Annotated in this window: 48 protein-coding genes and 2 pseudogenes (1 of these 50 running past the window's edge); 23 read left to right on the top strand and 27 right to left on the bottom strand. The window is 64.0% G+C overall.

Translation table 11 applies throughout. The annotated features are described in order from the left end of the window. The 5 genes from YU9_RS0124815 to YU9_RS0124795 all read right to left on the bottom strand — a co-directional run. Positions 1–152: the start of a 3-keto-5-aminohexanoate cleavage protein gene (locus tag YU9_RS0124815; protein WP_027575235.1), read on the bottom strand. The gene continues 715 nt to the left of window position 1, outside the view; 152 of the gene's 867 nt are visible here — the first part of the coding sequence; the start codon lies at positions 150–152; its stop codon lies beyond the left edge, outside the window. A 222-nt stretch (positions 153–374) separates the two neighbouring features. Continuing rightward, entirely contained in the window at positions 375–1175 is an 801-nt protein-coding gene (locus YU9_RS0124810; RefSeq protein WP_027575234.1) for an AraC family transcriptional regulator, read from the bottom strand. 243 nt (positions 1176–1418) lie between these two features. After that, entirely contained in the window at positions 1419–2075 is a 657-nt protein-coding gene (locus YU9_RS0124805; protein WP_027575233.1) for a glutathione S-transferase family protein, read from the bottom strand. Next, positions 2075–3238: an acyl-CoA dehydrogenase family protein gene (locus YU9_RS0124800; RefSeq protein WP_027575232.1), complete on the bottom strand. Its 1164-nt coding sequence runs from the start codon at positions 3236–3238 to the stop codon at positions 2075–2077. Before YU9_RS0124800 ends, YU9_RS0124805 begins: the two co-directional genes overlap by 1 nt. Before the next feature lie 119 nt (positions 3239–3357). Beyond that, positions 3358–4494: an acyl-CoA dehydrogenase family protein gene (locus YU9_RS0124795; protein ID WP_027575231.1), complete on the bottom strand. Its 1137-nt coding sequence runs from the start codon at positions 4492–4494 to the stop codon at positions 3358–3360. A 269-nt stretch (positions 4495–4763) separates the two neighbouring features. On the opposite strand from YU9_RS0124795, the gene YU9_RS0124790 reads away from it, so the two are divergent. Beyond that, positions 4764–6314 carry a long-chain fatty acid--CoA ligase gene (locus YU9_RS0124790; protein WP_027575230.1) on the top strand — a complete coding sequence of 517 codons (1551 nt, stop codon included), beginning with the start codon at positions 4764–4766 and terminating at the stop codon, positions 6312–6314. Positions 6315–6387: 73 nt separating this feature from the next. Continuing rightward, the gene (locus YU9_RS0124785; RefSeq protein WP_027575229.1) at positions 6388–7611 is read left to right on the top strand and encodes an ABC transporter substrate-binding protein; all 1224 of its coding nucleotides are present in this window, start codon (positions 6388–6390) and stop codon (positions 7609–7611) included. A gap of 77 nt (positions 7612–7688) precedes the next feature. Here the strand turns inward: YU9_RS0124785 and YU9_RS0124780 are convergent, their stop codons facing one another. Continuing rightward, positions 7689–8459 (bottom strand): helix-turn-helix transcriptional regulator, encoded by a 771-nt coding sequence (locus tag YU9_RS0124780; RefSeq protein WP_027575228.1) that lies wholly within the window; start codon positions 8457–8459, stop codon positions 7689–7691. A gap of 186 nt (positions 8460–8645) precedes the next feature. Between YU9_RS0124780 and YU9_RS42410 the strand changes: the two are divergent. The 4 genes and pseudogenes from YU9_RS42410 to YU9_RS0124760 all read left to right on the top strand — a co-directional run bounded on the left by YU9_RS42410 (position 8646) and on the right by YU9_RS0124760 (position 14923). Then, positions 8646–10903 (top strand): annotated as a pseudogene (locus YU9_RS42410) (marine proteobacterial sortase target protein). A gap of 177 nt (positions 10904–11080) precedes the next feature. Next, positions 11081–11707 (top strand): class GN sortase, encoded by a 627-nt coding sequence (locus tag YU9_RS42405; protein WP_051380501.1) that lies wholly within the window; start codon positions 11081–11083, stop codon positions 11705–11707. 45 nt (positions 11708–11752) lie between these two features. Beyond that, positions 11753–13969 (top strand): acetate--CoA ligase family protein, encoded by a 2217-nt coding sequence (locus YU9_RS0124765; RefSeq protein ID WP_027575227.1) that lies wholly within the window; start codon positions 11753–11755, stop codon positions 13967–13969. Positions 13970–14095: 126 nt separating this feature from the next. After that, positions 14096–14923 carry an MlaD family protein gene (locus YU9_RS0124760; RefSeq protein WP_027575226.1) on the top strand — a complete coding sequence of 276 codons (828 nt, stop codon included), beginning with the start codon at positions 14096–14098 and terminating at the stop codon, positions 14921–14923. A gap of 60 nt (positions 14924–14983) precedes the next feature. Here the strand turns inward: YU9_RS0124760 and YU9_RS0124755 are convergent, their stop codons facing one another. From YU9_RS0124755 to urtA, 8 genes are all read right to left on the bottom strand, one after another. Further along, complete coding sequence (locus YU9_RS0124755; protein ID WP_027575225.1) at positions 14984–16024, bottom strand: aliphatic amidase; 1041 nt, start codon at positions 16022–16024, stop codon at positions 14984–14986. 44 nt (positions 16025–16068) lie between these two features. Next, positions 16069–16446: a zinc ribbon domain-containing protein gene (locus YU9_RS0124750; RefSeq protein ID WP_027575224.1), complete on the bottom strand. Its 378-nt coding sequence runs from the start codon at positions 16444–16446 to the stop codon at positions 16069–16071. 113 nt (positions 16447–16559) lie between these two features. Further along, the gene (fmdA, locus tag YU9_RS0124745) at positions 16560–17789 is read right to left on the bottom strand and encodes a formamidase (RefSeq protein WP_027575223.1); all 1230 of its coding nucleotides are present in this window, start codon (positions 17787–17789) and stop codon (positions 16560–16562) included. A gap of 28 nt (positions 17790–17817) precedes the next feature. Next, positions 17818–18507 (bottom strand): urea ABC transporter ATP-binding subunit UrtE, encoded by a 690-nt coding sequence (gene urtE / locus YU9_RS0124740; protein WP_027575222.1) that lies wholly within the window; start codon positions 18505–18507, stop codon positions 17818–17820. A 220-nt stretch (positions 18508–18727) separates the two neighbouring features. Next, complete coding sequence (gene urtD, locus YU9_RS0124735) at positions 18728–19483, bottom strand: urea ABC transporter ATP-binding protein UrtD (protein ID WP_027575221.1); 756 nt, start codon at positions 19481–19483, stop codon at positions 18728–18730. A gap of 10 nt (positions 19484–19493) precedes the next feature. After that, positions 19494–20636, bottom strand: a complete 1143-nt coding sequence (urtC, locus tag YU9_RS0124730; RefSeq protein ID WP_036018023.1) for an urea ABC transporter permease subunit UrtC — start codon at positions 20634–20636, stop codon at positions 19494–19496. A 17-nt stretch (positions 20637–20653) separates the two neighbouring features. Continuing rightward, entirely contained in the window at positions 20654–21580 is a 927-nt protein-coding gene (gene urtB / locus YU9_RS0124725) for an urea ABC transporter permease subunit UrtB (RefSeq protein WP_027575219.1), read from the bottom strand. 145 nt (positions 21581–21725) lie between these two features. Then, positions 21726–22985, bottom strand: coding sequence for an urea ABC transporter substrate-binding protein (gene urtA, locus YU9_RS0124720; RefSeq protein WP_027575218.1), 1260 nt, complete (start codon positions 22983–22985; stop codon positions 21726–21728). A 169-nt stretch (positions 22986–23154) separates the two neighbouring features. On the opposite strand from urtA, the gene YU9_RS0124715 reads away from it, so the two are divergent. Further along, on the top strand, positions 23155–26526 hold the full coding sequence (locus YU9_RS0124715) for an ATP-binding protein (protein ID WP_027575217.1): 3372 nt from the start codon (positions 23155–23157) through the stop codon (positions 26524–26526). Then, positions 26510–27436, top strand: coding sequence for a response regulator (locus tag YU9_RS0124710; RefSeq protein ID WP_036018018.1), 927 nt, complete (start codon positions 26510–26512; stop codon positions 27434–27436). Before YU9_RS0124715 ends, YU9_RS0124710 begins: the two co-directional genes overlap by 17 nt. Before the next feature lie 215 nt (positions 27437–27651). On the opposite strand, the gene YU9_RS0124705 is transcribed toward YU9_RS0124710, so the two are convergent. Further along, on the bottom strand, positions 27652–29154 hold the full coding sequence (locus tag YU9_RS0124705) for an NAD(P)/FAD-dependent oxidoreductase (RefSeq protein WP_027575215.1): 1503 nt from the start codon (positions 29152–29154) through the stop codon (positions 27652–27654). Between the two features lie 125 nt (positions 29155–29279). Then, complete coding sequence (locus YU9_RS0124700; RefSeq protein WP_027575214.1) at positions 29280–30038, bottom strand: trypsin-like serine protease; 759 nt, start codon at positions 30036–30038, stop codon at positions 29280–29282. 111 nt (positions 30039–30149) lie between these two features. On the opposite strand from YU9_RS0124700, the gene YU9_RS0124695 reads away from it, so the two are divergent. Then, positions 30150–30785, top strand: a complete 636-nt coding sequence (locus YU9_RS0124695; RefSeq protein WP_027575213.1) for an HAD-IA family hydrolase — start codon at positions 30150–30152, stop codon at positions 30783–30785. Between the two features lie 121 nt (positions 30786–30906). Here YU9_RS0124695 and mtnA read toward each other — a convergent pair whose 3' ends face one another. From mtnA to YU9_RS0124680, 3 genes are all read right to left on the bottom strand, one after another. Beyond that, a complete protein-coding gene (gene mtnA, locus YU9_RS0124690; RefSeq protein WP_027575212.1) occupies positions 30907–32013 on the bottom strand; it encodes an S-methyl-5-thioribose-1-phosphate isomerase in 1107 nt (368 codons plus the stop codon). A gap of 18 nt (positions 32014–32031) precedes the next feature. Next, entirely contained in the window at positions 32032–32907 is an 876-nt protein-coding gene (locus YU9_RS0124685) for an S-methyl-5'-thioadenosine phosphorylase (RefSeq protein WP_027575211.1), read from the bottom strand. A gap of 152 nt (positions 32908–33059) precedes the next feature. Further along, a complete protein-coding gene (locus YU9_RS0124680) occupies positions 33060–33332 on the bottom strand; it encodes a phosphopantetheine-binding protein (RefSeq protein ID WP_027575210.1) in 273 nt (90 codons plus the stop codon). A 359-nt stretch (positions 33333–33691) separates the two neighbouring features. Here YU9_RS0124680 and YU9_RS0124675 point away from each other — a divergent pair, with 359 nt between their 5' ends. From YU9_RS0124675 to YU9_RS0124645, 7 genes are all read left to right on the top strand, one after another. After that, complete coding sequence (locus YU9_RS0124675; RefSeq protein ID WP_027575209.1) at positions 33692–34909, top strand: acyl-CoA dehydrogenase family protein; 1218 nt, start codon at positions 33692–33694, stop codon at positions 34907–34909. A 71-nt stretch (positions 34910–34980) separates the two neighbouring features. Next, positions 34981–35961 carry an amino acid--[acyl-carrier-protein] ligase gene (locus tag YU9_RS0124670; protein WP_027575208.1) on the top strand — a complete coding sequence of 327 codons (981 nt, stop codon included), beginning with the start codon at positions 34981–34983 and terminating at the stop codon, positions 35959–35961. Between the two features lie 41 nt (positions 35962–36002). Further along, positions 36003–36878 carry an acyl-CoA acyltransferase gene (locus tag YU9_RS0124665; RefSeq protein WP_027575207.1) on the top strand — a complete coding sequence of 292 codons (876 nt, stop codon included), beginning with the start codon at positions 36003–36005 and terminating at the stop codon, positions 36876–36878. 315 nt (positions 36879–37193) lie between these two features. Beyond that, a complete protein-coding gene (locus tag YU9_RS0124660; protein WP_245266517.1) occupies positions 37194–40058 on the top strand; it encodes a PAS-domain containing protein in 2865 nt (954 codons plus the stop codon). A 204-nt stretch (positions 40059–40262) separates the two neighbouring features. Continuing rightward, entirely contained in the window at positions 40263–41240 is a 978-nt protein-coding gene (locus YU9_RS0124655) for a tripartite tricarboxylate transporter substrate binding protein (protein ID WP_027575205.1), read from the top strand. A gap of 148 nt (positions 41241–41388) precedes the next feature. Then, on the top strand, positions 41389–41874 hold the full coding sequence (locus tag YU9_RS0124650; RefSeq protein WP_027575204.1) for a tripartite tricarboxylate transporter TctB family protein: 486 nt from the start codon (positions 41389–41391) through the stop codon (positions 41872–41874). Positions 41875–41878: 4 nt separating this feature from the next. Next, on the top strand, positions 41879–43387 hold the full coding sequence (locus tag YU9_RS0124645; protein ID WP_027575203.1) for a tripartite tricarboxylate transporter permease: 1509 nt from the start codon (positions 41879–41881) through the stop codon (positions 43385–43387). A 106-nt stretch (positions 43388–43493) separates the two neighbouring features. Here YU9_RS0124645 and YU9_RS0124640 read toward each other — a convergent pair whose 3' ends face one another. Continuing rightward, positions 43494–45188: a GGDEF and EAL domain-containing protein gene (locus YU9_RS0124640; protein ID WP_027575202.1), complete on the bottom strand. Its 1695-nt coding sequence runs from the start codon at positions 45186–45188 to the stop codon at positions 43494–43496. A 221-nt stretch (positions 45189–45409) separates the two neighbouring features. Here YU9_RS0124640 and YU9_RS0124635 point away from each other — a divergent pair, with 221 nt between their 5' ends. After that, positions 45410–45670 carry a hypothetical protein gene (locus tag YU9_RS0124635; RefSeq protein WP_027575201.1) on the top strand — a complete coding sequence of 87 codons (261 nt, stop codon included), beginning with the start codon at positions 45410–45412 and terminating at the stop codon, positions 45668–45670. On the opposite strand, the gene YU9_RS0124630 is transcribed toward YU9_RS0124635, so the two are convergent. The 3 genes from YU9_RS0124630 to mtgA form a co-directional block, all read right to left on the bottom strand. Next, complete coding sequence (locus YU9_RS0124630) at positions 45671–46315, bottom strand: hypothetical protein (RefSeq protein ID WP_027575200.1); 645 nt, start codon at positions 46313–46315, stop codon at positions 45671–45673. A gap of 141 nt (positions 46316–46456) precedes the next feature. Then, the gene (rpmF, locus tag YU9_RS0124625) at positions 46457–46639 is read right to left on the bottom strand and encodes a 50S ribosomal protein L32 (protein ID WP_007598106.1); all 183 of its coding nucleotides are present in this window, start codon (positions 46637–46639) and stop codon (positions 46457–46459) included. 169 nt (positions 46640–46808) lie between these two features. Further along, positions 46809–47483 carry a monofunctional biosynthetic peptidoglycan transglycosylase gene (gene mtgA / locus YU9_RS0124620; RefSeq protein ID WP_027575199.1) on the bottom strand — a complete coding sequence of 225 codons (675 nt, stop codon included), beginning with the start codon at positions 47481–47483 and terminating at the stop codon, positions 46809–46811. Positions 47484–47645: 162 nt separating this feature from the next. On the opposite strand from mtgA, the gene YU9_RS0124615 reads away from it, so the two are divergent. Next, complete coding sequence (locus YU9_RS0124615; RefSeq protein ID WP_027575198.1) at positions 47646–48569, top strand: polyprenyl synthetase family protein; 924 nt, start codon at positions 47646–47648, stop codon at positions 48567–48569. A gap of 174 nt (positions 48570–48743) precedes the next feature. Beyond that, the gene (locus YU9_RS0124610) at positions 48744–49427 is read left to right on the top strand and encodes a DUF1345 domain-containing protein (protein ID WP_027575197.1); all 684 of its coding nucleotides are present in this window, start codon (positions 48744–48746) and stop codon (positions 49425–49427) included. A gap of 45 nt (positions 49428–49472) precedes the next feature. Here YU9_RS0124610 and YU9_RS0124605 read toward each other — a convergent pair whose 3' ends face one another. Both YU9_RS0124605 and YU9_RS0124600 read right to left on the bottom strand, forming a co-directional pair. Next, positions 49473–51290 carry a caspase family protein gene (locus YU9_RS0124605; RefSeq protein WP_027575196.1) on the bottom strand — a complete coding sequence of 606 codons (1818 nt, stop codon included), beginning with the start codon at positions 51288–51290 and terminating at the stop codon, positions 49473–49475. 155 nt (positions 51291–51445) lie between these two features. After that, the gene (locus tag YU9_RS0124600; protein WP_027575195.1) at positions 51446–51874 is read right to left on the bottom strand and encodes a GFA family protein; all 429 of its coding nucleotides are present in this window, start codon (positions 51872–51874) and stop codon (positions 51446–51448) included. 94 nt (positions 51875–51968) lie between these two features. Between YU9_RS0124600 and YU9_RS0124595 the strand changes: the two genes are divergently transcribed. The 3 genes from YU9_RS0124595 (at position 51969) to YU9_RS0124585 (ending at position 55061) form a co-directional block, all read left to right on the top strand. Further along, on the top strand, positions 51969–52343 hold the full coding sequence (locus YU9_RS0124595) for a nuclear transport factor 2 family protein (RefSeq protein ID WP_027575194.1): 375 nt from the start codon (positions 51969–51971) through the stop codon (positions 52341–52343). Between the two features lie 204 nt (positions 52344–52547). After that, positions 52548–53405 (top strand): class A beta-lactamase, encoded by an 858-nt coding sequence (bla, locus tag YU9_RS0124590; RefSeq protein ID WP_027575193.1) that lies wholly within the window; start codon positions 52548–52550, stop codon positions 53403–53405. A gap of 48 nt (positions 53406–53453) precedes the next feature. Continuing rightward, the gene (locus tag YU9_RS0124585) at positions 53454–55061 is read left to right on the top strand and encodes a Na+/H+ antiporter (RefSeq protein WP_027575192.1); all 1608 of its coding nucleotides are present in this window, start codon (positions 53454–53456) and stop codon (positions 55059–55061) included. Positions 55062–55134: 73 nt separating this feature from the next. On the opposite strand, the pseudogene YU9_RS42400 reads toward YU9_RS0124585, so the two are convergent. Together YU9_RS42400 and YU9_RS0124575 are read right to left on the bottom strand one after the other, a co-directional pair. Then, positions 55135–55948: pseudogene (locus YU9_RS42400) on the bottom strand (N-acetylmuramoyl-L-alanine amidase). A gap of 3 nt (positions 55949–55951) precedes the next feature. Then, positions 55952–57289 (bottom strand): Rieske 2Fe-2S domain-containing protein, encoded by a 1338-nt coding sequence (locus YU9_RS0124575; protein WP_027575191.1) that lies wholly within the window; start codon positions 57287–57289, stop codon positions 55952–55954. Between the two features lie 169 nt (positions 57290–57458). Between YU9_RS0124575 and YU9_RS0124570 the strand changes: the two genes are divergently transcribed. Next, positions 57459–57671: transposase (locus YU9_RS0124570; protein ID WP_027575190.1), on the top strand; the 213-nt coding region annotated here is incomplete at its 3' end.

The following is a 57671-nucleotide window of genomic DNA, read 5'->3' as shown; positions in this document are numbered from 1 at the left end:
TGGCGCAGATGGATGTGCATGATGGACGCGCCGGCATCGAAGGCAGCCTTGGCCTCGCGCGCCATCTGCTCGGGCGTCACGGGCACATTGTGCTGCTTCGGATCGGTGAGCACGCCGTTCAGCGCGCAGGTGATGACGGCCTTGTCGCTCATGCGTTCAATGTCTCGCACGTTGATAATTCAACGGTTACAATCATGTGACGCGCGACATGCGGCTTCTTGCGCGGAGAAGCTGGAATACGAGATGCCGTAGGGTGGGTTAGCCGAAGGCGTAACCCACCACTGTCTATCTCCGCGGAAGCAGAAGAGGTGGGTTACGCCGGGCGATTGCGCTTCGCGCATCTGCAGGGCTAACCCACCCTACGAAACACGATGCTAGCTCGCCTCCGCGAGCCGCACCGTCTCGGTGCTGCGGTAGATCGCAAGGTCGCGCGAGCCGACGAAGATCGCGCGCGGCTTCAGGCCGTAGAAGCGGCGGATCGAATGGCTGAAATGCGTGGAATCGGGATAGCCGATATCCTGCGCGAGATGGGCGAGGTTGAGGTCCTGGTTGGCGAAGTGCAGCAGATGGCGCGCGCGCTTCCAGGCGCGGAAGGAGCGGAACGAGATGCCGGTCTCCTCCTTGAACAGATGCAGGAAGCGCGAGGCCGAGAGCCCTGCTTCCGCCGCGCAAGTATCCGCCGTCACCGGCTCGCCGGAGAAGCGCCCGATGCGGGCTACGGCGCGCGTGATGCGCGGGTCGAGCACGCGGCGCGGCAGCGCTTCGCCAAAGCACATCTCGTCGAACTCGGCAGTGGTGATGTCGCCGTAGCGGCGCTGGCGCAGCAGCGCGTAGGCGGCAAGGATCTTGCGGGCATAGGCGGTCCGATCGGGGCCGGTCAGCCGCTCGGCCAGGGCCTCGATGACGCCATCCGGCATGCTCTCGGGCTCCAGCGTCACGCTGATCGCGGTGCGATAGTCGCTGGCAATGGAATGGCGCTGGTTCGGCAGGGTGACGAACAGCTCGCCGGTGGCGAGGACGTCGTCGATCGTCAGGTGCAGATTGCCTTTCACCGCCACATAGACATGGCAGCAGCCGGGGGTCCGCTTGCGGGGGCGGCCGAGCAGGCCGGCATAAAAGACCCGCTCCGGCGTGATCAGCATCAGATGGTCGGATTCGCGACCTTTATCTTCCATTGGGATCCTCCTCGCGCGGCTCTCTGGCCGCTGCGGATGGAGGTCACCTTAGCGGAAATTTGGGCGCTGTCACGATAGGATAGCGCTGTCATGAAAACATGTGCCGTCGTTCCGGGGCGGTCCACCGGGTCCGCGCAAAGCGCGGCCCGATGACAGGCTCCGGACCGAACCCGGAACCTGGAGATTGCCGCGCGGGATTCCGGGTTCGATGCTTCGCACCGCCCCGGAATGACGGGCTCAAACTTACGCCCTCACCCTTGGCGCGACATTCTGCTCAACGCCTGCCTTTTGCTCCGCCGCAACAGCCCGCTTGAAACCGTCACGCTGCTGCAGGCGCGCCCAATAGGTTGCGACATTTGGCCCAAAATCCGTGGCGAGCCCGATATTGCTCGCGAGGCGGAGCGCGTAACCGATGACAATGTCAGCGGCAGTGAAGCGGCCCGCGCACAAGGTTTCAGCATTGGCCGTCGCTGCCTCGACCGCGCGCAGTCTCCCCAAGAACCATTTTGCGTAATCGGTGGCGACCTGCGGGTTGCGGCGCTCCTCCGGTTCGAGCTGGGTGTATCGCAGCACCAGCGTTTGCGGGAAGGTTAACGTGGCGTCGCTGAAATACATCCAGTTCAGGAACGCCCCATAGGCGGGATCTTCCGGCCCGACCATCAGCGGCGTCGGGCCGTATTTGATGCCGAGATAGTGGCAGATGCCGGAGGACTCGGTCATCCGCGTCTCGCCGTCGATCAGGAAGGGGATGGTCCCGAGCGGATTGAGCGCGAGATAATCCTTGGCAAACACCCGCGGCGGGAACGGCAGCATCTTCAATTCATAGGGCAGCCCCATCTCCTCCAGCATCCAGAGCGGGCGGAACGAGCGCGCGGCGTCGCAGTGGTAGAGTGTGATCATCAAGCACTTCCTTTGCTGCCGGGCAGCGTGCCCATCATCTTGCACAGGACCATCAGCATGACCTCGTCGGCGCCGCCGCCGATCGAGGTCAGGCGGCTGTCGCGATAGGCGCGGCTGACCGGCGTCTCGTTGGTAAAGCCCATTCCGCCCCAATATTGCAAGCAGGCATCGGTGAGCTCGCGGCCGAGCCTGCCGGCCTTCAGCTTGGCCATGGTCGCGAGCCGCGTCACGTCCTCGCCCGCGACCAGCTGCTCACCCGCGCGATAGATCAGCGCGCGCAGCAGCTCGACCTCGGTCTGCATCTCCGCTAGCTTGAAATGCACGACCTGATTGTCGAGGATCGACTTGGCGAAGGCCTTGCGATTGCGCGTGTACTCGATGGTCTGGTCGATGATGTATTCGTGCGCCTTGAGACAGGCGGCCGCGCCCCACAATCGCTCCTCCTGGAACTGGATCATCTGGTAGGTAAAACCTTTGCCCTCGTCACCGATCCGGTTGCGCTTGGGTACGCGGACATTGTCGAAGAAGATCTGCGCGGTATCGGAGGAGCGCATGCCCATCTTGTCGAGCTTGCGCGCGACGGTGACGCCCTTGCTCTTCATAGGCACGCAGATCAGCGACTTGTTGCGGTGAACCGGCCCGTCGCCAGTGTTGGCGAGCAGGCAGATCCAGTCGGCCTGGGTGCCGTTGGTGATCCACATCTTGCCGCCATTGATGACGTAATCGTCGCCGTCGGAGCGCGCCTGCGTCTTGATCGAGGCGACGTCGGAGCCAGCGCCGGGTTCAGAGATGCCGATGCAGGCAACGTAGTCGCCTGATATCGATGGCGCCAGGAATTCACGCCGCACCTCGTCCGAGCCGAAGCGCGCCAGCGCTGGCGTCGCCATGTCGGTCTGCACCCCGATCGCCATCGGCACGCCGCCGCAGGTGATGGCGCCGAGCTCCTCCGCCATCATCAGCGCGTAGGAGTAGTCGAGACCCGAGCCGCCGAACTCCACCGGCTTGTTCAGACCGAGGAAGCCGAGATTGCCCATCTTCTTGAACAGCTCGTGCGCCGGGAAGATGTCGGCCTTCTCCCATTCATCGACATGGGGATTTATCTCGTTGGCGATGAACTTCTGCAAGCTCCGGCGGATCTCGTCATGGTCGGCGGTAAATAGCATCGTTTCCCCTTTGTCATTCCGGGGCGCGCGAAGCGCGAACCCGGAATCCAGAGATGAGTCCTACAATATCGAGGTTCCGGGTTCGACGCTGCGCGTCGCCCCGGAATGACGGAGAAGGGTCACAGCCCCATCTGCCTCGAGGCCAGATCCTTCATGATTTCCTCGGTGCCGCCGCCGATGGCGTTGACCTTGACCTCGCGGTAGATGCGTTCGGCCTTGATGCCGCGCATGAAGCCGGCGCCGCCGAAGATCTGCACGGCTTCGGAGGCGCAGAACGCCATGGTCTGCGTCGCCTGGTTCTTCATCATGCAGATCTCGGCAACCGGGCTCTCGCCCTGCTCGAGACGCCACGCCAGCATCTCCAGCATCGCTTGCGACGCCGCGACCTTCTGCGCCATGTCCACGATCTTGTGGCGGATCACCTGGTGCTGGGCGAGCGGCTTGCCAAATGTCTTGCGCTCCTTGGTATAAGCAACCGCCTCGTCGACACAGACACGCGCAAAGGCCGTGCAGCTCGCCGCCATGCCCATGCGCTCGCTGTTGAAGTTCTGCATGATGATCTTGAAGCCCTGCCCCTCCTCGCCGATCAGGTTCTCGACCGGCACGCGGCATTCGTCGAAATGCAGCGTCGCGGTGTCGGAGGCCCACCAGCCCATCTTCTTCAGCTTGGTTCGCGACAGGCCGGGCGTGTCGCCTTCGATCAGGAGCAGGCTGACGCCGCCGGCACCCTCGCCGCCGGTGCGCACCGCAACCGTCAGATAATCGGCGCGCATGCCTGAGGTGATGAAGGTCTTCTCCCCGCTCACGACGTAGTGATCGCCATCGCGCCGCGCCCGGGTTCGCAGGTTCGCGACATCGGAACCGCCGCCCGGCTCGGTGATCGCCAGCGCCGAGATTTTCTCGCCTGAGAGCACCTGCGGCAGCACACGTGCCTTCACCTCGGGCCGCGCCGCGCGCGCGATCGGCGGCGATCCAATCGTATGGCTCATCAGGCTGGCGCTGATACCGCCGGCGCCGGCTTGCGCCAGCTCTTGGCTGGCCACGATCTTCATGAACTGGTCGGCGGCGATCCCGCCATATTCCTCGGGAAATCCGAGGCCCAACAGCCCGATCTCGGCCGCCTTGCGATAGAGCGCGCGCGGGAATTCGCCGGCCTCGTCCCATTCATGGGCGAAGGGCGTGATCTCCTTCTCGACGAAGCGGCGCATCACGTCGCGGAAGGCGTCGTGCTCGGCGGTATAGAACGGGCTCTTCATCGCACACTTGCCTCGCGGACGGATTCGTCTGGTCAACCATGGCCGGAACCTTGGCGGCTCACTTGCGCGGAGTGGCTGAGTGGAGCCGATGCTCCGGGCAAGGCAGCAACCTAGCAACTCAACGCAAGACGATTTTCGCCGCTCACAGGCCAACTCTGGCTCAAAAAAAACGTTGCTGCACAGACTCCGGCTGGCCCCAAGGGCCACGCCGGGCATGGTGCACGGGCAGCAAGAGAGAGGGCGGCACAAGACCGCCGAGGGAGGAATTTTTGGCCGTTCGTTACTACGACTGGATCGCTCATCATCGCCGCCGCGCGCCTGATAAGGTCGCAGTCGTCGACCTCGCGAGCGAGCGCCGCTTCAGCTATTCGCAGCTCGATGCTCGTGTCTCGCGCCTCGCCTCCTTTCTGCGCCACACGCTCGACGTCTCGCGCGGCGATCGCGTCGCAGTGCTGGCGCTGAACACGACCGATACGCTGGAGGTGCAGTTCGCCTGCGGCCGGTTAGGTGCGATCTTCGTGCCGCTGAACACCCGACTCACCGTTCCCGAGCTCCAGTTCATCACCGGCGATTGCGCGCCGAAGGTGATGATCCACGATACTGATCTGGCCGAGACGGCGCTCAGCGTTGCGAAGCTTTGCGGGGTTGCGACGAGCCTGATGCTCGGCGCCGGCGGATCTTACGAAGCCGGCATCGCCGCCGCAAAGCCGCTCGAGCGCGCCGAAGAAGTCACGCTCGATGACGTCTCGACCATCATGTACACGTCGGGCACCACGGGACATCCGAAGGGCGCGACCATCACCCATGGCATGACGTTCTGGAATTGCGTCAATCTCGGCGGCCCCGCCTGCATCGGGCCGTCGTCGGTGCTGCTCACCGTGCTGCCGCTGTTCCACACCGGCGGCCTCAATTGCTACACCAATCCCGTGCTGCATGCCGGCGGCACGGTGATGATCATGCGCACCTTCGATCCCGGCACGGCGCTCGGCCTGATCAACGATCCCGCGCAGGGCATCAACGTGTTCTTCGGCGTGCCCGCGATCTACCAGTTCATGGCGCAGCACCCGTCCTTCGCGACCACCGATCTCAGCCGGTTGATCGTCGGCGGTGTCGGCGGCGCCCCGATGCCGGTGCCGCTGCTCAAGGTATGGGAGGCACGCGGTGTCGCGCTTCAGCAGGGCTATGGCATGACCGAGACATCGCCGGCCGTGCTGGTTCTCGACCGCGAGGATGCTGCGCGCAAGGCCGGCTCCGCCGGCAAGCCGGTGCTGCACACCGAGGTGCGCATCGTGCGCCCCGATGGCAGCGATGCCGATGTCGGTGAGCTCGGTGAGCTCTGGGTCAAGGGCCCCAACATCACCCCGGGCTACTGGAACAGGCCGGAGGCGAACAAGACGTCCTTCACCGATGGCTGGCTGCATACGGGCGATGCGACGCGCGTCGACGAGGAAGGCTTCTACTACATCGTCGACCGCTGGAAGGACATGTACATATCCGGCGGCGAGAACGTCTATCCGGCCGAAGTCGAGAACGTCCTGCACCAACTCACCGCGATCGCGGAAGCTGCCGTGATCGGCATTCCCGATCCGCAATGGGGCGAGGTGGGCCTTGCCATCATCGCAGTCAAACAGGGCGAGCGGCTGACCGAGGCCGACGTCTTCGCGCATTGCGCGGCCAATCTGGCGCGCTTCAAATGCCCGCGCCAGATTCGCTTCGTCGACGCGCTGCCGCGCAACGCCACCGGCAAGATCCACAAGCCGACCTTGCGCAGGGAATTTTCCGTCACCTCGGAGGTCGATAGGAAAATCGCCAACGCCTGATCGAAGCGCCCTCGCGGGTGCTTTTCTTTTTTGAAGTGCCTGCCCGAGACCACAAGAAACCTAAGGAATTTCCATGAAGAACAAGAAACTTTCCCTGCTCGCCGCGGCAACGGCCCTGACCCTTCTCTCGGTTCAAGGCGCTTCCGCGCAGAAGAAATACGACACGGGTGCCAGCGACACCGAGATCAAGATCGGCAATGTCGAGGCCTATTCGGGTCCTGCTTCCGCCTACGGCATCATCGGGAAGACCGAGGAAGCCTACTTCAAGATGATCAACGACCAGGGCGGCATCAACGGCCGCAAGATCAACTGGATCTCCTATGACGACGGCTACTCGCCGCCCAAGACCGTGGAGCAGGTCCGCAAGCTGATCGAGAGCGACGAGGTGTTCCTGGTCTTCAACGCGCTGGGCACGCCCACCCAGACCGCCGTGCAAAAATATCACAATGCCAAAAAGGTGCCGCAGCTCTTCCTCGCCACCGGCGCCAGCAAATGGAACGACCCGAAGGGCTTTCCGTGGACCATGGGCTTCCAGCCGAGCTATCGGGTCGAGGCGCGGATCTTCGCGAAATATATCCTGCAGGCGAAGCCTGATGCCAAGGTCGCGATCTTCTATGCCAATGACGATTTCGGCAAGGATTACGTCGCCGGCATCAAGGAGATTTTTGGCGAGAAGGCATCTTCGCTGATCGTGGCGGAGGAGAGCTACGAGACCACCGAGCCCTCGATCGATTCCCACATCGTCAAGCTGAAGGGCACCGGCGCCAACGTGTTCGTCAACATCTCGACGCCGAAATTCGCGGCACAGGCGATCAAGAAGATCGCTGAGCTCGAATGGAAGCCGATGCATGTGATGACCGACGTGTCGATCTCGATCGGCGCGGTGATGAAGCCGGCCGGACTCGACGCGTCGGAAGGCGTGCTGTCGGCGAGCTACCTGAAGGACGCATCGGACCCGCAATGGAAGGACGACGAAGGCATGAAGAAGTTTCTCGCCTTCATCGATAAGTACATGCCAGGCGCCAATGTCTCCGATACCAATCTCGTCTACGGCTATGCCGCCGCGCAGACCCTGGTTCAGACCTTGAAGCAGTGCGGGGACAACCTGACGCGGGAGAACGTGATGAAGCAGGCCGCGAGCCTGAAGGATTTTGCGCCGGATACGTTGATCCCCGGCATCAAGATCAACACCGGCGCCAACGATTTCGCGCCGATCGAGCAACTCAAGATGATCCGCTTCAAGGCTGGTCAGTGGGAGCTGTTTGGCGACATCATCAGCGCCGAAACCGGGGGCTAGCTCTTCGCATATGTCCCTGTCCAAGCATCGGAGCCGCTCCTTGCAGGGGCGGCCCCGCGCCAGGAAGGAGCTCGAGCTTAGCCGGGTAGAAACAGCGCGAACGGCTCCTCGACCGTGCGCCGCAGATGCTTTCGGTACAAGGCATGGTTGGCATCGTCGGGCGCAACCCGTCCCAAGGACGGTTTTGGAATATTCCTGAGCGGCACATAGGCAATCGGCGCAGCGATCGGTGTGAGCTGCGAGCCCGGCCCGGCACGCAGCGTCGAGATGATGCCGTACATCTCGCCGGAAACCGTCGGCCGCGACACCGTGATCACGCGATGCTGGCCGTGCTTGATGATGACGAGGTAGATGAAGCCGGACTGATGGGGCACGGCGACCTCACCGGTATGCTCGTAGGCGGCATCGGTCCGATCACCCTCGCGGAAGACCAGCGAGGAGAGCTTCGGCTCCCAGACGATCTCGGTGCGATAGGCGAAGATCGCATCCTTGTCGCCGAACGACGGCCGCACGGTGATGTAGACGTCCTCGAGCCAGGTGACGGCGCGATGCGCATAGGAGCCGAGGCTGTCGGGCGCGACGTCGTTTGCGGCCGGAGGTGTCGCGACGACGGCACTTTTACGCAAGGAAACGCCGAGCGCCTGCTCCAGCCGGACTGTGGTCGCCAGCGTGAACGGCCGCCGGCCGCCCAGCACCTTCTCCAGCGTCGACAGGCTGAGCTTGGCCTGCTCGGCCAAAGCCTGCCGGGAGATCCGGCGTCTGGCGAGCTCCTCGCGAATGGTCTCGGCGATCTCACGGCTCTGCTCGTCCGAAAGCTGCTTGTCGGTAAGTTTATCCTGCGTCTGCATCGTTAGCCCTGCTCCAGCACGGCCATCCTAGCAGGGCGGACAAACCAGCACAAAACCGCACATGGCCGCCCCGGCGGAAGCGAGTGCGGGCCGGCCGCGGCGGAACATTGCCGATCATTCTGCTCGCGAAACGCCGCCCCGCCGGCGGATGCTGAGACCAGCAAACACGCTTCGGGAGCAAGCCAAATGGATGCTTACGATACGGCCGATAGCGACGAACACCCCCTGTTGAGCCGCCTCATCAAGGTCGGACTGTTCCTTCTCGCGCAGGGCATCGCAGTGATGCTGGTCGCCTTCCTGGCCCTGCTGGTGAGTTTTGGGGCGAGCTGGTCGGCGACGACCGAGCAGGCCAGCCTGCTCCAGCCCGGCGAGGCTCGCTCGGGCAGCCTGCTGCTGAAGGAGGACGCCGGTACCACCGAGGCGATCCGCCTCGGGACCGACGTCGACATCACGGTGTCAGGCCCGACACTGCGCGCCCGCGTCACGCAAGTCTTCCGCAATCCGACCAAGGACTGGGTCGAGGCCACCTATGTCTATCCGCTCGCGGCCGGCGGCGCCGTCGACACGTTGAAGATGGTGGTCGGCGACCGCGTCATCGTCGGCGACATCAAGGAGCGGCAGCAGGCGCGCGTGATCTACGAGCAGGCGCGCCGCGCTGGCCTGAAGGCCGCGCTCACCGAGCAGGAGCGGCCGAACATCTTCACCAATTCGGTGGCCAATATCGGGCCCGGTGAAACCGTGCTGGTGCAGATCGAGTATCAGGAGCCGGTGCACCAATCCGGCAACGAATATTCGCTGCGCCTGCCGCTGGTGGTTGCCCCACGCTACAATCCCGCGCCGATCGTGCAGAGCGTCGACTTCCGCAAGGATGGCTCGGGCTGGGGTGCAGCGACGTCGGACCCGGTGCCGGATCGTGACCGCATCTCGCCGCCTGTGCTGGATCCCGCCAGGAATGCGCCGGTCAATCCGACCAGCATCACGGTACGCCTGAAGGCCGGCTTCGCGCTCGGTGAGGTCAAGAGCCACCATCATAACGTCAAGATCGAGAGCCCGGACAACACGATTCGCGTGGTAACGCTCGCCGACGGCACTGTCCCCGCCGACCGCGATTTCGAGTTGACCTGGAAGCCGGCCGCCGACAAGGCGCCGTGGGTCGGCCTGTTCCGCGAGCATGTCGGCGATGCCGATTACCTGCTCGCCTTCGTCACCCCGCCGAGCGCCGAGCAAGCGACGCAGAAGCCGCTGCCGCGCGAGGTCGTGTTCGTGATCGACAATTCCGGTTCGATGGGCGGCACCTCCATCGTTCAGGCCAAGGCGAGCCTGCTCTATGCGCTCGGCCGCCTGCAGCCGAATGACCGCTTCAACGTGATTCGCTTCGACGACACCATGGACGTGCTGTTTCCGACCTCCGTGCCGGCGGACGCCGCGCATGTCGGCGAGGCAACCTCGTTCGTCAGCGCCTTGCAGGCGCGCGGCGGCACCGAGATGGTGCCGGCGATGCGCGCGGCGCTGACCGACAAGCTCGGCGATACCAATATGGTTCGTCAGGTCGTGTTCCTGACCGACGGCGCGATCGGCAACGAGCAACAATTGTTCGATGCGATCACGACGATGCGCGGCCGCTCACGCGTCTTCATGGTCGGCATCGGGTCCGCGCCCAACACCTATCTGATGACGCGTGCCGCCGAGCTCGGCCGCGGTGCCTTCACTCACATCGGCTCCGTCGAGCAGGTCGAGGAGCGCATGCGCGGCCTGTTCGCCAAGTTGGAAAATCCGGCCGTGACCGGCCTCACCGCAAAATTCTCGGAGGCGACGGCCGATGTCACCCCGGCGATCATCCCCGACGTCTATCGCGACGAGCCCCTGGTGCTGGCGGCGAGGCTCGACAAGCTCGCGGGCTCGCTCGAGATCAAGGGCCGCGTCGGCGACCGTCCGTGGTCGGTGACGCTGCCGCTGCGAAATGCCGCCGAAGGGAAGGGCCTGTCGAAACTCTGGGCGAGGCGCAAGATCGGCGATGCCGAGGTGGCACGCACGCTACGCGAGATGACACCCGATGACGCCGACAAAGCAATCCTGGCGTTGGCGCTCGACCATCAGATCGTCACGCGACTGACCAGCCTCGTCGCGGTCGACAAGACGCCGAGCCGTCCCGAGGGCGAACCGCTCAAGCTCAGCGATCTGCCGATCAATCTGCCGGCCGGCTGGGATTTCGAGAAAGTGTTCGGCGAACGGCAGCATCTGACGCCGACACAGCTGCGCGAACGTCATGCCGATGCGCGCAATCAGCCGGCGACACGACGGCCGACGCCTGCCGCGCCGGACGCGATCCGTCTGCCCAAGACTGCAACCACGGCGGAGCTGAAGATGATTGCAGGCCTGATCCTGATCGCCTGTTCCTGTTCGTGTTCAACCGGCGTCAGCCCTTGCTCACTGACGCCGCTTGAGAGAGGAGCATCCCCGAACTCCTCTGTTAGCGCGCGCGGCTGCCCGTCCCGTACAACGGCCGCGCGCGCCTTTTTTGGAATGTCATTCCGGGGCGGCTCGCAGAGCCGAACCCGGAATCTCGAGATTCCGGGTTCGATGCTTCGCACCGCCCCGGAATGACGAACAAGAGAGACACAATGCTCCGCCTCATCTCTCCCCTGGTATTGGCACTGATCGGCCTCATCCTGTTCGGCGACGGTGCTTACATCCACGCCAAGGCGTGGCTGGCGCAGGTGCTGCTGGAGCGGGCATTCGACCGGAGCATCGCGACGGGCCAGGCGGTGAAGCCGTGGTCGTGGGCCGACACCTGGCCGGTCGCGCGCATCGAGGTCAAGCGGATCGGCGCCAGCGCCATCGTGCTGGAGGGCGCGAGCGGGCAGGCGCTCGCTTTCGGACCGGGCCATATCCAGCACACGGCTGATGCGGGCGAACGCGGGCTTGCCGTCTATGCCGCCCATCGTGACACTCATTTCCGCTTCCTGCGGAATGTTGCCATGGGGGACGTCATCGATATCACACGCAGCGACGGTCGACATTTTCGTTATCGCGCGGATTCGTCGGCCGTGGTCCACTTCGATGCATCTGGCATCGATCCCAAGGCAGGGGGTTTCGAGCTCATTCTCGCGACCTGCTGGCCGTTCGACGCCGTCACCTCCGGCCCCGAGCGCTACATCCTGCATGCAACATTGATTGGAGCCGATGCGCTCATTCCACGACGCGGCATACCCATGCACATGGTTGCCACTCCGAAGGACTCGCCATAGAACAGAGTGACGCACGCCAAGAATAACAACAGGTGAGGTCACGCCATGGAAGCCCGTGTGTCTGCTGCATCCGCGTCCCGTGCTTGGTCTCCGCCGCCAGATGCCAGCGACATCGTCAAGGGAATCCACGCCATGCTGCACCCGCACAACATCGTGCTGGTGGGCGCGACCGACAAGCCCGGCAATTATGCCGAGCGCATCTGGAACAATCTGATCAAATACGGCTTCGAAGGTGGGCTCTATCCGGTCAACGCCAAACGCGAGAGCATCTGGGGCGTTACCTGCTACAAGGATTTTGCGAGCCTTCCCGAAAAGCCCGATCATGTCCTGGTGCTGGTGCCTGCGCGCTTCGCCGTGCAGGTGATCCGCGACGCCGCTGCGGCCGGCGCGCGTTCGGCCACCATCGTCACCTCCGGCTTCAGCGAGTTGCAGGATGACGAAAGCCAGAAACTCGCCGCCGAATTGCAGGCGGCTGTGCGCGAGACGGGGCTTGCCGTCACCGGGCCGAATTGTCTCGGCAATTTGAGCGCCGGCGAAAAGCTCTTCACCAACATCGACGACCGCATCGTCACCATGGAACAGGGCGCGGTGGCGATCGCCGGGCAATCCGGCGCCATCGTCATGGCGATCCGCCAGACGCTGGAGGATCGCGGCGTCGGGGTCGGCTACATGGTGACGACAGGCAACGAGGCCGGGCTCGAGACCCCGGACCTCATGCGCTATTTCGCCGAGGATCCGAGCATCAAGGTGATCGACGTCTACCTCGAAGGCGTGCGCAACACCAAGGCCTTCCGCGATGCCTGCAAAGCGGCGCGCGCTGCCAGCAAGCCGGTGATCGCACTCAAGCTCGGCGCATCCGAAGGCGGCCGCGCAGCGGCGATGGCGCATACCGGGGCGCTGGCGGGATCGATCGAGACGTTCGACGCGATTGCGACGCGCGAAGGGGTGATCCGGGTTGGCGGCCTCGACGAGCTGATCGAGACCACCGAATGCTTCGTTCATTCTGCCGTGCCCAAAGGCGACCGGCTCGCCGCCGTCACGCTCTCCGGCGGCAAGCGCGGCATGCTGATCGACGCCTTCTACAAGGAAGGCCTGAACTTCGCGCCACTGAGTCCGCATGTCAGCTCGGAGTTGGCAAAAATGCTCGGACCGGGCTCGATCGTCGGCAACCCGCTCGACGCCGGGTTTGCCGCGGTGGTCGATCCCTCCGTCTACATGAAATCGATCAAGCTGATGATCGACGACCCCGACATCAACATCGTCATCATCGATGCCGAGCTGCCGAAGGCACCGCACGAGCTACGCGAGCGCAATTTACGCATCGTCAACGAGATGGCGAGCAGGGCCGGAAAGCCTGTGATCTATATCAGCGCAATGTCGATCGGTTTCACCGAATTCACCAAGGGCTTGCGCAAATCGCTGCCGCATCTCGCGGTCATGCAGGGCATGGACCGCGCGGTGACCGCAATCAAGTCGCTGCTCGACTACGCGAAACTGCGCAAGGAGGTGCCCGATATCGTCTCGAGCTCGAAACCCGCCGCGCGCGCCGTGCTGGAGAAGACGTTGAGATCGGCGAATGGTGCCGCGCTCGACGAGGTCGCCTCCAAGAAGCTCCTCAAGGCCTATGGCATCCCGATCTCGAAGGAGGCGATCGCACATACTGCGGCGGAAGCCGTGAAGATTGCCAAGCAGATCGGATTTCCGGTCGTGGCAAAGGTCGTCAGCGCAGAGATCCTGCATAAGTCCGACATCGGCGGTGTGGTGCTGAATCTCAACAGCGCGGCCGAGGTGAAGAAGGCGTTCGCTGATATTACGGCGCGGGTCGAGAAGCTGAAGGGCAGGCCGAAGCTCGATGGCATCCTGATCGCACAGCAGGTCAAGGCCGAGCTCGAACTGGTGGTCGGGGCCTCGCTCGATGCCGAAATGGGGCCTGTCGTGCTGTTCGGGACCGGCGGCATCGACATCGAGCTACTGAAGGACGTCGCCCTCGCCGGCGCGCCGCTGGATGAGGCCGAAGCACGGCTCCTGATCGGCAGCACCAAGGCCGGCATCAAGATGCGCGGCTATCGCGGCAGGCCGGCCTTGCACGAGGCGTCGGCGGTGAAGGCGCTGGTCGGCCTGTCCAATCTGATCGCGGACGCCGGGGACCGGATCGCCTCGGTCGACATCAACCCGTTCCTGATCAATGCCAAGACTGGCGTGGCGGTCGATGCCCTGATCGTGTTGAACAATGCTGCGGCAAAGCGCGCGGCTGGACATTGAGAGGTGTAGGGCGGATCACGCTACCGCCTTCGCTCTGCGAGCTTCGGCGGACAAGTCGTTAACCCGTCTCAGGTAACATTGCGGCCTTCCTTCCAACTTCCCCGCTTTGGCCGTAGACTCAGCTTCATGGCACGCGCGAGCAATCTTGTGATCGGAACGGCAACGCTGGCGGCGATCGCCGTGGCGTTCGGTGGCCTGCTCGGCGTGCAGAAATGGCGCACGATCCAGAGCCGCAGCCAGTTGCGCGTGGTGTTCGAGGGCGGCTCCGCCAGCGGACTGCGCCGCGGTGGGCCGGTCAATTTCGACGGTGTGCCCGCCGGCCAGATCCTGTCGATCAAGCTGGATAATCCGCGCAGGATCGTGGCGCTCGTCATGCTCGACAACACCGCGCCGATCCGCAAGGACACCGTGGCCGGCATCGAGTTCCAGGGCCTCACCGGCGTTGCCGCGATCTCGCTGATCGGCGGCGCCCCCTCTGCACCGCCGGTGCCGCTGGACGCAGACGGCATCCCCGTGCTGACCGCCGATCTCAGCGACGCCGAAACCATCGTCGAAACCCTGCACAGCGTCGACCGCACCATCGTGAACAACGCCCCCGCGATCAAGGAGGGCCTGCACACGTTCGAGACCTATACTGCCGACCTCAGGAGCAAGGGCGCGGAGATCGATTCGATCATGGCCAAGGTCGACAGCGCCTTTGCGGGATTCGACAAGGCGGTCGCGAAGATCGAAGGCGCGGTGCCGGGCTTCGTCGACGGCAAGGCCGACGAGCTGTTCGAGAGAATCAGGGGTCTGCACGAGCTTGCCGGCACCATGAAGAAGAAGTCGGCGACCTATCTCGAAGACATCCGCCGTTCGCTGCTCGACGTCAGCGAGGCCGCCAACAAGATGAGTGGCACGCCGGCACCTGCGCCCCCGCACCCGCCGCGCAGGCCCACGGAGCAGAAGCGGTAGTCTCCACCACGTGGCGCACGACGTCCGGCGTACGAGCGGGTGACGTACGCTGGCAATGACTCAGTAGTTGCTCGGGGACGCTCCATTCGGGATGCCGTCGATCGGGCACTCGTCGGTGCCCGGCGTCGCGCGAGTCATTGCCTCGACCATGTCGCGCGTGCCTTCGGGATCCTTGATCCAGTTCTTGTAGAAATCATACGGACAGGCCGCGACACCGCGCGGGCTGTCGCCGGAATTGATCATGCCGGTGTAGCCACGGTGGACCAGCTTGTAGAGATGGTTCTGCGACTGGCCGTTGCGGCGCGCGTCGCGGATCAGGTGTTTCGACAGCTGCGCGTACTGGATGCCGTAATCCTCCTCACCGCACTCGCCGAGGGTACGGCCGTCGAAGCCGATGATCGCGGAGTGACCGAAATAGGAATAGACGCCGTCGAAGCCGGCGGCATTGGCGACCGCGACATAGACGTTATTGGCCCACGCCATGGCCTTGGAGATCATGACCTGCTGCTCCTTGGCCGGGTACATGTAGCCCTGGCAACGCACGATCAGCTCGGCGCCCTTCATGGCGCAGTCGCGCCAGATCTCTGGATAATTGCCGTCGTCGCAGATGATCAGGCTGACCTTGAGGCCTTTCGGGCCCTCGGACACATAGGTGCAATTGCCGGGATACCAGCCCTCGATCGGCACCCACGGCATGATCTTGCGGTACTTCTGCACGATCTCGCCCTTATCGTTCATCAAGATCAAAGTGTTGTAGGGCGCCTTGTGCGGATGCTCCTCGTGGCGCTCGCCGGTGAGCGAGAACACGCCCCACACTTTCGCCTTGCGGCAGGCCTCGGCGAAAATCGCGGTTTCCTCGCCCGGCACCACGGACGCCGTCTCGTACATCTCCTTGGAGTCGTACATGATCCCTTGCGTGGAATATTCCGGGAAGATCACGAGATCCATGCCGGGCAGGCCGATCTTCATGCCGACAATCATGTCGGCGATCTTGCGGGCGTTGTCGAGCACCTCGGCCTTGGTGTGCAGGCGGGGCATCTTGTAGTTGACCACGGCGACGCCGACCGTGTCGTTGCTGCTGGAGATATCGCCGTGAAGCATGTTGAGCGCTCCTGTCTTTTATTGGTTCGAGGTCATCGCGTGGGTTAGTGGCTGATCATCCAGGGCCGCGCCGTCGGAAAGCCCTTGGCGCCGCTCCTGGTCTTGGTCATCAGCCGCGCCGGCTTTTTCCTGTCCGCCGCGCTCTTTTGTTTGACCATCTTGCCCGAGGAGCAGCAGCCACAGCCGGGGCCGTGCGAGGCCTTGTATTGCGCAAGCGTCTGCGGTGCGTGCGAGCTGCGCTCGTTGACGGCGTACGCCTTGCGCTTGTCCGCCGGCATGCAGAAGAAGTTCGGCGCGGTCAGGATCACCCGCGGCGCCATGGTCTCGCAATGCGGGCAGCTCTGCGGATCATCGCATTCCGCCATCGGGCGAAGGTCCTTGAAGGGACCACAGTCGTCACAGAGATATTCGTAGACCGGCATTGCATCATCCCCAAACGCTCTTGCCTGTTCACAACTCGCCGCCACCGTGCGTGTGGAGACAGCCCCTCACCCCAACCCTCTCCCCGTAAGAACGGGGAGAGGGAGCGGACCGATTACTTGTCCGGCGAGATCGGCATCTGGATATCGCCGGTGATGTGCTTGATGGGGCCGACCGCCGACGGCATCACGTCGAAGTCGAAGATCTCGGTCGGCAGCCATAGCGTGGCGCAGGCATTGGGCACGTCGACCACGCCGGAGATGTGGCCCTGGCACGGCGCGGTGCCGAGGATCGAATAGGCCTGGGCGCCGGAGTAGCCGAACTTCTTCAGATACTCGATGGCGTTCAGACAGGCTTGGCGATAGGCGATGTGGACGTCGAGATAATGCTGCTTGCCGGCCTCGTCGACCGAGATGCCTTCGAAGATCAGATAGTCCTTGTAGTTCGGCGTGATCGGCGACGGCTTGAAGATCGGATTCTTGATGCCGTACTTCGACATGCCGTCCTTGATCACCTCGACCTTCAGATGCAGCCAGCCGGCCATCTCGATGGCGCCGCAGAAGGTGATCTCGCCGTCGCCCTGGCTGAAATGCAGGTCGCCCATCGACAGACCGGCGCCGGGCACGTAGACCGGGAAATAGATCTTCGAGCCGCGTGAGAGATCCTTGATGTCGCAATTGCCGCCATGCTCACGCGGCGGCACGGTGCGCGCACCCTCCGCGCCGATCTTGGCTTTCACATCGCCCTTGGCGCGGCCGCCATGGGCGGTCGCCGCGAACGGCGGATTGGCCAAACCAGGCACGCGGGTCGGGTTGGTCGAGATCAGCTCGGCCTCGCGCTTGTTCCAGGTCTCCAGCATCTTCGGATCGGGCAAACAGCCGATCAGGCCGGGATGGATCAGGCCGGCAAAATTCACGCCGGGCACGTGACGCGACGAGGTGTAGAGGCCCTTGATGTCCCAGATCGACTTCTGCGCCAGCGGGAAATGATCGGTGAGGAAGCCGCCGCCATTCTGCTTGGAGAAGAAGCCGTTGAAGCCCCACAGGCTCTCCTTGAGCGGGCCGACGTCAAGCAGATCGACGACGAGGAGGTCGCCCGGCTCGGCGCCCTTGACGCCGATCGGGCCCGAGAGGAAGTGCACGATCGACAGGTCGATGTCGCGCACGTCGTCGGCGGAATCGTTGTTCTTGATGAATCCGCCGGTCCAGTCATAGGTCTCGATGATGAAATCGTCACCGGGATTGACCCAGGCCACGATCGGGATGTCGGGGTGCCAGCGGTTGTGCACCATGTCATTTTCGTAAGCCGACTTGGTGAGATCGACCTTGATCAGTGTCTCTGGCATCGAGATGCTCCCCTTTTACTACGGTTGATTAGACGGACAGATATTTCGAGACCTGCGCGGCATCGACGGCGTCGCGCGGATCGTCGCGCACGATCTCGCCGTTCTCGATCACCAGGACGCGGTCGGCGATATCGAGCGCGAAGCTCAGGACCTGCTCGGAGACGACGATCGAGAGCCCCTTCTCGTCGCGGATGCGCTTGAGGGTGCGCGCCATCTCCTTGATGATCGAGGGCTGGATGCCTTCGGTCGGCTCATCCAGCAGCAAGACCTTCGGCTTGGTCGCGAGCGCGCGGGCGATCGCGAGCTGCTGTTGCTGGCCGCCGGAGAGATTGCCGCCGCGGCGACCTTTCATCTCCAGCAGCACCGGAAACAATTCGTAGATGTCCTCGGGCACTTCCGATCCGCCGGAGACAACGAGGCCAGTCTCGATGTTCTCCTTCACCGTCATGGTCGAGAAGATCATGCGGCCCTGCGGTACATAGGCGAGGCCCTTGGCGACGCGCTCGTAGCTCGGCAAGGCTCCAAGCTCGGCTCCATCCATGGTCACCGAGCCGCTCTTCGCCGGCAGGATGCCCATCAGCGACTTCATGAGAGTGGTCTTGCCCATGCCGTTGCGGCCCATGATCGCGACGATCTCGTTGGGCGCGACCTTGACGTTGAGCCCGTGCAGCACCTCGCTCTGTCCGTAGGCGACGTGGAGATCGGAAATTGTCAGCATCGATCTGCTCCTAAGCGCGGTATGCCTTCCTTCTCCCCTTGTGGGAAGGTGGCGCGGGCGAAGCCCGCGACGGATGAGGGGTATGCATCGGCGGATTCGAGAGGCAGTTTAATGCGCGGAGAGATACCCCTCACCCGGATCGCTTTCGCGATCCGACCTCTCCCACAAGGGGAGAGGTGGACCGTCATAGCCGCAGTAGACGCGATCGACTTCGCCATCGTCAGTGTCCCAAGTAGACTTCAACGACCTTGGGATCGTTCTTCACCTTTTCCATCGTGCCCTCGGAGAGGATCTGGCCCTGGTGAAGCACGGTGACCTTGTGCGCGATGTCCTCGACGAATTTCATGTCGTGCTCGATCACCAGCACCGAGCGGTTCTTGATGATGCGATTGAGCAGCTCGGCGGTCTTGGCGCGCTCAGAGACGCTCATGCCGGCGACGGGCTCGTCCAGCATCAACAAGTCGGGATCCTGGATCAGCAGCATGCCGATCTCGAGCCACTGCTTCTGGCCATGACTGAGCTCGTCGGCATAGGTATTGAGCTTATCCTTCAGGAAGATCATCTCCGCGACCTCTTCGACCCGGTCCTTCACCAGCTGATCGCGCTGAAAGGTCAGCGAGCCGAACACGGTGCGACCGCGCGGAAACGAGATCTCGAGATTCTCGAACACGGTGAGGTCCTCGAACACCGACGGCGTCTGGAATTTGCGCCCGACGCCGGTCTGCACGATCTCGTTCTCCCTCATTTTCGTGAGCTCCTTGCCACGAAACTGGATCGAACCCGACGTCGCCTTGGTCTTGCCGCAGATCAGGTCAAGCACCGTGGTCTTGCCCGCGCCGTTGGGACCGATGATGACGCGAATCTCGTTCTCCTCGACGTAAAAGGAGAGATCGTTGACTGCCTTGAAGCCGTCGAATGAGACGGTCAGTCCGGAGACCGCGAGCAGGAATTCCTTGGGTTGGTGACCGATGAGCATGATGGCCTCCTCACTCTGCCGGCGCGCCGTCGGCGACCGAGTTCTCGCTCCAGCTCGTCTTCGCCTTGCGCGAGGCGAACAGCCGATCGATGCGAGGCTGCACGTAATCGGCCCAGAGCCCGGACAAACCGTTCGGGAAGGCGAGAACGACTGCGATGAACAGCGCGCCGAGACCGAACAGCCAGAGTTGCGGGAAAGATTCCGACAGGCTGGTCTTGGCGAAATTCACCAGAATGGCCCCCCATATCGCGCCGAAGATCGACATTCGCCCGCCAACGGCGGTGTAGATCACCATCTCGATCGACGGCACGATGCCGACAAAGGACGGCGACATGAAACCGACATTGAGCGCGAACATGGCGCCGCCGATCGCGGCGAAGATCGCGGCCATGCAGAAGGCGAAGATCTTGAAGTTGGCAACGCTGTAGCCGGAGAAGCGGACGCGGTCCTCCTGCTCGCGCATCGCCACCAGGATGCGGCCGAGCTTGGTCAGGCGGATGAACTGCGCGATGCCGATGCAGGCGAACAGCAGCACCACCTCGACGAAGTACAGGATGATCTTGGCGTGGTCGGGCCGGATGTCCCAACCCTTGAGCGTGCGCAGATCGGTCATGCCGTTGATGCCGCCGGTATAGCCCTGCTGCCCGACGATCAGAATGGTCAGGATCGCGGCGACGGCCTGGGTGATGATCGCGAAATAGGTGCCGCCGACGCGGCGCTTGAACATCGCGGTGCCGATGATCAGGGCGAACAGGCCGGGGACCAGGATGATGGCGAGGACGGTGAAGGTGAGGCTGTGAAACGGCTGCCAGAACAACGGCAGTGACGTGATCTGATTCCAGTCCATGAAATCAGGAATGCCGGGCGTCGACTGGATCTTGGTGTTCTCGACGCTCGATGCCTCGAGCTTGAGGAACATCGCCATGCAATAACCACCGAGGCCGAAAAACACGCCCTGCCCCAGGCTTAAGATGCCGCCATATCCCCAGCATAGCACGAGGCCGATCGCGACAAAGGCGTAGGTCAGGTATTTCGCGACCAGGTTGAGGCGGAACACGTCGAGCGTCAGGGGCAGGATCACGAACAGCACGGCGGCCAACGCAATGAAGCCCATGAGCTCGGATCGATTGAAGAAGCGTGAGTTGATGATCATGACTTGCCTGCTTCTCGTTATTTGCGGACCTTGAGGGCGAAGAGACCCTGCGGGCGCAGCATCAGGATGCCGACGACGGCGAGCAGCGTGAGCACCTTGGCCATCGAGCCCGACATGAAGAACTCGAGCGTCGATTGCGTCTGCGAGATCGAGAAGGCCGAGGCGATGGTGCCGAGCAGGCTGGCGGCGCCGCCGAACACGACGACGAGGAAGGTGTCCACGATATAGAGCTGGCCCGACGTCGGCCCGGTCGAGCCGATCATGGTGAAGGCGCTGCCGGCGACGCCTGCGATGCCGCAGCCGAGCCCGAACGTGTAGCGATCAACCTTCTCGGTGTTGATGCCGACGGCGCCGGCCATGATGCGGTTCTGCACGACCGCGCGCACCTGGCGACCCCAGCGCGACATGTAGAGAACGTAGGCGACGGAGATGGTGATCAGCACAGTGAGACCCATCACGAAGACGCCGTTGATCGGCACCTCGATGCTGTCGGTCACGTGCAGCGAGCCCAGCATCCATTGCGGCAGCTCGACGCCGACCTCGCGCGCGCCGAACACGGAACGATAGGCTTGCTGCAGCATCAGGCTGAGGCCCCAGGTCGCAAGCAGCGTATCGAGCGGGCGCTTGTAGAGGTGCCGTATCAGCACCCATTCCACCACCATCCCCAACGCACCGGACGCGAGGAAGGCGAGGATCATTGCGAGGAAGAAGTAGCCGCTGAACAGGCCTGGCAAATAGGACTGAAAGATATTCGAGGTCATCCAGGTGACGTAGGCCCCGAGGATCATGAACTCGCCATGGGCCATGTTGATGACGCCCATCTGGCCGAAGATGATCGCGAGCCCGAGTGCCATCAGAACGTAGACGGAGAACAGGATCAGTCCGGCAAACCCCTGCATGACGAAGATCGAGCCAAGGTCGCCAATCGAATAATCGCCGAACATCTATGTCCTCCGTCGGGAAAGGGTCCCGCGTCACGAGCAGGTTCGCGACGCGGGGGCTTGAGGCATGGAGTTGCGATCCACGCCAGGGAGCGGCTTGGTGTCTGGGAGAAAGCGCGACGATGCCGCCGCTTTCCGATAACGCTTCTTACTGGTAGCCCTTCGGGAACGGATCCGGCTCGACGAGATCGGCGGTTTCGTAGATCAACTCGAACTGGCCATCGAGCTTGGCGCGTCCCACCCGGGTCTTCGACCAGAGGTGATGGTTCTCGTGGATGCGCACATAACCCTCGGGCGCACCCTTGAACTCGACGCCCGGCGAAGCCGCAGCGATCTTGTCGACGTCGAAGGAGCCGGCCTTCTCGACCGTCAATTTCCACAGCCACGGGCCGAGATAGGCGGCCTGGGTGACGTCGCCGATGACAGTCTTCTCGCCCCACATTTTCTTGAACGCGGGCACGAAGGTCTTGTTGTTGGCATTGTCGAGCGACTGGAAGTATTTCATGCAGGCGTACGCACCCGCGATATTCTCGCCGCCGATGCCGTCGATCTCATCCTCGGTGACGGAGATCGTGAGCAGCGGCTGCTTGGCGAGGTCGATGCCGGCGGCCTTGAGCTGCTTGTAGAAGGCGACGTTGGAGCCGCCGACGACGTCGGTGAAGATTACGTCGGGCTTGGTCAGCTTGATCTTGTTGATGACCGAGTTGAACTGGGTCGAGCCGAGCGCGTAGTACTCCTCGCCGACGACCTTGCCCTTCAGCACGTTCTCGACGTGCTTGCGCGCGATCTTGTTCGAGGTGCGCGGCCAGATGTAGTCGGAGCCGATGAAGAAGAAGGTCTTGGCGCCCTTCTCCTTGGCGATCCAGTTGAGGCCGGCGAGGATCTGCTGGGTTGCCTCCTGGCCGGTGTAGATCACGTTCTTGGACTGCTCGAGGCCTTCATAGAAGGTCGGGTAATAGAGCATGCCGTTGTACTGCTCCATGACCGGCAGCACCGCCTTGCGGGAGGCCGAGGTCCAGCAGCCCATGATCGCCGCGACCTTGTCGTTGACCAGCAGCTTCTTGGCCTTCTCGGCGAAGGTCGGCCAGTCGCTGGCGCCGTCTTCCTGGATGAACTTGATCTTGCGCCCGAGCACGCCGCCCATGGCGTTGATCTGCTCGATAGCGAGCTTCTCGGCCTCGATCGAGCCGGTCTCGGAAATGGCCATGGTGCCAGTGGCCGAATGCAGGATGCCGACCGTGACCTCGGTGTCGGTGACCGCCAGACCCGTGGTGTTGACCGCCGAGGTCGCCGGGGCCTGCGCAAAGGACGCCCGCGGCAGCATCGTGATAGCCGGCACTGCAGCCATTCCCATCAACAATTTGCGCCGCAACGGCGACAACAGGCCCTTGTTTGCTTCGTCTGACATGAGCACCCCACTTTTGTTCGAGAACACGCGATTGGTGCCGTGAGGATGGCTCGAATTTATGCAGGCCAAGCATACGCAAGATCGCGTATATTGCACCGCAAAATGCCGACGTAGGCTTTTGGTACGGAATTTGCGAGGGCTCCGGGTCCGTATCGGGAGTGGGGTTTAAGTGGCAGGGCGGCAGCGAATAGACCGCGTCAGGCGCCAGTACAACCAATGGGTCGCCAACCAGACGCTGGAAGACTACGCGCTGCGCTTCACCGCCAAGAGCGCGCGGCGGTGGTCCGCCGCCCGCGTCGCCAACACCGCGATCGGCGCGATCTCCTTCCTGGTGCTCGAGGCGATCGGCGGCACCATCACCCTGAATTACGGCGTCACCAACGCCGCGGCCGCGATCCTCGTCGTCTCTGCCATCATCTTCTGCTGCGGCGTGCCGATCGCCTATCATGCCGCCAAATGCGGCATCGACATCGACCTCCTCACCCGCGGCGCCGGCTTCGGCTATATCGGCTCGACCGTGACGTCGCTGATCTACGCCTCCTTCACCTTCATCTTCTTCGCGGTCGAGGCGGTGATCCTGGCGACCGCGCTGGAGATGTGCCTCGGCATTCCGCGCCCGATCGGCTACCTCATCAGCGCGGTGGCGATCATCCCGCTCGTGACCTACGGCATCACGCTGATCAGCCGCTTCCAGCTCTGGACGCAGCCGCTCTGGATCATCCTGCATATCCTGCCCTTTGTCGCGATCGCCTGGGCCAATCCCCACTCCTTCACGGAATGGCGCAAGTTCTCCGGTGAGCACGGCGATCTCAACGGGCAATTCGATCTGTTGCTGTTCGGTGTCGCCTCGTCCGTGGTGTTCTCGCTGGTGGCGCAGATCGGCGAGCAGGTCGACTTCCTCAGGTTTCTGCCGCGCGACCGCCGCGCCTCCAAGGCATCGTGGTGGATCGCGCTGATGAGCGCGGGGCCGGGCTGGATCGTGCTCGGCGCGCTGAAGCTCCTGGCCGGCTCATTCCTCGCGTTCTTTGCGCTGAGCCATGGCGTGCCGCCCGAAGAGGCCGCCGAGCCCGCGCATATGTATCTCGTGGCCTTTCGATACGTGCTGTCCGAGCCGGACCTGGCGCTGGCCCTGACCGGCATCTTCGTGGTCCTGTCGCAGATCAAGATCAACGTCACCAACGCCTATGCCGGCTCGATCGCCTGGTCGAATTTCTTCTCGCGTCTGACCCATAGCCATCCCGGTCGCGTGGTCTGGCTGGTGTTCAATGTGATGGTGGCGCTGCTGCTGATGGAGATCGGCGTCTACAAGGCGCTGGAGCAGACGCTGGCGCTCTACTCCAACGTCGCGATCGCCTGGGTCGGCGCGCTGGTGTCCGACCTCGTGATCAACAAGCCGCTCGGCCTGCGTCCGCCGCAGATGGAGTTCAAGCGCGCGCATCTCTACGACATCAATCCGGTCGGTGTCGGCGCCATGACGCTCGCGATCATCGTCTCGATCGCGGCGTTCTACGGCCTGTTCGGCCCGACCATGAAGGCGCTGGCCGCCTTCGTCGCGCTGACGGTCGCCTTCGTCACCGCGCCTGTGATCGCCTGGCTGACGGACGGAAAATTCTACATCGCGCGCAAGCCGAAGAGGAGCTGGGCCAACATCGAGGCGATCCAGTGCTGTATCTGCGAGCACAGCTTCGAGCCGGAGGATATCACCTCCTGCCCAGCCTACGCCGGTCCGATCTGCTCGCTGTGCTGCTCGCTCGACGCCCGCTGCCATGATCTCTGCAAGCCGCATGGGCGGGCGCAGGCGCAGTTCTCCGAGGCCCTCGGCAAGATCCTGCCGCAGCCGATCTACGCGCGGATCAACTCGCAGTTCGGCCATTACGTTGGCGTCTTCGTGGTCTCCGCCGGCCTCGTCGCGCTGGTGCTCGGACTGATCTATCTCCAGACCTCCGCCAGCGTACATGGCGAGAACATGCTGGTCTCGAACGTGCTCTGGAAGGTGTTCTTCTCGCTCAGCATCATCATCGGCGTGGTGGCGTGGCTGTTCGTGCTGGCGCAGCAGAGCCGCCGCGCGGCCGAAGCCGAGACACGGCGGCAGACCGCGCTGCTGATCCAGGAGATCGACGCGCACAAGCGCACCGACGCCGAGCTCCAACGTGCCAAGGAGGTCGCCGAATCCGCCAATCTGGCCAAGAGCCGCTACGTAGTGGGTCTGAGCCACGAGCTGCGCTCGCCGCTGAATGCGATCAGCGGCTATGCCCAGCTGCTCGAGCAGGACGCGACGCTGAGCACCAAGCCACGCGACCAGGTCCGCGTCGTCCGCCGCAGCGCCGATCACCTCTCCGGCCTGATCGACGGCATCCTGGACATCTCCAAGATCGAGGCGGGGCGGCTGTACCTGTCGCGCGACGAGGTGCGCTTAAGCGAGTTCCTGGACCAGCTCGTCGGCATGTTCCGCCTCCAGGCCGCCGCCAAGGGCATCGACTTCGTGTTCAGGCGGCCGGCGCACCTGCCGGCCGTGGTCTATGCCGACGAGAAGCGGCTGCGCCAGGTGCTGATCAACCTGCTCTCCAACGCCATCAAATTCACCCAGACCGGCAGCGTGCAGTTCGTCGTGCACTACCGCAGCCCCGTCGCCGAGTTCGAGGTGATCGACACTGGCCCGGGCATCCAGGGCGACGATCTCGAGCGCATCTTCGCGCCGTTCGAACGCGGCGCCCTCGGCGTCTCGCAGCCGCAGACCGGCACCGGCCTCGGGCTGACGATCAGTCGCCTGCTCGCCGGCGTGATGGGCGGCGATATCAGGGTCACGAGCACGGTCGGCACCGGCTCAACGTTCAAGGTCAAGATCCTGCTGTCGGAGGTCACCAATCCGCAGCGCATCGCGCCGGTGGAGGCGCCGGTCTCGGGCTATCTCGGCGCGCGCAAGACCATCCTCGTCACCGACGATGATCCCGTGCATCGCGACCTCCTGCGCGAGGTGCTGACGCCGCTCGGCTTTATCCTGCTCAGCGCGCCCGACGGCGCGGGCTGCCTTGCACTGGCACAGCATTGCCGGCCCGATCTGTTCCTGCTCGACATCTCGATGCCGGCCATGGACGGCTGGGCTGTCGCCGAGGCCTTGCGCGCGAGCGGCCATCATCAAGCGCGCATCCTGATGGTGTCGGCAAGCGCGATCGAGGCCCACGGCGCGCCGCTGGCACAGCCCTTCCACGACGGCTACCTGATGAAGCCGATCGACATCCCGCGGCTTATGGAGACGATCCGCCAGCTCCTGAAGATCGAATGGCAGTACGGCTCGGACGAGATCGCGGTGCCGTTCTGGCGGCCCGAGAGCGGCTCGCGGCCACCGGCACGGCACATCGAGGCGCTGATCGGGCTCGGCCGGATCGGTTACGTCAAGGGCATCCAGTTAAAGCTGGACGAGATCGGCAGCGAGCATCCTGAACATGCCGACTTCGTCGCGCAGATGCGGTCGCTGATCGATCGCTTCGATCTCGACCAGTACATGGCCACATTGAAGACGTTGCATGCTTATGAGCATTGAACCAAAGAAGCGCGACGTCGCGCTCGTTGTCGATGATTCCCCGGAGACGCTGCGGCTGCTCACCGACGCGCTCGACGGCGCCGGCATGACGGTGATGGTGGCGCTCGATGGCGCCGCGGCGATGCGCATCATCGATCAGATCACGCCCGACATCATTCTGCTCGATGCCGTGATGCCCGGCATCGACGGCTTCGAGACATGCCGCCGGCTGAAGCGCGATGCGGGCCTTGCCAATGTCCCCGTGATCTTCATGACAGGCCTTGCCGAGACCGAGCACATCGTGCGTGGACTGGAAGCCGGCGGCGTCGACTACGTGGCCAAGCCGATCGTGATCGAGGAGATGCTGGCTCGCATCCGCGTCCATCTCGGCAATGCCCGGCTGACCCAGAGCGCGCGCGCCGCACTCGATGTCTCCGGCCGCTTCCTGTTCGCGGTCAATCGCCAGGGTAACGTGCTCTGGGCGACGCCGCAGGCGCAGAAGCTGCTATCGGACCATCACGGCGCACAGGCCGATGATTTCGTCCTGCCGCCATCGCTGCTGCAATGGCTGGAGCAGGCCAAGGCCAGGGGCAGCGCGAAGTCTCAAGGAGCTTCCTTGCCCGACAATCCGCAACTTCGGCTCTTTTACATGGGCGAGACTGCGCCGAACGAGTTCCTGCTGCGGCTCTCCAGGGAGTCCGGCACCGCGCTGCCCCCCGAATTCACCAGCGAGCTCGGCCTCACCACGCGGGAGGGAGAGGTGCTGGCCTGGCTCAGCAAGGGCAAGACCAACCGCGACATCGCCCAGATCTTGGGCCTCAGCCCGCGCACGGTCGACAAGCATCTGGAGCAGATCTACGCCAAGCTCGGCGTGGAGAACCGCACTGCAGCGGCGGCGATCGCGGCGAATGCGACAAGACGGAATTCGTGATGAGTTGAGACGCCGCTCACCCAACAACCGGTGTCGTCCCGGGACAGCGGAGCGCTGTTCCGGGACCCAACCACAGGGTGTTGTTTGGCGCGGGTTGGTAACTCCGAATCCCCCTAGCCACCTCTGCCTGTGGTTATGGGTCCCGGGTTCGCTTCGCGCCCCGGGACGACAGCGGAGTTTGTGGCGAGCTTTACCGCCTTACGCGAACAGCCCCCTCACCCGTAGACAAACGCCTTGTCGTCCAGATCCGTCTTCGGGATCTCGTCCTTCTCGGTCCAGTAGTCCTGGCTGTGCTGCCATTCCGGCTTGTCGCCGCGCTTGGGCAGGAGGTTCATGTTGCGCATCATGTAGCCGGGGTTGAAGTTTTCCGGATCGATCCAGGGCAGGATCGGCATGTTGTGATCTTCGGGGCGCAAGCGCAGCTCGACCTTCTTCGCGCCCTTGGCTTTCATGTGGCCGAGCAGCCGGCAGACGAAATCGGCGACGAGGTCGACGCGCAGCGTCCAGCTGGCGCGGAAGTAGCCGAACACCCAGACCATGTTCGGCACGCCCGTGAACATCATGCCGCGATAGGTGACGGTATCGCCGAAGGCGAGCGGCTTGCCGTCGATCTCGAAGGCGATGTCGCCGAGGGCGGCAAGATTGAAGCCGGTCGCGGTGATGATGACATCCGCTTCCAGTACCTTGCCCGATTTGAGCTGGATGCCGTTCTCAACAAAGCATTCGATTTCGTCGGTGACGACGGAGGCCTTGCCGCTGGCGATGCCCTTGAACAGATCGGCATCCGGCACGAAGGCGATGCGCTGGCGCCACGGACGATAGCTGGGCGTAAAGTGTTTCTCGACATCATAGTCCGGGCCGAGCACGGCGCTGATCTGGCCGATCAGCTCCTTCTTCACCTGTTCGGGCTTGGCCAGACAGAGCTTGGTGAACGCGTCCTGCTCAAAGAGAATCTTGCGGCGGACGATCTCGTGAATCCAGGCCTCATCGACCTGAAGCCGGCGCAGCTCCTCGGCGATCTCGATGGCATTGCGTCCGAGACGGAAATAGGTCGGCGAGCGCTGCAGCATGGTGACGTGGGCGCATGTGTCCGCGATGTTCGGCACCAACGTCGCCGCGGTCGCACCGGAGCCGATCACGACCACCTTCTTGTCCGCGAGATCGATATCATCCGGCCAGGTCTGCGGATGGACGATGCGGCCCTTGAAGCGGTCCATGCCCTTCCATTCCGGCGTGTAGCCGTCCGAATGACGGTAATAGCCCTGGCACATCCAGAGGAAGTTTGCGGTAAAGGTCTTTGCCTCGCCCGTATCGGTGGTGGTCGCCTCGATGGTCCAGAGATTCTGCTCGCTCGACCAGCTCGCGGAATTGATCTTGTGCTTGTAGCGGATGTGGCGGGCGATATCGTTGTCGTCGATCACCTCTTTCATGTAGGAGAGAATCTCCTCGGCAGTCGCGATGGGCGGCCCGACCCAGGGCTTGAAGCTGTAGCCGAAGGTGTGGAGATCGCTGTCGGAGCGGATGCCGGGATAGCGATGCGTGCTCCAGGTGCCGCCGAACGTCGCCTGCGTTTCGAGGATGACGTAGCTCGTACCCGGCAGCTGTTTTTCGATATGATAGGCGCTGCCGATGCCGGAGATGCCGGCGCCGACGATCAGCACGTCAAAATGTTCCGAGGCCTGCTTGGTGGTGGCGTGACTGCGAACAGCGACATTCATTGTTGCTTCTATGCCTTGCTTGTTTTTGTGGCCGCCCTTGACCGGACGGCGCGTTTCCTCCGCGACGGGCATGATCACTCGCCGCGCCTCCGCTTCAAAATGACATAGATCAGGTCGCGGTCAAATCACAGTGCCGCACCCCAGCTCCGCGCGGTCTGCAAAATCCAGTCGCGATAGAGCGTCAGCGGCGTGACGCCGGTCAATCCGCCGCAACCGGCGGCGCCGTTCGGCCCGGTCGACCAGCTGATGAGACCGACGAGCACGGGACCATTCGGCTTGTCCTCGAACACAGGGCCGCCGGAATCGCCGGTGCAGGCGCCAATTCCGTCACGAACACCGTTGGTTACGGGATCGACTAGGCGAATCTGGAGCGTGCCGGGCTGCCCGGTGGCAATGAGCCCGGCAACGCGCGTGGTGCCGCCGCTCTTGCCGTCCCCGCGAACGGTGACGCCGATGCCGGCAATGACGAAGCGGCCGCCGACCTGAATTGGAATATTCGGCATGCCGACCGACACTGTGGATTTTCCCTTCGGTGGAATTTCCAGCTGCAGCAGTGCCACGTCGGCGGTGGCGCGATGCGCCTGCATCGCCTGCATGTTGAAATTCGGATGGATCGTGACGGTGCGGACGTTCAGCAATTGCGGCGGGCCGTCGGCACCGCGGTCGACGATCTTGTAGTCGGCGCCGGGCTGCACGCAGTGAGCCACGGTCAACACCAGTTTTGGCGCGATCAGGCTGCCGGTGCAGAAATTGCCGCGCGAGCCGACGATGGTGACGACGGCACGCGCGACACCATCGGCCTGCGGCGTGCCGCCACCGACGATGGCATGGGCGGGCGTGGCGAGCAGCAGCGCTGCTGAGATGAACGTGGCAAGCTTCTTCATGGGAACACGTTTTAGCGTCGGCATCGGTGAAGGGAGAGGGAAGGCTTCGGGCTGGCTCTTGCCGATAGCGCATGCTAGCCCTCTTGGAAAGGAATTGACGAGGGCAGGACATTGACGATCGAGGCGGTGATCTTTGATTTTGGCGGCGTGCTGACGAGCTCGCCCTTCGAGGCGTTCGCCCGGTTCGAGACCGAGCGCAGCCTGCCCGCCGACATCATCCGGCGCACCAATGCCGCCAATCATCTGGAGAACGCCTGGGCCAAATTCGAGCGGGCCGAGGTCGACATCGACACCTTCGACGAACTGTTCGCCGCGGAATCGCTCGCGCTTGGCGCGGAAGTGCGCGGTCGTGACGTGCTGCCGCTGCTGCAGGGCGATCTGCGCCCGGAGATGGTCGAGGCTCTGAAGCGCATCAAGGCGCAGTTCAAGACAGGCTGCATCACGAACAACCTTCCGGCCAACGCGATCGGCAGCCTGACCGGGCGCTCTCTTTACATCGCCGAGGTCATGGTGCTGTTCGACCACGTCATCGAGTCCGCCAAGATCGGGCTGCGCAAGCCTGATCCGCGCATCTACCAGCTGATGGTTGAGACGCTGAAGGTCGATCCGAAGAGTTGCGTCTATCTCGATGATCTCGGCGTCAACCTGAAGCCCGCGCGCGAAATGGGCATGACCACGATCAAGGTAACGAGTGGAGCGCAGGCGATCGCGGATCTCGAGAAGGCGACGGGGCTGAAGCTGGGGTAGCGCATCATACTCCGTCATTGCGAGCGCCGCGAAGCAGTCCAGACTGTCTCCGCGGAAAGACTCTGGATTGCTTCGCTACGCTCGCAATGACGGGATCGGAATAACGTTCCTCGCAAACAGCTTATTTCGCCGCAGCGACGATGCGCTCCGGGAACGCAGCCGCCAGCGCGTCACGATCCGGCTTCAGCACACCGCGCTCGGTGATGAGGCCGGTGACGAGCCGCGCCGGCGTCACGTCGAATGCATAATTCGCGACCGGCGAGTTCTCCGGCACGATACGCACCGTCTCCAGCCTTCCGTCCGCGGTGCGGCCGGTCATGTCGGTGACTTCGGTGCCGCTGCGCTGCTCGATGGGGATATCCCTGATGCCGTCATGAACGGCGAAATCGATCGTCGGCGAGGGCAGCGCGACGTAGAACGGCACGCCATTATCATGCGCGGCGAGCGCCTTAAGGTACGTGCCGATCTTGTTGCAGACGTCGCCATTGGCGGCGACGCGATCGGTGCCGACGATGGCGAGATCGACCATGCGATGCTGCATCAGGTGCCCGCCGGTATTGTCCGGGATCACCGTGTGCGGCACACCGTGATGGCCGAGCTCCCACGCCGTGAGCGATGCGCCCTGGTTACGCGGGCGGGTCTCGTCGACCCAGACATGGACCTTGATGCCGCGCTCATGTGCAAGGTAGATCGGCGCGGTCGCCGTGCCCCAATCGACGGTGGCAAGCCAACCGGCATTGCAATGAGTCAGCACGTTGACTACTTCGCCCGGCTTGTTCGCCGCGATCGCCTCGATCAACTTCAAACCGTTGCCGGCAATACCGCGGTTGATCTCGACGTCCTGCTCGACGATCTCGTCGGCGCGCGCGTAGGCCGCTTCCGCTCTTTCAATCGGATCGATCGGCGCGAGCGCCGCGCGCATCTCGTCCAGCGCCCATTTCAGATTGATCGCGGTCGGCCGCGCCACGACGAGCGTGTCATAGGCCCGTTTCAGCCCGGCGTCGGAGGCGTCCTCGCGCATCGCCAGCGCCATGCCGTAGGCGGCGGTAGCGCCGATCAGCGGCGCACCGCGCACCAGCATGTCGCGAATGGCAACTGCCGCGTCCTCACACGATGTCAGCCTTGCGACGATGAATTCATGCGGCAGCCGGCGCTGGTCGATCGCGCCGACCGACCATCCGTCACGCTCGCGCCAGATGCTGCGGAAATGCTTGCCGTCGACCTTCATGGCATTCTGCCTTTCACTTCAGCTGCGCAGGATGCGTCCTGCCACCGCATCGAGCTTCTTCAGAAGCTCCGGATCGCGTGCCTCGGGCGCCGTGATCAGCGCGCTGTCGAGCGCGCGGTCCGAACCGATCGGGCACGGCTCGTGCTCGCGCGGGAACTCCTTGGCCAGCCGCGCCACCAGTGCCTTCGCCTTGTCGGCGTTCGAGTTCAACACGCGGATGATATCCTGCACGGTGACGGCATCGTGGTCGGGATGCCAGCAGTCGAAATCCGTCACCATCGCGACGGTAGCGTAACAAATCTCCGCCTCACGCGCGAGCTTCGCCTCGGGCATGTTGGTCATGCCGATCACTGAATAGCCAAGCGTCTTGTAGGTCATGCTTTCCGCGTAAGTGGAGAATTGCGGCCCTTCCATACAGACATAGGTGCCGCCGCGCGCGATCGCGATGCCCTCGGCCTCGGCCGCTGCCGCGAGATGGATGCGCAGCCGCGGCGAGACCGGGTGCGCCATCGACACATGCGCGACGCAGCCGCGGCCGAAGAACGAGCTCTCGCGCTTGTGGGTACGGTCAACGAATTGGTCGACGAGAACGAAAGTGCCCGGCGGCAGTTCCTCTTTGAAGGAACCGCAGGCCGAGAGCGAAATCAAATCGGTGACGCCGGCGCGCTTGAGCACGTCGATATTGGCGCGATAGTTGATGTCGGAGGGTGACAGCCGGTGACCCCTGTCGTGCCGCGGCAGGAACACGACCGGCAGACCGGCGATGGAGCCGCGCCGCAAGGGCGCAGAGGGCTCTCCCCAGGGGCTCTCGATCACCTCTTCGCGCGCGCCCTCGAGACCCGGCAGGTCGTAGATTCCGGAGCCCCCGATGATGCCCAATACCGCCTGCGCCATGTCTGCTCCACCCTGTCCGCTACATGTGACATGGTTAAGCTATGCCAGTTTTGCGGCGGTTTTGGAACGGGCTGCTGCAGTAATGCTGGCGCTGTGAGCAGCGATTGCGCACTAAGCAGGGACGACGCCGTGGAAGGAGCTGTGCGCCCGAACTAAGCCGCCGTCGCCGGCTGCAGCTGGGTCGCAACCATCCGCTCCAGCGTCCCGACCGACTGGAAATTCTCCGGCGTGATCTCGGACTGCGGGATGGTGAAGTCGAACTCGGCTTCGACGCCGAGCATCAAATTGACCATGTCCATCGAAGTCAGGCCGATATCAACAAGCTTCGTCTGTGGCGTGACGTCTGCGGTGAGCGAGTTTTGTTCGAGGATGCCCTTCACTAGCTTGATGATGCGATTGCGCAAATCGGTATCGAAGGCCTGCATCGGCAAATTCCCATTTGTGTATCGGGGTTGGACCGGACTGCCGGTTACGATGGGCACGGCCTGCCGGTCCTGCAATGGGCCGCACCAATAGTTCGCGTTTCTTAGTAAACGATGACTCAGATTGTCTGAAATTCGGGCTTCTTCCAGAGTCCTAACGCGATGCTGGAAAATCGGGGGATGCAGACAACCCGACCTTAACTGTTCGTTCGGAATTGGATTTTGTTTACCCTCTATTTCATCGACGAATTTGAATTAAATCCGTAGCCTCGCCTCACAAGCAAAGATGACCGGAGGATCGCTTCAAGCGGCGTCGCGAATGACGCTGGCGATCTCGAACGGCAAACCGGAGGCGGACGAGTATGAACGTGCGTGAAGCGGTCCTTACTGTCGACGAAACACAGACGAGCTTCCTCGAGCAGGGTCCTTCGCTGATCGAGCGCGCCGCCCGGACCGCCGCAGCGGCCGCGGCCGACGCAGACGGGGTCGATCGCGACGCCCGCTTCCCGCACAAGGCTTTCGAGGTCGCGCGTGAGCAAAAGCTGCTCGGCGTGATGGTTCCGGTCGAGTTCGGCGGCTTCGGCGCCTCGATCTATGACGTCACCGACATCTGCTACACGCTCGGACGCGCCTGCGCCTCCACGGCGATGATCTACGCGATGCACCAGACCAAGGTCGCCTGCGTCATCAGGCACGGCCATGGCATTCCCTGGATGGAGACCATGATGCGCCGGGTCGCCCGCGACCAGTGGCTGCTCGCCTCCTCGACCACCGAGGGCCAGAATGGCGGCAACATCCGCGCCAGCGCCGCCGCCGTCGACCACGCCGGCGACACCGTCTCGCTGATGCGCGACGCCACCGTGATCTCCTACGGCGCCGAAGCCGATGGTCTCGTCACCATCGCCCGCCGCGCCACCGACGCCGCCGCCTCCGACCAGGTGCTGCTGGCGCTCGCCAAGGACGATTATTCGCTGAAGCGGACACTGGGCTGGGAAACGCTCGGCATGCGCGGCACGTGCTCGACCGGGTTCGAGCTGAAGGTCGACTGCCCCGCCGACCGCGTCTTCCCGGAATCCTATGACAAGATCCACGCCCAGACCATGACGCCGTTCGCGCATCTGTGCTGGTCGTCGGCCTGGGCCGGCATCGCCGCTGCGGCGGTGACGCGCGCGCAGGCCTTCATCCGCAAGGCAGCGCGCTCGTCCGGCGGCCAGATGCCCCCGGCCGCCGCGCACTTCACCGCCGCCAAGATGTCGCTGGCCAAGCTGCGCGCGCTGATCGCCGCCAACATCGACGCCTTCGCCAGCGCCGAGCATGACGAGCGTGCACTCGGCTCGCTCGACTTCCAGTCCTCGATCACGCTTTTGAAGGTGCAGGCCTCCGAGCTCGCGGTCGAGACGGTGATGCATGCGATGCGCACCACGGGTCTTTCCGGCTACCGCAACGACGGCGAGTTCACCATGGGCCGCCATCTGCGCGACGTGCTGTCGTCGCCGATCATGATCAACAACGACCGCATCCTGGCCAACGCCGCGACATCGACACTGATGAGCGGGGTGCCGACAAGCCTTCGCGACTGACGTGCCTTCGACTGAAGTGCCTTGGCGACGGAATCAACAAGAACAATTTTGAGATAGCAGGACATCGAACCATGAACATTGCCGTCCTCCCCAATTCGCCCGATACCGCGCCGCAGATGATCGACCCGCTCGATCATCTCGCCGACAAGCTGTTCCACCGCATGGGCGCCGACGGCGTCTATGCCCGCACCGCGCTCTACGAGGGCATCGTCGAGAAGCTCGCTGCGCTGATCACCAGCCATCGCGAGACCGGCACCGAGGTGATGCGCTTCCCGCCGGTGATGAGCCGCGCCCAGCTGGAAAAATCCGGCTATCTCAAGAGCTTTCCGAACCTGCTCGGCTGCGTCTGCGGCCTGCACGGCACCGAACGCGAGATCAACGCCGCGGTGAGCCGCTTCGACGCCGGCGGCGACTGGACCTCGTCGCTCTCGCCGGCCGATCTCGTGCTGTCCCCGGCCGCCTGCTATCCCGTCTACCCGATCGCGGCGAGCCGTGGCCAATTGCCGAAGGGCGGCCTGCGCTTCGATGTCGCCGCTGACTGCTTCCGCCGCGAGCCGTCGAAACATCTCGACCGGCTGCAATCGTTCCGGATGCGCGAATATGTCTGCATCGGCACGCCCGACGACGTCGCCGATTTCCGCGAGCGCTGGATGGTGCGCGCTCAGGCGATCGCCCGCGACCTCGGCCTGACCTTCCGCGTCGACTATGCCAGCGATCCGTTCTTCGGCCGGGTCGGCCAGATGAAGGCGGTGAGCCAGAAGCAGCAGCAGCTCAAGTTCGAGCTCCTCATTCCGCTGCGCTCGGAGGAGCAGCCAACCGCCTGCATGAGCTTCAACTATCACCGCGAGCATTTCGGCACGACCTGGGGCATTCAGGACGCCAATGGCGAGCCGGCCCATACCGGCTGCGTTGCCTTCGGCATAGACCGTCTGGCCGTCGCCATGTTCCACACTCACGGCACCGATCTTTCGGCCTGGCCGGCCAAGGTACGGGACGTCCTGGGCCTGCAGCCGCATGTTGCGGCAGGCGCCCACGGCGAAGGCTGGCGCTAACGCAACTCACGAGGCAGACCATTTCCACAGGCAAGACGAGCGTGATCCATACCAAGGTTCGATGCCGCGAGATCACCGAGTCCGACGTCGATAAGATCGCGGACCTGCTGACGCGCGGCTTCGTTGGCCGTTCACGCGAATACTGGATTCAAGGCCTACGCCGGCAGGCCTTCCGACCCGTGCCGGAGGGTTATCCGCGCTTTGGCTACATGCTCGACGACGACGGCACGCCGGTCGGCGTGCTGCTCTTGATCTATACGGCACGCAAGGATGGCGAAGAGACCGCCATCCGGTGCAATTTGTCGAGCTGGTATGTCGACCCGGCCTACCGCAACTACGCCCCGCTGCTGACCAAGATCGCCCAGCGGCATAAGGACGTCACTTATTTCAACATCAGTCCGGCCCCGTGGACCTGGCCGATCATCGAGACGCAGGGCTTTCGCGCCTATTGCCGCGGCATATTCTTCTCGGTCCCTGCGCTGGCGCGCGCGCCGCGCTGGAGCGAGATCGAGGTCATCCCGCCGCACGCCAAGGAGATCCAGGGGCTTTCCGAAGTGGAGACCGAGCTCCTGACGCGGCATGCGCGCTACAATTGCCTCAGCCTCGTCTGCCGCACGCCGAAGGGAACGTTCCCCTTCATCCTGCAACCAGTGCGCATCCGCCGCGGTTTCATCGCACCGCCCGCCATGAAGCTGATCTATAGCCGGAGTGCCGCCGAATATGCCGAATGCGCCGGCCGCATCGGCCGGTTGCTGCTGCGGCTCGGCAAGATTTCGGTGGCCGTCGACGCCAACGGTCCGATTCCCGGCCTCGTCGGCATCTACACCGAGCGGCGCGGCCGCAAATATTTCAAAGGGCCGCACCGGCCGCAGCTCGCCGACCTCACCGACACGGAGCTCGTGCTGTACGGGCCGTAATTCGACCTGCAGCCAGCAGTCCAGCACCGTCATCCTGAGGTGCTCACCGCGCGCAGCGTGGTGAGCCTCGAAGGATGAACGGCCGGGATGCAGCCGGGCCGTCGTCCTTCGAGGCCTCGCTTCGCTCCGCCACCTCAGGATGACGGTGAAAGGCCGGTGGCTTGGGATTGGGCCTCACCACACACAGCTCTCTATCGTCAGTCACCCCCCGTAAACTACTGTGCTTAAGAGAATTTTCCGGCCTCTTCGCTACCCTCGGCGGCTGAAATAGGTTGCGTTAAGTCTTTTGCCTGTCGAGGTCCCGCCGAGCCCATGATGTCGACCCGCGACAACGAGCCTGGTGCACGCAGCGAGCAGGGCCCGGAAGCCCTGGTCACGCTGAGCCAGCTTGCGCTCGACCACATGGAGCAGGGCGTCTGCGTCTACGATGCCGACAACCGGATCGTTCTGGTCAACCAGCGCTACCTCTCCTTTTTCAGCATGTCGACCGACATCGTGCGGGTCGGCACGAGCTACCGTGAGGTGCTCGCGCACAGCGCAAGCCGTGGTAACTTTCCGGAAAGCGAGCTCGACGCGCTGTATTCGGCGCGGATCGCGCAGATCGCGGGGGAAAAGCCGTTCCAAACCGAGCAACGGCTGGCGAGCGGCCTCGTCATGTCGCTCGAGCTGAAGCCGCTCCCCGGCGGCGGCTGGATGACGATCTGCGATGACGTCACCCGCCTCGCCCGGCTCGAAGCGGAATTGCGCGTGCAGACCGAGCGCAGCCAGCACGCGCTCGCCAACATGTCGCACGGCCTCATCATGTACGACGCCGACGGCCGCGTGGTCGTCTGCAACGAACGGTTCCTGAAGCTCTACGACCTCGACCCTGACATCGTGAAGCCGGGTGCCTCGCATGGTACGGTAATCGAGCACTGGATGGCGCGCGGCAACCTGCCGGGCATGTCGGGCGACGATTTTTATCAGAGCCGGCTGGACGATGTGCGCACGAGGAAGCCGAAGACGCTGCTGGTGATGCGCTACGACGGACGGATGGTGCAGGCGGTCTCCCGTTTCCTGCCTGACGGCGGCTGGGTGACGGTGCACGAGGACGTCACGGAGCGGCTGCAATACGAGGAAACGCTGCGGCAGCAGAATTTCATCCTCGATGCGGCGCTGGAGAACATGGCGCACGGGCTCGCCTTCTTCGACAGCGACATGCGGCTTCGGGTCTGCAACACGACCTACCGCAAGATCTACCTGCTCTCGCCGGAGGAGACGAGGCCCGGCACGCATCTTTCCGAACTGATCGAGCGCTCGATGGCGAACGGCGCGTTCTCCTCCGAACACAGTCCGCAACAGCTGCTCGCGGCGGCGAGCGCCAGGATCGCGAACCGCGACTCATCGCCTATGCGCCGCCGCATGTCCAACGGTACCGTCATCTCGGTCCGCTACTGCGCGCTGCCCGACGGGGGCTTCGTCGCCACCTACGAGGACATTACCGAGCGCGAGCGTGCGATCGAGGACCTGAGCGAACAGTACCGCCGGTTCGACGCGGCCCTGAACAATATGAGCCAGGGTCTGTGCATGCTCGATGCGAGCCTGCACGTGATCGTCTGCAACCGCCGCTATATCGAGATGTACGGATTGTCGCCGGAGATCGTGAAGCCCGGCGTCTCGATGCGGGAGATCATGCAGCACAGCTGCGAGCTCGGCAACCATCCGAACATGACGGGCGCCAAGCTCTATGCCGACTATGTCGAACGGCTGCGCGAGGGCGAGCACACATTGCACCGGCATTTGAGCGACGGCCGCATCATCAAGCTCAATCACAAGCGGATGGAGCATGGCGGCTGGGTCGTCACCTACGAGGATGTCACCGAGCGTCACAAGGCCCAGGCTCGGGTGGCGCACATGGCGCGGCACGATTCGCTCACCGACCTGCCCAACCGCACGCTGTTCCGCGAGAAGATGGGCGAGGGACTGAACCAGGTCGCAATCGCCGGCGGCGCCATGGCGGTGCTGTGCTTCGACCTCGACAATTTCAAGACCGTCAACGACCGCCTCGGCCACGCCGCAGGCGACCGCCTGCTGCGCTGGGTCGCGGCGCGCCTGCGGGAGAATGTCGGCGAACACGACACCGTCGCGCGGCTCGGCGGTGACGAATTCGCCGTTCTCCAGCGCGGACCGCAGCCGCAATCGGCTGAGGAGCTCGCCCGCCGCCTGGTCGACATCATCGGTCATCCCCCGCCGTTGGAAGGCCAGTCGATCCATGTCGGCGTCTCCGTCGGCATCGCGATCGCGCCCGACCACGGGCTCGATGCCGACGAGCTGATGAAATGCGCCGATCTTGCGCTGTACCAGGCCAAGGCCAAGGGGCGTGGAGCCTATCAGCTGTTCGAGCCCGAGATGGAGGAACAGGCGCGCAGCCGGCACGCGCTGGAGCAGGATCTGGGCGGCGCGCTGGAAGGACGTGAATTCCACCTGGTGTTTCAACCGCAGATGCGGCTCGATTCCTCCGAGCTCACCGGCTTCGAGGCACTGCTGCGCTGGAAGCATCCCTCGCGCGGCTTCGTCTCTCCGGCCGAATTCATTCCGATTGCGGAGGAGAACGGGCTGATCGTTCCGATCGGGGAATGGGTGCTGCGCACGGCCTGCGCAGCCGCCGTGTCCTGGCCCGGCGTCACCGTCGCGGTGAACCTGTCTCCAGTGCAGTTCCGCTCCCGCGGGCTGGTGGCGATGGTCACGAGCGCGCTGGCGGAAGTCGGCCTGCCGCCGGAGCGGCTCGAGCTCGAGGTCACAGAGACGGCGCTGCTCGACGACAGCGAGGCGACCATCGACATCCTGCACCAGCTCCGCGCGTTAGGGGTGCGCGTCAGCCTCGACGATTTCGGGGTCGGCTATTCCTCGCTGAGCTACTTGCGCAAGTTTCCGTTCGACCGCATCAAGATCGACCGCTCCTTCGTCGGCACGCTCGGCGAAAGCCCTGAGAGTGTTGCCATCGTCAGAACGATCGCAAGCCTCGGCTCCGTGCTCGGCGTCGAGACCACGGCGGAAGGGGTGGAGACCGAGGAGCAACTCGATTTCGTCCGCGAATGCGGCTGCACTGCCGTCCAAGGCTATTATTTCGGCAAGCCGTGTCTCGCATCGGAGGTCGGCCGCACCATCGAGACGCTGAACATGGTCCGGCGCGTGGCCTGACGGCTTCGGCCCCTCAAATTCCGCCCCTCGGTACGCGACCAAACGACGAATTGTCGCATGTAGCCGCTCCGCCGGCGTTGCCCGACCGACTGCCGCGCGCGGTCCGCGCAATGCGCTTTTCTTCTCCCTCAATTTCAGGAACAATCGCCTCATAAGAACGAGCGACGGCGGTCCCAAAGAGGCCGCCGCGAGGGAGGCGTTTCGATGTCGGGATACGGGCTGAAGACGATCGCATTTGCCGCGGCGCACGCTGTCATGGGCGCATTGCTTTCCACTGCCGCCAGTGCGCAGGACTATCCAACCAAACCGATCACGTTGATCGTGCCATGGCCGGCCGGCGGATCGACCGATATCTCGATGCGCGCGATCGCCGACAGCGCCTCGAAGGTGCTGGGCCAGCCGATCGTGATCGACAACAAGGCCGGCGGCGGCGGCACGGTGGGACCGGCGACGATGGCGGCAGCGGCGAAGCCGGACGGCTATACCATCTCGCAGATTCCGATCACGGTGTTCCGCCTTCCGCTGATGCAGGAAGTGTCGTGGGATCCGGCGAAGGATTTCACCTACATCATCCATCTCACCGGCTACACCTTCGGTGTGACGACCAGCGCGGAGTCGCAGTTCAAGAGCTGGAAGGACGTGGTGGAGTTCGCAAAGGCGAACCCGGGCAAGGTGACCTACGCCACACCGGGCGCCGGCACCTCGCTGCATATCGGCATGGAGCAGATCGCCGCGATGTCCGGCATCAAGCTGACGCAAGTCCCTTTCAAGGGCGGGGCGGAGACCAATGCCGCAGTGCTGGGGCAGCATACCATGCTGCAGGCTGATTCCACGGGATGGCGGCCGCTGGTCGATGCCGGCAAGCTGCGGCTGCTGATGGTGTGGACCGGCGCACGCTCGCCGAACTATCCTGACGTGCCGACGCTGAAGGAACTCGGCTATCCCATGGTCTATGATTCCCCGTTCGGCATCGCCGGGCCGAAAGGAATGGATCCCAAGATCGTCGCCAAGCTGCACGATGCCTTCAAGAAGGCGGTCGAGGACCCTGCGGTCATCGCCACGCTCGCCAAATACGACATGGTCCCGAACTACAAGAACACCGAGGACTACAAGAAGTTCGTCGTCGAGGTCACGGCGTCCGAGCGCAAGGTGATCGAGACGCTCGGGCTTGCGAAGAAGTAGAGTTGTACGGCCACACATGCTGACGTCATCCTGAGGCGCGAGCCGCGTCTGCGGCTCGCCTCGAAGGATAGCTCGGGGCACCGCCGCCCTTCGAGGGCTACGCTGCGCTCCGCCACCTCAGGACGACGGCGATCCGAAAGCGCATCACATGAACGATCAAACCAATGTCAAGCTCCGCCTCAGCAACTCCGAACTCTGGGGCGGGCTGATCGGGCTCGGACTCGGCGGCTTCGTGATCTGGTCGGGCTTGAAGCTCAAGCTCGGCACCATCAACGATCCCGGCTCCGGCTACGTGCTGTTCTACACGGGCATCCTGATGTGCGTGTTCGCAGGCGCGATCATCGTCTCGGCGATCACCGAGGGCGGGCCGACGCTGGCCTCGCGCTGGGAGAACGTGCGCTGGAGCAAGCCGCTTGTCCTCATCGCCTGCCTCACCGCATTCGCCTTCGCGCTGGAGCCGCTGGGCTTCCTGCTGTCGTCGATCCCGCTGATGCTGCTGCTGTTGCGGCTGATCGATCCGGTCCGATGGACGCTGGCGATCCCGATCGCCGTGCTGGTGCCATCAGGCATGTGGTGGGTGCTCAAGCGGCTGCTGTTGATCCAGTTGCCGTCAGGCCTGTTCGGGATCGGTTGACCCCATGGATACGCTCGTCAACGTGGCACATGGATTCGGCGTCGCGCTGCTGCCGATCAACCTGCTCTACTGCTTCATCGGCGTCTTCATCGGCACGCTGGTCGGCGTGCTGCCGGGCATCGGGCCGATCTCGGCGATGTCGCTGCTGCTGCCCGTGACGCTGTCGGGAACGCCGGAATCCGGCATCATCATGATGGCCGGCATCTATTACGGCTCGATGTATGGCGGCTCAACCACGTCGATCCTGGTCAACATCCCCGGCGAGGCAGCCTCCGTCGTCACCTGCATCGACGGCCACCAGATGGCAAAGCAGGGCCGCGCGGGCCCCGCGCTCGGCATCTCAGCTTTCGGCTCCTTCGTCGCCGGCACCTTTGCGCTGGTCGCCTTGATGCTGGTCGCCCCGAAGCTTGCCAGCATCGCCATCGCCTTCGGCCCGGCCGAGTATTTCAGCCTGATGGTGCTCGGCCTCGTGGTGCTCACCTTCCTTACCCAGGGATCGATGCCGAAGGCACTGCTGATGGCCTGCATCGGCGTCGTGCTCGGACTGGTCGGGCTCGACAGCATCACCGCGCAGCCACGGCTGACCTTCGGCCGCATGGAGCTGATCGACGGCATCGGCCTCGTGCCCGTCGTGATGGGCCTGTTCGGTGTCGCCGAAGTTCTTCTCAACACCGAGCAGGCCATCAAGCGGGACATCATCAACACCAAGATCACCCATCTTCTGCCCAACAAAGAGGATTGGAAGGTGAGCGCAGGTCCGGTCGGCCGCGGCACGATCCTCGGCTTTTTCCTCGGCATCCTGCCGGGCGGCGGCGCGGTAGTGGCGTCATTTGCGTCCTACGCGCTGGAGAAGCGGCTATCGAAGACGCCAGAGCGGTTCGGACATGGCGCGATAGAAGGCGTCGCGGGGCCCGAGTCGGCGAACAACGCCGCGGCGGGCGGCGCCTTCATTCCGCTGATGACGCTCGGCATCCCGCCAAATGTGGTGATGGCGCTGCTGTTAGGGGCCTTCGTCATTCACGGCCTGCAACCGGGACCGCTGCTGATCACGCAAAACCCCGGCCTGTTCTGGGGCATCGTCGCCAGCATGTATATCGGCAATGTCATGCTGTTGATCCTGAACCTGCCGATGATCGGGATGTGGGTGCAGCTGCTCAAGCTGCCCTACAACATCCTGTTTCCCCTGATCATCCTGTTCACGATCCTGGGCGTCTACTGCTCGAGCAACAACGTGTTCGATGTCTATGTGATGATCGCGTTCGGGATCATCGGCTATTTCATGCGCAAGCTCGGCTATGAGCCGGCGCCACTGGTGCTCGCCTTCGTGCTGGGACCGATGATGGAGAACAACCTGCGCAAGTCGCTGATTCTGTCGCAGGGCGATCTCTGGACCTTCGTGCAGCGGCCGATCTCGGGGGCATGTCTTGTGCTCGCGCTGGTGCTGCTGACCGCGCCGCTGCAGCCGTCACTGCGCAAGAAGCGCGAGCTGGTGGCGCTGGATGAGGGGGCGTGAGGAGATCTCGTAGGGTGGGCAAAGGCCCGCTTGCGCCGTGCCCGCCACCTTTCCAACGACACAGCACGATGGTGGGCACGCTTCGCTTTGCCCACCCTACGGCTTCTCAGCTTGCCGCAGGCAGCGCGCTATCCGTTGAAGTCCCCCACGGCCGTTCGGCCGACGCCAGCCCGATCAGGCGCCCCTGGATGTAATCGCACCCCCAGTCGCGCAGCATGTTTGCGGCCTCTTCATCCTGCACCCATTCGGCGACGGTCTTGATGTCGAGGCGGCGGGCGAGGTCGATCAGGGTCTGCACGAAGGCGCGGTCGTCGGCGGAATGGGTGATGTTCTGCACGAAGGCGCCGTCGATCTTCACTATATCCACGCCGAGCTTGCGCAGGTTTCGGAACGAAGTGTAGCCGGCGCCGAAATCGTCGATGGCGATGCGGCTGCCGAAATGCTTGAGGCGGCTGACGAAGGCGCGAACGTCGTCGATGTCCTGGATCGCGACCGTCTCGGTGATCTCGACGATCAGCCGCGCGGCGACACCGGGATGAGCCAGCATCAGCGATTCGATTCCCGCCCACCAGTCCGGATCCATCGTCGTATCAGGCGAGATGTTGAGACTGAGGCAGATGTCAGGCGCGGCCGCGAGCTCGGCGACCACAAGCTCGAGCACGCGATGGTCGACCAGACGAATCAGGCCGAGCCGCTCGGCGACCGGCACGATGTCGGGCGCGAGCAGCACCTGGCCATCGCCCTGGTCCATCCGCACCAGGCATTCGTGGAATGCGCCCTCGCGCGAGGCGGCCGAGACCACCGGCTCATAGGCAAGCTTGATGCGGCGCTCGTTGAGCGCAGTGACGATCTCGTCGGTGACGCGGATGTTGACGCGGCGCTGTGCGTCGCGCGCGGCATCGGGGCGCCACGCCGCGAACGAGCCGGCGCGGCGGCGCTTGGCGGCATCCAGCGTCTCATGGGCGCGGTTGACGGCCTCGTCCGTGTTGCGGGCATAGCGCGGCAGGCTGACCGCGCCGATGGACGCGGTGACCGAGACCGGGCCTGATTTCGTCGGCACCACCTCGTCGCGGATGCCGGCGAGGAAGCGCTCCGCGGCGACGTTCATGTCGTCGACAGTACAGTTCTTCAGGATCAGCCCGAACTTGTTGCCGGAGAAGCGCCCGAGCACGTCGCCGCCGCGCAGGCGCGAGCGAATGCGCTTGGCAATGTCGAGGATCACGGCATCGGCAACGTCGAAGCCGAAGGCATCGTTGACGCGGGCGAGATGATCGATACCGACCAGCATGAAGGCCGCAGTCGAGCGGAAGCGAGTGGTCTCCTCGATCGTCTCGGCGAGTGCCGCGATCAGATGCGCGCGGTTGAGCTCGCCGGTCAGCGGATCGAGACGCGCCAGCTTCGTCAGCTCCTCGTCGCGGGCGTGACGTTCATTGTTGATGCGGACGGAGCCGATCGCGCGCACGGGGCGGCCGTCGGGACCCGCGAACCAGCGGCCGGTCTCCTCGATCCAGATCACGGGATCGCCGGCGCTCATGCGCACCCCATACTCGACGCGATACGGCGTGCCATCGGCGCCGTGCACGGCGGAGGTTTGCGCCAGAGCTGCGGTCCGCAGCGTTTGCGCGGGCTCGATCAGTTTGGCGAATTCGGCGCCGGTCGCGAGTCGCTCGGCGGGGATGCCGGGAAAGATGCTGGCGACCTGCTCACCCCAGACGATGGCATCGCTGGCGATGTCCCAGGCGAACACGGCCTGACCGAGCGCGGCAAGGATGTCGGAGGCTTGCGGCAATGCGGGGGTCAAAATCGCCTCGTTTTGGCACAATGGAGAAGTCCTGAGCCGGCCCAGAATAGAGCCAGATTCGCCCTCGACCCTAGGCAAAGTTGATAAACAATTTGGAAACCACGTTTCCCCGGCGCAGGGAACCAAACCGGCCCGGCCGGCATAGGCCTTGCGAGTACAGGACTCGCACCGGCGCCCGCGTCTCGAAACGCGACAGTCTCGCCGGATCAATGGTGATTGCGATGTTGAGTACGGATCGATCGGACGCGGCGGACAACGGCACAGGCACGGCCCTGGTGCCGCTGATGCCGACGTTGCAATGGGTTCACAAGGCACCGCTGCCGCGCCCCGATCCGAGCTTCGTCACCCAGCTCATCGCCAATGCCGAATATCTGTCCCAGACCACCCGGCTCCGCCGCGCCTCTTCCGAAGATGCGCGGACGGCCTATGGCAGCAAGCGGCCACTGGGAAGCGTCGCCGCGCGGACGCGGCAGGTGGCTTGATCAGCGCGGCGGTGCATCAGGCGAGGATGGCGTGCCGTTGCCCGGCTGAAGATGCGGCGAGGGAATTTCCGGCGAGGGTGCGCCCTGCACCGGCTTTGGCGCCGGATGATCCATCAGCACGGATTCGGCGACGGATTGCGCCGAGGGGGCGGGCGGCGCCGGCTGCGGCGCAATCACCGGCTCGAACTTGGATGCGGCCTCCGCATCATCCGCAGGCGCGTCGGCCTTGCGCTTGGCCTTGCGTGGCGCCGGCACCGTGGTCTCGGCGACATAGGTGACGCGGCGGCGCGTGCGCTGGGCAATGCCGCCGAGGAAGTCGGCCATCGCCAGCAGCACCAGCAGGAAAAAGGTGGAGTTGCCGAATTTGGGCCACATCACGAATTCGGCGGCAGCGGCACCGAACACAATCAGCGACAGCAAGTGATCCATCAGGAATTTCGAGCCCGGTCGCGCGCCCTTGACCACCTCGAGCAGCAGCAGCACCACGCCGAGCGCGAGCAGGAGATCGGCGAGCGTGACCGGCCAAGCCTCGCCCGTGATCATCGGCACCTTGAACAGCACATCCGAGAAGGACACGCTGGGCATCAGGAACGCGATGATGTTGTAGACCGCGAGCGGAATCAGGAGCAGCGGGAAACCGACCATCGGCGAGATGCCTTCTCGATCAAGATATCCGGACAGAACAATGCAGCGGCGAAGCATTTGCTCCGCCGCCGTCACCGTCTATCTCATGGGTTGGCCGAAATCAGGAGGGTCTGATCTCCCGCCTGAGGAAAGGTCCTGCCTTCAGGACTCTTTCTTCTTCAGGACCTGGCGGCCCTTGTACATGCCGGTCTTGAGGTCGAGATGATGCGGACGACGGAGCTCGCCGGAGTCCTTGTCTTCCACATAGGTCGGCTTCTTGATGGCGTCTGCCGAGCGGCGCATGCCACGGCGCGACGGCGAGGTTTTTCTTCTCGGAACGGCCATTTCAATATCCTCTAGGGATTGGTGTCATCAGGGCATCGTCCGCGAAGGGACGGCTCAGCACCCGCAATACGAGGCGAGCTGAATGCCGATCAAGGCCGCGCTTATAGAGGAAGGCTGGCCGTAAAGCTAGGCTCTTGGGCCGGAAAATACGCCCGGAATGGGCCCAAAATCAGCGATTTTCGCGCCAACAGGTCGCAAGCGAGCTCGCCTGCCCCCGCGCCATATAGGTGGCCGCCAGCCGCCTGACGCCTGGACCGGGGGTCCGGGCGCTGCGTCTGACCGGATTCGGCAGGATCGAGGCCAGAAGCGCGGCCTCCCGGGGGGAGAGGTTTTCGGCCGATTTGCCGAAGGCAAAGACGCTGGCCGCCTCCACCCCAAACTGCCCCTGCGGGCCGAGCTCGGCGACGTTGAGGTAAATTTCGAGAATCCGCGGCTTGGGCAGAACGAGGTCAATCCACAGTGCCAGCGGGAATTCCAGCGCCTTGCGGATGAAATCGCGCCCCTGCCACAGGAACAGGTTTTTCGCGACCTGCTGGGTGATGGTGGAGGCGCCCCGGAAGGCAGTGCCGTCCTCCCTCGCGTCGTCGATCGCCTCGCGCAGGGCGCCCCAATCGATGCCGTGGTGCTTGCAGAAATGGGCGTCCTCGGCTGCCACCACCGCACGCGGCAGATAGGGCGACATATCAGCCAGATCGATCCACTCCCGCTGCATCGGCGCGCCCCGCAGCGAACGCCAGGCCATCAGCGTCGAAACAGGGTGGCCGGTGCGGTAGAACGGCGCGATCACATAGGGTGCGAGAACTGCAACCGCGAGCACCACCAGCAGGATTTTGACGATGCGCAAATCGACCTTTCCGGCGCAAACTGAAGAGCAGCCACGGGCTGGAGCATTAAGTCCGTGATAATTCGGGCCTTTTCCAGCACTTTTTAGGCCTTCCAAACGATTGACTGGGGCGGGCGCATAAAGGATTGTCCCGCCGAATTTTTGGTTCTGGAGCCCCTCTTGATGACCGGCACGTCCCCGTCCGATTTCGCCAAACGTCTGGACAAGACCGCTGATGACACCGAAGCCCTGCTCGGGCGCCTGCTGTCGGACGACATCCTGCACGACGAAATCGCCCGGCCCAAGCGACTGATGGACGCAATGCGCTATTCGAGCCTGAACGGCGGCAAGCGCCTGCGACCCTTCCTGGTGGCCGAGAGCGCCGCCGTGTTCGGCGTGCCGCGCGAGGCGGCCCTGCTCGTGGGCGCTGCGCTCGAATGCATCCATTGCTACTCGCTGATCCACGACGATCTGCCGGCGATGGACAATTCGGACCTGCGCCGCGGCCGCCCCACCCTGCACAAGCAGACCGACGACGCCACCGCGATCCTCGCCGGCGACGGCCTCTTGACGCTCGCGTTCGACATCGTCACTCGCGACGAGATCCATCGCGATGCCAATGTGCGGCTGTTGCTGACGCGTGCGCTGGCGCGCTGCGCCGGCATCGGCGGCATGGTCGGCGGCCAGATCCTCGACCTCGCCGGCGAAGGCCGCTTTGGCGGCAACGAGCCGATCGACGTCGCCCGTATTCAGCAGATGAAAACCGGCGCGCTCTTGCGCTACGGCTGCATCGCCGGCGCGATCCTCGGCCAGGCCTCAAGTGCGGAATATCAGGCGCTCGACGATTACGGCCGCGCGCTCGGCGAGGCCTTCCAGATCGCAGACGATCTGCTCGACGTCGAAGGCGATGCCGCCGCGCTCGGCAAGCCCTCCGGCCAGGACGCGGTTCTCGGCAAGACCACCTTCGTCACCCAACTCGGCATCGAAGGCGCCAAGCAGCGCGTGGGCGACCTGCTCGCGCGGGCCGACAGCGCCGTGTCGATCTTCGGCGATCGCGCCGCCGTGCTGCAAGCCGCCGCGCGCTTCGTCGCCGAGAGGAAGAACTGACGTAGGGTTTTCACCTCTCCCGCAAGCTTGCGGGAGAGGTCGCGCCGAAGGCGCAGGTGAGGGCTCCCTCCTCTCGGGGGTCCTCGCTTGTGGAGGCACCCTCTCCCCCGCCCTCCCGCAAGCGGGGGAGGGAGCGCACCTCCGATGCCGCTCAGGCCTCACCGGACGATCCGCATGGACAAAGAAGATCCCGTCCTCGTCCGCTTCCGCCAGATGTCGCGGCCGATGCGGCTGATCTATGCGCGGCCGCGGACTTTCATCGCGCTCGCCGTCGGCATCCTCGTCTGCTTGTTGCTGCCGGGCTCGCTTCGGCTGGTCACGCGCCTCCTGCTCGGCTGGGATGCGCTGATCACTGTTTATCTCGTGCTGGTCTATGCGATGATGCTGTGCAACGACCACCAGCACATCCGCCGCGCCGCCGCGATGCAGGACGACGGCCGCTTCGTGATCCTGCTGGTGACGGCCACCGGCGCCTTCGCCAGCATTGCGGCGATTGTCTCCGAGCTCGGCACGCCGCGTCGCGGGGTGCTGGACTTGACCATCGCGATCACCACCATCGCGCTGTCATGGGCCGCCGTGCACACGACCTTCGCGCTGCATTACGCGCATGATTATTATCGGCACGGTACGGCAGGTGGCCTTCAGTTTCCGAGCGGCGACAAGGAAGACCACGCCGACTACTGGGATTTCGTCTATTTCTCGTTCGTGATCGGCATGACCGCGCAGGTCTCCGACGTCGGCATCACCGACAAGACGATCCGCCGCACGGCCACGGCGCATGGGATCGTGTCGTTCATCTACAACACGGCCTTGCTGGCGCTGACGGTCAATATCGCCGCGAGCGCGATTGCGACCTGATGTCGTCCCGGCGGTCCGGACGACGATCTCGATCAGGCACGGCCTTCAACGACACACCTCTGCATTCGCGTCATTGCCGGGGCCGCCGCCGCCGCGATATTCCAGGTGGCAACCGCGGCTGACGGGGCGACAGCCCGCGCTATTGCAGAAGACCTGCCCACCAGCGGTGGGGCGGCCTGTACCAGCGGCAGGAGCAATGCCGGCGGCGGCACCATATCCGCTCACTGCTCCGGCAGCAGCGCCACCGGCCTGACGACGCTGCCGTACAGGACGTTCGTCACTGTCGTCGCGCTTCGCGGTCGCAGGCTTGGCTGGCCTGGCGACACGCTGCTTCTCGCATTCATTGTCGTCGTTGACCGCATAGCCCTCGCGGCAGACGATCCTGGTGCATTTGTCGCCATCGGCCTTGAAGCCGTGCTCACAGACCAGCGGACAGACGCGCGACGGTCTTGACTTGACCGCATCGAGCGCGTCGGTGCTCGCGACCTTCACGTCGAGCTTGGTGCCGGCATAGCGGTTGAACTGCGACAGCGATCGCTGCGAGGATGTATTCCAATTGCCGTCGGCCTGCCCGGAGAAACACCCGACGCGGCCGAGCTCGGTCTGCACCGAGCGGTTGAGATCTGCCGGCGCCGTCGCCGGAGTCAGCGAGGCGACGTTGGTGCCGGCGGCGCTCGTCGTGCTGGCCGGCGCAGTGCTAGGTGCCGTGGCGGCGAGATTGACGCGCTGCTGCTCGGCGGCGGCCGCCTGCTGCTGCGCCTGCTCCTTGGCCTTCTGCGCGGCAAGCTGCGCCTGCTCGGCGGCCTTTGCATCGGCCGCGGCCTTGACCTGCGCATCCTTCTGCGCGCCGAGCGCGGCAAGACGATCGCGTTCGGCCTCGGCCTGCTTCGCCTTTTCGATCGCCGCGGCATGGGCCTGCTCGGCCTGGATCTTGTCGATCTGGAGCTTGGCGAGGTTCGCATAGAAGCCGTCAGGATGCTGGGCGAGGAAGGCTTCCCAGGCCGCCCTGTTGCCGACCTGGAGCGCGAGCTCGTAGTCGCGGCGCATGTCGGCCTGCGGGTTCGCCACAGGCGCCACGGCCGCCACCTTGACTGGCACCAGCGGCACGTCCTCGCCGCCGAGCGAACCGTAGACGAACGGCTCCTGCTTGTTGCCGGTCGATTTGAGCACGTCGTCACGCACGAAGCCGAAGGCGCGGCGCACGTCGAGCCCCGGCGTCGTCAGATGCTTCGACAGCGCAACCGTGAACGGGCTGTTGGCACCGTCGCCGTCCTGCGCCGTGAAACCGGCTTTGGCCGAATAGGCAATCAGCGTGTTGGGGCTCGTCGGCTCGACCTGAGCGAGACCGCGGCCGATGCCGCGCGAGGCAATCGTGCGCTTCATCCTCTTGCCGAACGGATTGTCGCGGCAGGCATCCAGGATCACCAGACGAAGCTGCTTGGCAGGCTCGACCGCGACCAGGACACGGTCGAGGGACAGTGCTTCGTCGTAGACGTCGGTGTCGCGCTCGAGCTTGGCATCCACCGGGATCAGATAGTTCGAGCCCTCGACCTCGATGCCGTGGCCGGCGTAGTAGACCACGGCGATATCGGCATCGCGGGTCGCGTCGGCGAAGTCGCGCAGCACGCGCCGCGTGTCCAGCGCCGACAGATCGTGCCGGGACTCGACGACGTCGAAGCCGGCCTCCTTCAGCGTCCTCGCCATCACCGCCCCGTCATTGACCGGGTTGGCGAGCGAGGGCGCGTGCTGATAGGCCGAATTGGCGAGCACCAGCGCGACGCGCTTTCCGGCAAAAGCGGGCCCGGCGCTGAATAGCAGGCCGAGGGCGACGAAAAGCGGACAAAGCCTGAGCAAACTGCGCATGACACGACTTCCGATAGTTTGGCACCGCTTTAGCGGGATCGAACACCAGCGGCTGTGACGGAGGTCACGAAGGCGGCGTCCGACGACAGAACGAACGTCCCCTCTGGTTTGTCGCGCCAGCGCGGCGGGGGTTCGCCCCAGTGGCCCGGGTTCCCCTAGGGGTCACCGACGTGCCCCCGATATTGCGGCAGATTGTCCGTAATTTCGTGCCAGGGCGCCTTCGAGCCCACAAAAATGTGCGCGCTCGGCCGGATCGAGGGGGTATCGACCAGGGTTCCCATGGCGACATGGACCCATTGTCCTTCACGGACCCGGGAATAAAGCAGCGAGCCGCAGCGGGCGCAGTGGGCGTCATGGGTGGTGTCGTCCCCGTAGATCATGCGCTGGTCATCGCCCCGTACGATGCGAAGCTTGTCCTGCGGAATGCCGGCGAACGGCTTGAACGCGGCGCCGGTGGTGCGACGGCAGTTCGAGCAGTGGCAGTTCATCGCATAGGAGAACGCATCCGCCACTTCAAAGCGCACAGCGCGGCAATAGCATTCGCCGATCAAGATACGGGCGTTCGAATTTTCTGATGCAGTCATGGCGACGCCTTCTTGCAAATGGCTGACACACCCATAGCGCATTTTGATGTCCACGACTAAGTTCACCCGAAGCCATCATGCAAAGGAATGACCCATGAGCCAGGACCGGTCGAGCGTCGAAGCCGTCGTGCAATCCTACTTTGACGGACTCTATGAGGGCGACGCCGACAAGCTCGGCGCCATCTTCCATCCCTCCGCCGATCTGCGCTGGGTCGAGAAGGGCGAGCTCCAGGTTCTGACGGTGTCCGACTGGCTCGACCGCGTCCGCAAGCGCGCCTCGGCCAAAGCCGAAGGCAAGCCGCGCGAGGATTTCATCGTCACCATCGACCGCTCCGACGACAAGACCGCCTTCGTCAAGGTGCGCTGCCAGCTGCCGCCGCGCTATTTCACCGACTATCTGGTGGCGATGAAGCTCGCCGACGGCTGGCAGATCGTGTCGAAATCGTACCGGTACGACCTGAGGGAGTGAGCAAGCTTCAACCTCCCGCTGCCCATTATGTCTGCCACGCTCGCTTCCCATTCTCCGTCATTGCGAGGAGCCCTTGCGACGAAGCAATCCAGAATCCCTGATGAGGAGGCGGACTGGATTGCTTCGTCGGCTTCGCTCCTCGCAATGACGACGCGGATGCAGCATCCGCTACATTTCCCGCCTCCACTCACCTGAAAGTCTGCCATGCTTCTCGACCGCCGTTCCCTGCTCGCCTCACTCTGCTGGATGGCCGCCTCTCCCGTGCTGGCCGCAGAGGCGCCGCCAGAGCTCGAAACCTATGAACGTGAAAGCGGCGGGCGGATCGGAGTCTATGCGGAAAATCTGACCACCGGCGCAAAGCTCGCCTGGCGCGCCGACGAGCGGTTTGTGATGTGCTCGACATTCAAGGCTTCGCTGGCGGCCTGTGTGCTGGGGCGGGTCGATCGCGGTGAGGAGCAACTGGCGGCTATGATCCCTTATAGCCAGGCGGATCTGCTGGAATACGCACCGGTGGCGAGGGAAAACCTCGCGGCCGGCAAGATGTCGGTCGGCGAGATGTGCAAGGCCATCGTCGAGCTCAGTGACAACACCTGCGCCAATCTGCTGCTGACGCGGATCGGCGGGCCGGCCGCGTTGACTGCATTCTGGCGGTCGCTTGGCGACACCACCTCGCGGCTCGATCACAACGAGCCCGAGCTCAACCGCTCTCCGCCGGGTGATCCCCGGGACACCACGACGCCGGCGGCGATGGCAGGAAATTTGCGGCGGCTGGTGACGGGCGAGGCATTGTCGCCGGCATCACGCGCGCAGCTCACCGAATGGATGGTGAACTGCAAGACCGGTGCAAAACGGCTGCGCGGCGGATTGCCCGCAGGCTGGAAGATCGGCGACAAGACCGGCTACAACGGCAAGGACGCAGCAGGCGACATCGCAGTGGCCTGGCCGAAGCCCGACACGCCGGTTCTGATCACGGCCTACGTCCAAGGCGGCACGCCGACCCCGGCGCAGATCGCGGCCGTGTTTGCCCGCATCGGACACATGGTGGCGGAGCGGCTGGCGTAAGGTCCACGCATTGACCTCCTGGCCGCTTCCGGGTCAAGTCAGACCACCATGGAAGCGAAATTTCAGACTTTTCTCATCTTGCTCGCCGTGCTGGCAGGCACCGCACTTGCTGCGCGCCGCTTCAACATCGCGCCTGCCATTCTGCTGATGCTCTCCGGCGTCGGCCTCGCTTTCGTGCCGGGCATGCCCCCGGTGGAACTGCCACCAGAGCTGGTGCTCCTCATGGTGCTGCCGCCGCTGATCTACTCGGCGAGCGTCGCCATGAGCTGGCGCGAGTTCAAGAACAATCTGCGTCCGATCGTGCTGCTCGCGGTCGGCGCGGTGATCTTCACCACGGCGATGGTGGCGGCCGCCACGCACTACATCATCGGCCTGCCCTGGACCATCGGCTTCCTGCTCGGGGCTATCGTTGCGCCACCCGACGTGGTGGCGCCGCTCGCGATCGCGCGCCGGCTCAACATGCCGCGGCGACTCCTGGTCATCCTCGAGGGCGAAGGACTGGCCAATGATGCCACTGCGCTGATCCTCTACCGCTTCGCGCTCGCGGCGATCATGGTCGGGAGTTTTTCGCTGCCGCTCGCGGCCGGCGAGTTCCTCCTCATCGTCGCCAGCGAGATCGCCTTCGGTATCGGCGTCGGCTGGCTCTCCTTACGATTCCGCAAATGGTCCGGGGATCCGCAGGTCGAGCTGACGCTGTCGCTGATCACACCCTACGTCTCCTACTGGCTGCCCGAACACGTCGGCGGCTCCGGCGTGATCGCGACGGTCGCCTGCGGCCTCTATGTGAGCTGGAACGGGCCGTTGCTGATCTCGTCGGCGACGCGCCTGCAAGGCATCTTCTTCTGGGACCTCGTGATCTACCTGATCGAAGGCATGCTGTTCCTGCTCACCGGCTTCCAGATGCGCGCGCTCTACGAGAAATCGAAGGCCTTCCCGCTCGACGACATTCTCATCGCGACTGCGGTGGTGCTGGTCATCGTCGTGATCGCGCGCTTCGCCTGGCTCTATCCCGCGACCTATCTGCCGCGCGTGTTCTCCAAGTCGCTACGCATGCGCGACCCGTCGCCGCCATGGCAATGGCCGTTCGTGCTCGCCTTCACCGGCGTGCGTGGCGCCGTGTCGCTGGCGGCCGCGCTGGCGCTGCCGTTCACGCTGCCTGATGGCGAGGCCTTTCCGTCTCGCGACCTGATCCTGTTCGTCGCCTTCGGTGTCATCTTCGTCACGCTGATCGGCGTCGGCCTGACGTTGCCGCCGGTCGTGCGCTGGCTCGGCGTCGCCGAAGCCGGCCGCCACGAGCATGCCGCCGCGCACGAAGCCGAGATCGCCGCCCGCCGCCAAGCGCTCGATGCCGCACTGGAATCACTCGACGCGCTGACAGCGCAGAAGGACGTGTCCGAAGAAGTGATGCGGCTGCTGCGCGCTCGCCACGAGATCCGCCTCAACCAGTTGCCGGATTCGCTCGATCCCAACCACCACGACGTCTCAGCCGCCGGTATCGCGCTGACCCGCGACCTGATCGCCGCCGAAAGAAAGTTCATCCACAACCTCCTGCGCGACGGCCAGATCACCGACGAGACGCGACGGCGGATCGAGCGCGATTTGGATCTGGAGGAGGCCAGTCTGGCCAACCGGGAGTATCGGGGCGGACCGCTGTAGCTTCTCGTCATTGCGAGCCACCAGGGCCGCGCCCGGTGGCTCGCAATGACGGCTGATGAACCGGCAGAGTCAACTACCGCCTCTCGCAAAACTCTCTCATCGCAGCCGCGACGGCTCCCGCGACGACCTCCTGCCGCTCCGGCGAGTTCATCTCCATTTCCTCGTCGCGATTGATGATCGAGCCCGCCTCGAGCAGCACGGCGGCGCTCCGCGTCCGCGACAGCACGACGAGGCCGTCATAGCGATAGACCCCGACATCCCTGTCGAGCAGCTGGTGCCGATAGCGGCCCATCACCGGCAGGGTGTATTGGCTGGCATAGTGCAGGCCCTGCTCCTTCAGCTGCTTGCCGATGATCCGGGCCAGCATCAGGCTGGTGGCGAAGTGCGGATTCTGCCGCGACACGAACAGCGAGTGACCCGAGAAACGGTCGCTGAAATAACTCTTTGCGCCGTCGAACTCCCAGGTTTCGAGCAGCTTGTCCGGCACCGAAATCATGATGGACCGACAGGAACAGATCGGCGCGGCCTTCGCTCGCGGCACTGATGCGCTTGAACAGGCTCGGCCGCGCCTTGCCGTCCGTGACGAGCAGACGGGTTGCGGCGAAGCCTTCTGACTTGAGCCTCGTCGTGATCAATCTGGCGAGACGGAAGTTGAAGCCGAACTCCGGATCATTGCGCGCGCTCAGCGCGCCGTAGGAGTCCGGGGTGTGACCGACATCCACGACGATCCGGAATTTCGGCATCTCACATTTGGCCGGTGACAGCTGCTTGGCATTGGGTCTCGCAGTCTTTCGCGCGGCAACGGCCTCGCTGCTGCCAACAGTCGCAAGCGGCGACAGCAAGATCGACGCAACCAGCCCGACGATGACGCTTCGCGACCGCCCCAAGCGCTACTCCGCTGCTGCGATCCTGGGACGACCGACGAAGCCGGCAACGTCGCCGAACCGTTCCAGCATCACGGCCGGCAGGTCCTTGGCCTTGCTGGTGACGCAGGCGCCGGAGCGCACTGCATAGCGGTCCTGATGCGCAGCCTGCGGCGGCGGCTCGCCGCGCTGGAGCGCCCGCGCCAGATCCATCACGACTTTCCGGAAATGCATGATGCCGAGATCGGTCGGCCCGAGATGCTCGCGCGTCCGGTCGGCGATCGGGCCCTGGCTGTCCTGCACAGCCGCGTCCTGCTCGGACACGCCCTTGATCCCGGTGTAGCTCCTGGTCTTCTGGAGCTTGCGGTCGATCATGTAATCGTTGCCCTTATGGCGTAGCGGCACATAATTGTCGTCGACCTCCGCGATCACGCCATTACCGTAGTCGTAAGCGTCACGCTCGGCTTGCGTCAGCGGTCGTTCCGGATTCCAGGCATAGGTGTAGATCCAGCAATTGGTGTCGGTCACGGGCACGAAGGTCTGGCCAAAAATGTTCTCGCCCGGCATCGCGCTCGGCGCATAGGCATGGAACGGCAGCAGGAATTGCGCGATGCGCCAGTAGATGTTGTCGCCGCCGGTGAGGCGCCCCCCCGCGATCGTCAGCCCTGCCTCATGCGCACTGACCTTGATGACCGGGCGCGGATCCTCTGCGATCCAGCGCATGTGGTCGTTATTCATGCGCGCGAGCGGATTCACGAAGTGCTTCTTGATATCCAGAATCTCGTTCTCCTCCTTGTCGAAGGAGAGATGGGCGAAGGTGAAATGCGCGGTGTCGATCGAGCCTTCCAGCGCCTGCACCCAGTTGCAGTCCTGCCATTTCTTGCTGACGTAGCGATGCGAGGCCGGCAGCAGTGCCATTTCGAGGTCGGGCAGCTCGGGCATGACGTCAGCGGGACCCATATAGGCCCAGATCATCTCGCCCCATTCACGCACCGGATAGGATTTGATGCGGATAAAATCCTTGGCGTTGAGATCGGGATAGGAGGTCGGCATGTCCAGACAGCGCCCGTCGGTGTCGAACTTCCAGCCGTGATAGACGCAGCGGATGCCGCATTCCTCAACGCGCCCGAGCCAGAGATTGGCGCCGCGATGCGGACAATACTGGTCGATGACGCCAACGACGCCGCGGGAGTCACGGAAGGCGAGCAGCTCCTCGCCGAGCACGATGATCTTCTTCGGCTCGCCGTCAGGCTCGGGGAGCTCCTCAGACAGCAGCACGGGAATCCAGAAGCGGCGCAACAGCTCGCCCATTCCCGTTCCGGGGCCGGACTCGGTGAGGAATTTGTTGTCCTCGGCGCGGAGCATGGCTGATCCTCCCGAATATTTTCGCGAAGATTGGCGCGAGAGTGAGAGGAGGTCAACGCAAGAACGGTTTCGTAGGGTGGGTTAGTCTTACTGAGTCATCCGGCCGCAGCCGTTGAGGCTGAGAATCAAGTATTTGTAGGGATTCAATGTTTGGCGCGCGGAGGGCCAGATGAATCTCGATCAAGGCGGAGACAGCAAAACCCGGTTTGCGGAGTATGTGGCGGGGCTTGGTAGCGTGATCGGTCACGCGGAGCGGACGAGACCGCTGCGCGATTATTGCACTGGCCTGATGTTGCCGGGTGATCGCAAGAGCGTCGAGCCAATGGCGGCGCGGACGGCTCCGGCGCGCACGGCGGCACAGCACCAGTCGTTGCTGCATTTT

This window comes from Bradyrhizobium sp. WSM1743, from assembly GCF_000473065.1.
In the GTDB taxonomy this organism is placed as follows: domain Bacteria; phylum Pseudomonadota; class Alphaproteobacteria; order Rhizobiales; family Xanthobacteraceae; genus Bradyrhizobium.
The sequence above is the reverse complement of the archived record's forward strand: the minus strand, read 5'-3'. Positions and strand labels throughout refer to the sequence as shown.

Coding starts and splice junctions, on each gene's coding strand:
- YU9_RS0124585 (WP_027575192.1), top strand. CDS start 53,454: ATGGAAGCGAAATTTCAGACTTTTCTCATCTTGCTCGCCGTGCTGGCA.
- urtE (WP_027575222.1), bottom strand. CDS start 18,507: ATGCTGACAATTTCCGATCTCCACGTCGCCTACGGACAGAGCGAGGTG.
- YU9_RS0124645 (WP_027575203.1), top strand. CDS start 41,879: ATGGATACGCTCGTCAACGTGGCACATGGATTCGGCGTCGCGCTGCTG.
- YU9_RS0124610 (WP_027575197.1), top strand. CDS start 48,744: ATGGACAAAGAAGATCCCGTCCTCGTCCGCTTCCGCCAGATGTCGCGG.
- urtA (WP_027575218.1), bottom strand. CDS start 22,985: ATGTCAGACGAAGCAAACAAGGGCCTGTTGTCGCCGTTGCGGCGCAAA.
- YU9_RS0124595 (WP_027575194.1), top strand. CDS start 51,969: ATGAGCCAGGACCGGTCGAGCGTCGAAGCCGTCGTGCAATCCTACTTT.
- YU9_RS0124785 (WP_027575229.1), top strand. CDS start 6,388: ATGAAGAACAAGAAACTTTCCCTGCTCGCCGCGGCAACGGCCCTGACC.
- YU9_RS0124635 (WP_027575201.1), top strand. CDS start 45,410: ATGTTGAGTACGGATCGATCGGACGCGGCGGACAACGGCACAGGCACG.
- urtD (WP_027575221.1), bottom strand. CDS start 19,483: ATGCTCATCGGTCACCAACCCAAGGAATTCCTGCTCGCGGTCTCCGGA.
- YU9_RS0124615 (WP_027575198.1), top strand. CDS start 47,646: ATGACCGGCACGTCCCCGTCCGATTTCGCCAAACGTCTGGACAAGACC.
- YU9_RS0124675 (WP_027575209.1), top strand. CDS start 33,692: ATGAACGTGCGTGAAGCGGTCCTTACTGTCGACGAAACACAGACGAGC.
- YU9_RS42405 (WP_051380501.1), top strand. CDS start 11,081: ATGCTCCGCCTCATCTCTCCCCTGGTATTGGCACTGATCGGCCTCATC.
- YU9_RS0124685 (WP_027575211.1), bottom strand. CDS start 32,907: ATGGCGCAGGCGGTATTGGGCATCATCGGGGGCTCCGGAATCTACGAC.
- YU9_RS0124765 (WP_027575227.1), top strand. CDS start 11,753: ATGGAAGCCCGTGTGTCTGCTGCATCCGCGTCCCGTGCTTGGTCTCCG.
- YU9_RS0124795 (WP_027575231.1), bottom strand. CDS start 4,494: ATGAAGAGCCCGTTCTATACCGCCGAGCACGACGCCTTCCGCGACGTG.
- YU9_RS0124600 (WP_027575195.1), bottom strand. CDS start 51,874: ATGACTGCATCAGAAAATTCGAACGCCCGTATCTTGATCGGCGAATGC.
- urtB (WP_027575219.1), bottom strand. CDS start 21,580: ATGTTCGGCGATTATTCGATTGGCGACCTTGGCTCGATCTTCGTCATG.
- rpmF (WP_007598106.1), bottom strand. CDS start 46,639: ATGGCCGTTCCGAGAAGAAAAACCTCGCCGTCGCGCCGTGGCATGCGC.
- YU9_RS0124575 (WP_027575191.1), bottom strand. CDS start 57,289: ATGCTCCGCGCCGAGGACAACAAATTCCTCACCGAGTCCGGCCCCGGA.
- YU9_RS0124755 (WP_027575225.1), bottom strand. CDS start 16,024: ATGCTTCACGGCGATATCTCCAGCAGCAACGACACGGTCGGCGTCGCC.
- fmdA (WP_027575223.1), bottom strand. CDS start 17,789: ATGCCAGAGACACTGATCAAGGTCGATCTCACCAAGTCGGCTTACGAA.
- YU9_RS0124655 (WP_027575205.1), top strand. CDS start 40,263: ATGTCGGGATACGGGCTGAAGACGATCGCATTTGCCGCGGCGCACGCT.
- YU9_RS0124700 (WP_027575214.1), bottom strand. CDS start 30,038: ATGAAGAAGCTTGCCACGTTCATCTCAGCAGCGCTGCTGCTCGCCACG.
- YU9_RS0124810 (WP_027575234.1), bottom strand. CDS start 1,175: ATGGAAGATAAAGGTCGCGAATCCGACCATCTGATGCTGATCACGCCG.
- bla (WP_027575193.1), top strand. CDS start 52,548: ATGCTTCTCGACCGCCGTTCCCTGCTCGCCTCACTCTGCTGGATGGCC.
- YU9_RS0124805 (WP_027575233.1), bottom strand. CDS start 2,075: ATGATCACACTCTACCACTGCGACGCCGCGCGCTCGTTCCGCCCGCTC.
- YU9_RS0124670 (WP_027575208.1), top strand. CDS start 34,981: ATGAACATTGCCGTCCTCCCCAATTCGCCCGATACCGCGCCGCAGATG.
- YU9_RS0124760 (WP_027575226.1), top strand. CDS start 14,096: ATGGCACGCGCGAGCAATCTTGTGATCGGAACGGCAACGCTGGCGGCG.
- YU9_RS0124680 (WP_027575210.1), bottom strand. CDS start 33,332: ATGCAGGCCTTCGATACCGATTTGCGCAATCGCATCATCAAGCTAGTG.
- YU9_RS0124650 (WP_027575204.1), top strand. CDS start 41,389: ATGAACGATCAAACCAATGTCAAGCTCCGCCTCAGCAACTCCGAACTC.
- YU9_RS0124660 (WP_245266517.1), top strand. CDS start 37,194: ATGTCGACCCGCGACAACGAGCCTGGTGCACGCAGCGAGCAGGGCCCG.
- YU9_RS0124780 (WP_027575228.1), bottom strand. CDS start 8,459: ATGCAGACGCAGGATAAACTTACCGACAAGCAGCTTTCGGACGAGCAG.
- YU9_RS0124750 (WP_027575224.1), bottom strand. CDS start 16,446: ATGCCGGTCTACGAATATCTCTGTGACGACTGTGGTCCCTTCAAGGAC.
- YU9_RS0124705 (WP_027575215.1), bottom strand. CDS start 29,154: ATGAATGTCGCTGTTCGCAGTCACGCCACCACCAAGCAGGCCTCGGAA.
- YU9_RS0124710 (WP_036018018.1), top strand. CDS start 26,510: ATGCTTATGAGCATTGAACCAAAGAAGCGCGACGTCGCGCTCGTTGTC.
- YU9_RS0124800 (WP_027575232.1), bottom strand. CDS start 3,238: ATGCTATTTACCGCCGACCATGACGAGATCCGCCGGAGCTTGCAGAAG.
- YU9_RS0124630 (WP_027575200.1), bottom strand. CDS start 46,315: ATGGTCGGTTTCCCGCTGCTCCTGATTCCGCTCGCGGTCTACAACATC.
- YU9_RS0124605 (WP_027575196.1), bottom strand. CDS start 51,290: ATGCGCAGTTTGCTCAGGCTTTGTCCGCTTTTCGTCGCCCTCGGCCTG.
- urtC (WP_036018023.1), bottom strand. CDS start 20,636: ATGATCATCAACTCACGCTTCTTCAATCGATCCGAGCTCATGGGCTTC.
- mtnA (WP_027575212.1), bottom strand. CDS start 32,013: ATGAAGGTCGACGGCAAGCATTTCCGCAGCATCTGGCGCGAGCGTGAC.